33 protein-coding genes are annotated in these 42,907 nt (G+C 67.5%); 14 read left to right on the top strand and 19 right to left on the bottom strand.

All coding sequences use genetic code 11. From position 1 onward, the window contains the following. Positions 1 to 403 precede the first annotated feature (403 nt). The 3 genes from J7E91_RS32125 to thyX form a co-directional block, all read right to left on the bottom strand. The gene (locus J7E91_RS32125) at positions 404 to 2,089 is read right to left on the bottom strand and encodes a ribonuclease J (protein ID WP_214910419.1); all 1,686 of its coding nucleotides are present in this window, start codon (positions 2,087 to 2,089) and stop codon (positions 404 to 406) included. A gap of 113 nt (positions 2,090 to 2,202) precedes the next feature. Continuing rightward, on the bottom strand, positions 2,203 to 3,102 hold the full coding sequence (gene dapA / locus J7E91_RS32130; RefSeq protein WP_214910420.1) for a 4-hydroxy-tetrahydrodipicolinate synthase: 900 nt from the start codon (positions 3,100 to 3,102) through the stop codon (positions 2,203 to 2,205). 205 nt (positions 3,103 to 3,307) lie between these two features. Then, on the bottom strand, positions 3,308 to 4,060 hold the full coding sequence (gene thyX / locus J7E91_RS32135; RefSeq protein ID WP_214910421.1) for an FAD-dependent thymidylate synthase: 753 nt from the start codon (positions 4,058 to 4,060) through the stop codon (positions 3,308 to 3,310). A 205-nt stretch (positions 4,061 to 4,265) separates the two neighbouring features. On the opposite strand from thyX, the gene J7E91_RS32140 reads away from it, so the two are divergent. Both J7E91_RS32140 and J7E91_RS32145 read left to right on the top strand, forming a co-directional pair. Further along, positions 4,266 to 4,505 (top strand): hypothetical protein, encoded by a 240-nt coding sequence (locus tag J7E91_RS32140; RefSeq protein ID WP_214910423.1) that lies wholly within the window; start codon positions 4,266 to 4,268, stop codon positions 4,503 to 4,505. Positions 4,506 to 4,620: 115 nt separating this feature from the next. Further along, entirely contained in the window at positions 4,621 to 5,178 is a 558-nt protein-coding gene (locus tag J7E91_RS32145; protein WP_214910425.1) for a hypothetical protein, read from the top strand. A 57-nt stretch (positions 5,179 to 5,235) separates the two neighbouring features. Here J7E91_RS32145 and J7E91_RS32150 read toward each other — a convergent pair whose 3' ends face one another. The 6 genes from J7E91_RS32150 to eccD all read right to left on the bottom strand — a co-directional run bounded on the left by J7E91_RS32150 (position 5,236) and on the right by eccD (position 12,283). Then, a complete protein-coding gene (locus tag J7E91_RS32150) occupies positions 5,236 to 5,676 on the bottom strand; it encodes a tetratricopeptide repeat protein (protein ID WP_214910426.1) in 441 nt (146 codons plus the stop codon). 14 nt (positions 5,677 to 5,690) lie between these two features. After that, positions 5,691 to 6,443: a 4-hydroxy-tetrahydrodipicolinate reductase gene (gene dapB, locus J7E91_RS32155; RefSeq protein WP_214910427.1), complete on the bottom strand. Its 753-nt coding sequence runs from the start codon at positions 6,441 to 6,443 to the stop codon at positions 5,691 to 5,693. A gap of 26 nt (positions 6,444 to 6,469) precedes the next feature. Then, positions 6,470 to 7,849 carry a pitrilysin family protein gene (locus J7E91_RS32160; RefSeq protein ID WP_214910428.1) on the bottom strand — a complete coding sequence of 460 codons (1,380 nt, stop codon included), beginning with the start codon at positions 7,847 to 7,849 and terminating at the stop codon, positions 6,470 to 6,472. Beyond that, positions 7,846 to 10,065 carry a polyribonucleotide nucleotidyltransferase gene (locus tag J7E91_RS32165; RefSeq protein ID WP_214910429.1) on the bottom strand — a complete coding sequence of 740 codons (2,220 nt, stop codon included), beginning with the start codon at positions 10,063 to 10,065 and terminating at the stop codon, positions 7,846 to 7,848. The genes J7E91_RS32160 and J7E91_RS32165 overlap by 4 nt, the downstream gene beginning before the upstream one ends. A gap of 284 nt (positions 10,066 to 10,349) precedes the next feature. Continuing rightward, positions 10,350 to 10,640, bottom strand: a complete 291-nt coding sequence (gene rpsO, locus J7E91_RS32170) for a 30S ribosomal protein S15 (RefSeq protein WP_018551846.1) — start codon at positions 10,638 to 10,640, stop codon at positions 10,350 to 10,352. Between the two features lie 185 nt (positions 10,641 to 10,825). After that, positions 10,826 to 12,283 carry a type VII secretion integral membrane protein EccD gene (eccD, locus tag J7E91_RS32175; protein WP_214910430.1) on the bottom strand — a complete coding sequence of 486 codons (1,458 nt, stop codon included), beginning with the start codon at positions 12,281 to 12,283 and terminating at the stop codon, positions 10,826 to 10,828. A gap of 257 nt (positions 12,284 to 12,540) precedes the next feature. Here eccD and eccCa point away from each other — a divergent pair, with 257 nt between their 5' ends. The 12 genes from eccCa (at position 12,541) to J7E91_RS32230 (ending at position 32,586) form a co-directional block, all read left to right on the top strand. Beyond that, a complete protein-coding gene (gene eccCa, locus J7E91_RS32180) occupies positions 12,541 to 16,485 on the top strand; it encodes a type VII secretion protein EccCa (RefSeq protein ID WP_214910431.1) in 3,945 nt (1,314 codons plus the stop codon). Between the two features lie 163 nt (positions 16,486 to 16,648). Then, complete coding sequence (locus J7E91_RS32185; RefSeq protein WP_214910433.1) at positions 16,649 to 17,035, top strand: hypothetical protein; 387 nt, start codon at positions 16,649 to 16,651, stop codon at positions 17,033 to 17,035. Between the two features lie 71 nt (positions 17,036 to 17,106). Further along, a complete protein-coding gene (locus tag J7E91_RS32190; RefSeq protein ID WP_214910435.1) occupies positions 17,107 to 17,391 on the top strand; it encodes a hypothetical protein in 285 nt (94 codons plus the stop codon). 207 nt (positions 17,392 to 17,598) lie between these two features. Further along, positions 17,599 to 22,851: a toxin glutamine deamidase domain-containing protein gene (locus J7E91_RS32195; RefSeq protein WP_214910437.1), complete on the top strand. Its 5,253-nt coding sequence runs from the start codon at positions 17,599 to 17,601 to the stop codon at positions 22,849 to 22,851. After that, positions 22,829 to 23,686, top strand: a complete 858-nt coding sequence (locus J7E91_RS32200) for an immunity 49 family protein (RefSeq protein WP_214910438.1) — start codon at positions 22,829 to 22,831, stop codon at positions 23,684 to 23,686. Before J7E91_RS32195 ends, J7E91_RS32200 begins: the two co-directional genes overlap by 23 nt. Positions 23,687 to 23,724: 38 nt before the next feature. Next, the gene (locus tag J7E91_RS32205) at positions 23,725 to 24,054 is read left to right on the top strand and encodes a hypothetical protein (protein WP_214910439.1); all 330 of its coding nucleotides are present in this window, start codon (positions 23,725 to 23,727) and stop codon (positions 24,052 to 24,054) included. A gap of 63 nt (positions 24,055 to 24,117) precedes the next feature. Further along, complete coding sequence (locus J7E91_RS32210) at positions 24,118 to 26,031, top strand: ATP-binding protein (RefSeq protein WP_214910440.1); 1,914 nt, start codon at positions 24,118 to 24,120, stop codon at positions 26,029 to 26,031. A 600-nt stretch (positions 26,032 to 26,631) separates the two neighbouring features. Beyond that, on the top strand, positions 26,632 to 28,296 hold the full coding sequence (locus J7E91_RS32215) for an SUKH-4 family immunity protein (RefSeq protein ID WP_214910441.1): 1,665 nt from the start codon (positions 26,632 to 26,634) through the stop codon (positions 28,294 to 28,296). A gap of 223 nt (positions 28,297 to 28,519) precedes the next feature. After that, complete coding sequence (locus J7E91_RS36485) at positions 28,520 to 29,653, top strand: hypothetical protein (protein WP_251016580.1); 1,134 nt, start codon at positions 28,520 to 28,522, stop codon at positions 29,651 to 29,653. Positions 29,654 to 29,661: 8 nt separating this feature from the next. Then, complete coding sequence (locus J7E91_RS36490) at positions 29,662 to 30,042, top strand: hypothetical protein (protein ID WP_251016581.1); 381 nt, start codon at positions 29,662 to 29,664, stop codon at positions 30,040 to 30,042. Between the two features lie 200 nt (positions 30,043 to 30,242). Then, complete coding sequence (locus J7E91_RS32225; protein WP_214910442.1) at positions 30,243 to 31,562, top strand: SUKH-4 family immunity protein; 1,320 nt, start codon at positions 30,243 to 30,245, stop codon at positions 31,560 to 31,562. 541 nt (positions 31,563 to 32,103) lie between these two features. Then, positions 32,104 to 32,586, top strand: a complete 483-nt coding sequence (locus J7E91_RS32230; protein WP_374224813.1) for a transposase — start codon at positions 32,104 to 32,106, stop codon at positions 32,584 to 32,586. Here the strand turns inward: J7E91_RS32230 and J7E91_RS32235 are convergent. The 10 genes from J7E91_RS32235 to J7E91_RS32275 form a co-directional block, all read right to left on the bottom strand. Beyond that, positions 32,583 to 34,130 (bottom strand): PQQ-binding-like beta-propeller repeat protein, encoded by a 1,548-nt coding sequence (locus J7E91_RS32235; protein ID WP_214910443.1) that lies wholly within the window; start codon positions 34,128 to 34,130, stop codon positions 32,583 to 32,585. The genes J7E91_RS32230 and J7E91_RS32235 overlap by 4 nt on opposite strands. Beyond that, positions 34,127 to 35,485: a hypothetical protein gene (locus tag J7E91_RS32240; protein ID WP_214910444.1), complete on the bottom strand. Its 1,359-nt coding sequence runs from the start codon at positions 35,483 to 35,485 to the stop codon at positions 34,127 to 34,129. Before J7E91_RS32240 ends, J7E91_RS32235 begins: the two co-directional genes overlap by 4 nt. Before the next feature lie 764 nt (positions 35,486 to 36,249). After that, on the bottom strand, positions 36,250 to 37,476 hold the full coding sequence (locus tag J7E91_RS32245) for an IS256 family transposase (RefSeq protein ID WP_214910446.1): 1,227 nt from the start codon (positions 37,474 to 37,476) through the stop codon (positions 36,250 to 36,252). Between the two features lie 489 nt (positions 37,477 to 37,965). After that, on the bottom strand, positions 37,966 to 38,253 hold the full coding sequence (locus tag J7E91_RS32250) for a ribosomal protein L7/L12 (protein WP_214910448.1): 288 nt from the start codon (positions 38,251 to 38,253) through the stop codon (positions 37,966 to 37,968). Between the two features lie 232 nt (positions 38,254 to 38,485). Beyond that, positions 38,486 to 38,908 (bottom strand): hypothetical protein, encoded by a 423-nt coding sequence (locus J7E91_RS32255; RefSeq protein WP_214910450.1) that lies wholly within the window; start codon positions 38,906 to 38,908, stop codon positions 38,486 to 38,488. Between the two features lie 58 nt (positions 38,909 to 38,966). Next, positions 38,967 to 39,095 carry a hypothetical protein gene (locus tag J7E91_RS36910; RefSeq protein ID WP_285439161.1) on the bottom strand — a complete coding sequence of 43 codons (129 nt, stop codon included), beginning with the start codon at positions 39,093 to 39,095 and terminating at the stop codon, positions 38,967 to 38,969. Positions 39,096 to 39,185: 90 nt separating this feature from the next. Next, positions 39,186 to 39,812 carry a hypothetical protein gene (locus tag J7E91_RS32260; RefSeq protein WP_214910452.1) on the bottom strand — a complete coding sequence of 209 codons (627 nt, stop codon included), beginning with the start codon at positions 39,810 to 39,812 and terminating at the stop codon, positions 39,186 to 39,188. Continuing rightward, positions 39,809 to 40,495, bottom strand: coding sequence for a hypothetical protein (locus J7E91_RS32265; protein ID WP_214910453.1), 687 nt, complete (start codon positions 40,493 to 40,495; stop codon positions 39,809 to 39,811). Before J7E91_RS32265 ends, J7E91_RS32260 begins: the two co-directional genes overlap by 4 nt. Next, complete coding sequence (locus J7E91_RS32270; protein ID WP_214910454.1) at positions 40,492 to 41,760, bottom strand: putative T7SS-secreted protein; 1,269 nt, start codon at positions 41,758 to 41,760, stop codon at positions 40,492 to 40,494. The genes J7E91_RS32265 and J7E91_RS32270 overlap by 4 nt, the downstream gene beginning before the upstream one ends. Beyond that, positions 41,760 to 42,083, bottom strand: a complete 324-nt coding sequence (locus tag J7E91_RS32275; protein ID WP_214910455.1) for a hypothetical protein — start codon at positions 42,081 to 42,083, stop codon at positions 41,760 to 41,762. The genes J7E91_RS32270 and J7E91_RS32275 overlap by 1 nt, the downstream gene beginning before the upstream one ends. Positions 42,084 to 42,907 lie beyond the last annotated feature (824 nt).

A 42,907-nucleotide genomic window follows, 5' to 3' on the forward strand; every position in this document is an offset into this window, starting at 1 on the left:
TTTCAAACGAACCACCAACCCACCAGAGGTGGGCCGGGGTATCAACATATCTGGCGTTGACTTTTGGCACGCTGTTGAGTTCTCAAGGAACGGACGCTTCCTTTGTACTCACCCTCGCGGGCTTTCCTCCGGGCTTTCGTTCGGTATTTCGTGTTTCCGACTCTATCAGACTCTTTCGTGTCCGACTTCCTCGGCGCTTTCCAGTTCTTCGCTTTCGCGTTTCCCTTTCCGGCGACTCCGACTTTATCAGAAGTTCTGAGTCGGAATTCCCGCCCCGTTCGGGTAGTACCAGACGCACCAGTGCGCCGGGCTTCCCGTTCAGGAGGAGCCGTAAACGTACTGGAGCGGGGCGCCCCGATGCAAATCGAGGTGCCCCGCCCCCAGTTGACGTGCTACGGCGGCGTCAGACCTCGACGACGACCGGCAGGATCATCGGACGCCGGCGGTAGGTGTCGGAGACCCACTTGCCCACCGTGCGGCGGATCATCTGCTGGATCTGGTGCGTCTCCAGGACGCCGTCCTGGGCCGACTTGGCGATGGCCTCTTCCATCCGCGGGACGACGGCCGCGAAGGCCGAGTCGTCGATGCCGGAGCCGCGGGCGTGAATGTTCGGGCCGCCCACGATCTTGCCGGTCGCGGTGTCGACCACGACGAAGACCGAGATGAAGCCCTCCTCGCCGAGGATCCGGCGGTCCTTGAGATGGGTCTCGGTGACGTCGCCGACCGATAGGCCGTCGACGTACACATAGCCCGCCTGGACCTTGCCGACGATCTTCGCCCGGCCGTCGATCAGGTCGACCACCACGCCGTCCTCGGCGATGACGATGTGGTCCTTGGGAACACCGGTCAGAGCGCCGAGCTCCGCGTTGGCGCGCAGGTGGCGCCATTCGCCGTGGACCGGCATCAGGTTCTTCGGCTTGCAGATGTTGTAGAAGTACAGCAGCTCGCCGGCCGAGGCGTGGCCCGAGACGTGGACCTTGGCGTTGCCCTTGTGGATGACGTTGGCGCCCCAGCGGGTCAGGCCGTTGATCACGCGGTAGACCGCGTTCTCGTTACCCGGGATCAGGGAGGACGCCAGGATTACCGTGTCGCCCTGGACGATGCGGATCTGGTGGTCGCGGTTGGCCATCCGGGACAGGGCGGCCATCGGCTCGCCCTGCGAGCCGGTGCAGACGAGGACGACCTCGTGGTCCGGGAGGTCGTCGAGGGTCTTTACGTCGACCACCAGGCCGGCCGGGACCTTGAGGTAGCCCAGGTCGCGGGCGATGCCCATGTTCCTGACCATCGAGCGGCCGACGAAGGCCACGCGACGGCCGTACTCGTGGGCCGCGTCGAGGATCTGCTGGATGCGGTGTACGTGGCTGGCGAAGCTGGCCACGATGATGCGCTTCTGGGCGTTCGCGAAGACCGTACGCAGGACATTCGAGATGTCGCGCTCGGGCGGGACAAAGCCCGGGACCTCGGCGTTCGTCGAGTCGGAGAGGAGGAGGTCGATTCCCTCCTCGCCGAGCTTCGCGAACTTCGGGAGGTCGGTGAGGCGGCGGTCCAGCGGGAGCTGGTCCATCTTGAAGTCGCCGGTGTGGACGACCATGCCCGCCGGGGTGCGGATGGCGACGGCCAGCGCGTCCGGGATGGAGTGGTTGACCGCCACGAACTCGCAGTCGAACGGGCCGACGCGCTCGCGGTGGCCCTCCGTGACCTCGAGGGTGTACGGGCGGATGCGGTGCTCCTGGAGCTTCGCCTCGATCAGGGCGAGGGTGAGCTTGGAGCCGATCAGCGGGATGTCCTGCTTCAGGCGGAGCAGGAAGGGGACGCCGCCGATGTGGTCCTCGTGGCCGTGCGTGAGCACGATGCCTTCGATATCGTCGAGACGGTCCTTGATGGACGTGAAGTCCGGCAGGATCAGGTCGATGCCGGGCTGCTCCTCCTCGGGGAAGAGCACGCCGCAGTCGACGATGAGCAGGCGGCCGCCGTACTCGAAGACCGTCATGTTGCGGCCGATCTCGCCGAGACCGCCGAGCGGGGTGACGCGCAGGCCGCCCTTCGGGAGCTTGGGCGGGGTACCGAGTTCAGGATGCGGATGGCTCAAAAGACTCTCCTCACCACACACGCCACGTACCGCTGAGGCACGTGGCGCGCATGACATTCGTGCACTTGCTGTTGTGTGTGGGTTTCCTGCGTATTCAGTTGTGAAGTCTGTGGTTAGAGCTCTACTCCACCGGCCGCGAGATCCCGCTTGAGCTGTGCCTCTTCGTCCGGCGTCAGCTCCACCATGGGGAGGCGCAGCGGGCCTCCGGGCAGGCCCTGGAGGGCGAGGGCGGCCTTGGTGGTGATGACGCCCTGGGTGCGGAACATGCCGGTGTAGACCGGGAGCAGCCGCTGGTGGATCTCCGTCGCCTTGCGTACGTCGCCGGCGAGGTGGGCTTCCAGGAGCGCGCGCAGCTCGGGGGTGACGACGTGGCCGACGACCGAGACGAAGCCGACGGCGCCGACGGAGAGGAGGGGCAGGTTCAGCATGTCGTCGCCGGAGTACCAGGCGAGGCCGCTCTGGGCGATGGCCCAGCTGGCGCGGCCGAGGTCGCCCTTGGCGTCCTTGTTGGCGACGATCCGCGGGTGCTCGGCCAGCCGGACGAGTGTCTCGGTGTTGATCGGCACACCGCTGCGGCCCGGGATGTCGTAGAGCATCACGGGGAGCCCGGTGGCGTCGGCGATGGCCGTGAAGTGGCGGAGCAGGCCCTCTTGCGGCGGCTTGTTGTAGTACGGCGTCACGGCGAGGAGGCCGTGTGCGCCGGTCTGCTCGGCGGCGTGGGCCAGCTCGACGCTGTGGCGGGTGTCGTTGGTGCCGACTCCGGCGACGACATGGGCCCGGTCTCCGACGGCTTCCAGTACAGCCCGTACGAGGTCGTTTTTCTCCGCGTCGCTGGTGGTCGGCGACTCGCCGGTGGTGCCGTTGACGATCAGCCCGTCGTTGCCGGCGTCCACCAGGTGGGCGGCGAGACGCTGGGCGCCGTCGAGGTCGAGTGCGCCGTCCGCCGTGAACGGCGTGACCATGGCGGTGAGGACCCGCCCGAAGGGGGTCTGCGAAGTGGAGATCGGAGCCATGGGTAACACGCTACTCGCTGCTCAACGCGTCGTGTCCCCTCGGGGGAGGTCAGACGTACGGGAAGTGGAACCCGACACTGCCTGCTCGGGGGTTCAAGCAGTGCCGGGTCCGTTTGATCAGCCTAGATGAAATTCTTGAACTGCGGCAATACGGACACTTCGGACTGTAGGTCCGTACATCTGTACTCAGGCCGGTGTCCAGGGCTTACGGCGCGACGCGTCCGTTGTTGTTGAAGGCCGCGTAGGTGAGGGGCATGAGCTTGGCCCAGTGGGCCTCCATCTGCTCCCCCACCATCTCGATCTCGCGCTGCGGGAAGGAGGGCACCTTCGCCAGCTCGTGCTGGGTGCGCAGGCCGAGGAAGTGCATGAGCGAGCGGGCGTTGCATGTCGCGTACATCGAGGAGTACAGGCCGACGGGGAGGACCGCGCGGGCGACCTCGCGGGCGACTCCGGCGGCGAGCATCTCCTGGTAGGCGTCGTACGCCTGGCGGTAGGAGTCCTCCATGGCGCGGGTCGTGAGCTCCTGCTGCGCCTGGGTGCCCTCGACGAACTCGTACTTGCCGGGACGGCCCTGCTGGACGAGCTTGCGGGACTTACCGGGGACGTAGAAGACCGGCTCCAGCTCCCTGTAGCGGCCGGATTCCTCGTTGTACGACCATCCGACGCGGTGCCTCATGAACTCGCGGAAGACGAAGATCGGGGCGTTGATGAAGAACGTCATCGAGTTGTGCTCGAAGGGGCTGCCGTGCCGGTCACGCATCAGGTAGTTGATGAGGCCTTTGGAGCGCTCCGGGTCCTTGCTCAGCTCCTCCAGGGACTGCTCGCCGGCGGTCGAGACACGGGCGGCCCAGAGCACGTCGGAGTCGCTCGCGGTGTGCTTCACCAGCTCGACGGTCACTTCGCTGCGGAAGCTGGGCTTCGGGGTCTCTGTGGGGGTGCCATCAGGGGTAACAGTCACCGGCGGGGTCCTTCCATGTACATCGCTCGGGCGACCCACACTCTACGGGCCGGGGCTGACAGTGACGGCCCGTCCGGCCTCGGTCGGCCGTCGGGGGACATTGTTCGGCCGATTCGGGGAAATCGGGCACCAAGCGACAGCTTTGTACGTCTGTCCCTTTAGAAGCCCTGGTACCAGATCAAAATGAGCAAAGGAGTACCGCCCCATGTTGCGCCGGCGAGAGTCCGTCCCCTTCGCATTCGTTGCCGAGGCAGACCGATTCCGCAGTAACGTCACCCCTCCGCCCCCCGAACGTCCGAGTGCGTCCCAGGTCGTCGGACGTACGCTCATTGGTCTCACCGTCGTCGCCGGACTGGTGGGATCGCTGCTCTTCGGGGTTCCCGCCCTGGACCCGGCGCAGGCTCCGGGCGCGACACAGAAGTCCGAGGCCGCTGAAGGGCGCTGAGCGCCGTTGAGGGGCGCTGACTCGTCCGGGCCCCCTGGGGTGGCCCGGCGAAGACCTCCTCGGTAGCCTCACCGGGCACAGCCCAATCGAGCGTGCTGGTGAGTGAGGATCAGTCGTGCCCCTGCCCTTCCTGACGGCCGACCGTGCTTTCGAAGCGTCCGGTGAGACTTCCGACGATGTCGCCCTGCCCTTCGACGACCACGATCAATGGCGCAGGCCCTATCGCCCCGGACCCTGGCGCGTAGGAGCGGCAGCCCTGCTGCTGCTCCTCTCGTCGTTCGTACTGCTGGCGGCGATGGTTATCGCCTTTACGGGTGCGGTGCCGGGTGCGGGGGTCTGTCTGGGCCTCTCCGTGGTCGTGATCGCCTGCGCCCTGCGACTGCTGCGGGTGGGTGCCTGGGTCAGCCGGCACGGGCTGCGGCGCGTGCGGTTCTTCTCGACGACCACGGTGCCGTGGGACCGGGCGACGACCGTGCGTACGGTCCAGCAGCCGGTGCGGTGGCTCGGGCTGCCGCGCACGGTGCAGGGGCAGGCGCTCGTACTGGTACGGCAGAACGGTGAGCGGCTGCAGTTGCTGACCGATCACAACGCCGATTTCCTGTCGCGGGTGGAGGCCTTCGACCGGGCGGCCGACACGGTCGAGGCCTGGGGCGACGAGTACCGGCCGGTCTGAGCAGCGGTAGCGCATGCGAAAGGGGGCGTCCGGTCGGACGCCCCCTTTCGCGTGGGCCTACCTGCCCTCGTGGAGCGCGATCGCCCGCTGCATCGCCTTGCGGGCGCGCGGGGTGTCCCGGGCGTCGTAATAGGCGATCGCCAGCCGGAACCAGGAGCGCCAGTCGTCCGGGGCGTCCTCGGTCTCGGCGCGGCGCCGGGCGAAGACCTCGTCGGCGGAGTCGCGGTCGATGCGGCCACTGGGCGTGCGTACCAGCTCGTCGACGGGCAGGCCGCCCTCGGCCTCCAGCTTCGCGGACAGCGCGTCCGCCTTGCGGGCGAACTGTGTGGTCTGCCAGAGGAACCAGATGCCGATGGCCGGAAGGACCAGCACCGCTACGCCGAAGGTGACGGTGAGGACGGTGCCTTCCCGGATGAGGAAGTACCCGCGGCTGCCGGCCAGGAAGAAGTAGACGACCAGGACTGCGGCGAGGGTGAAGTAGGTGATTTTTGCGCGCATGGCTGTTGCTGCCGTCAGTTCAGGTCGAGGAAGTTTTCCAGGCCGAAGGTGAGGCCGGGAGTGGTCACCACGCGGCGCGCGCCGAGCAGGATGCCGGGCATGAAGCTGCTGTGGTGCAGGGAGTCGTGACGGATCGTCAGCGTCTCACCCTCACCGCCGAGGAGTACTTCCTGGTGGGCGAGGAGGCCGCGCAGGCGGATGGCGTGTACGGGTACGCCGTCCACGTCCGCCCCGCGGGCGCCGTCCAGCGCGGTGGTCGTGGCGTCCGGCTGGGGGGCGCTGCCGGCCTCGGCGCGCGCCGCCGCGATGAGCTGGGCGGTGCGCGTCGCGGTGCCCGAGGGGGCGTCGGCCTTGTTCGGGTGGTGCAGCTCGACGACCTCGACGGACTCGAAGTACGGGGCCGCCTGCTGGGCGAACTTCATGGTGAGTACGGCGCCGATGGAGAAGTTGGGCGCGATGAGCACGCCGGTCTCCGGGAAGGCGGCGAGCCAGGAGCGGAGCTGCGCGAGGCGTTCGTCGGTCCAGCCGGTGGTGCCGACGACCGCGTGGATGCCGTGGCGTACGCAGAAGTCGAGGTTGCCCATCACCGATGCGGGGGTGGTCAGCTCGACGACGACCTGGGCGTCGGCTTCGACGAGGGCTTCGAGCTTGTCGCCCCGGCTCAGCGCCGCCACCAGTTCCATGTCGTCGGCGGCCTCGACGGCCCGTACGGCCTCGGAGCCGATACGGCCCTTGGCACCGAGAACGGCCACGCGCAGCTTGCTCATTGCTTGCTTCTTTCTGTCTGACGTCTCTAGGCGACTGTTTCGTGCAGGCGGTCGGCCTGCTTGTCCTTCAGCGGGCCGATGACCGACAGCGAGGGGCGGTGGCCAAGGACTTCGGCGGCCACCTCCCGTACGTCGTCGGGCGTCACTGCCGCCATCCGGGCGAGCATGTCGTCGACGGAGATGTGGTCGCCCCACGCCAGCTCGCTCTTGCCGATGCGGTTCATGAGCGCGCCGGTGTCCTCCAGGCCGAGGACGGTGGAGCCGGAGAGCTGTCCGACGGCGCGGTCGATCTCCTCGTCGGGCAGACCGTCCGCGGCGACCTTTTCGAGCTCGTCGCGGCAGATCTTGAGTACGTCGTGGACCTGTCCCGGCCGGCAGCCGGCGTACACGCCGAAGAGTCCGCAGTCGGCGAAGCTGGAGGTGTACGAGTACACGCTGTAGGCCAGGCCGCGCTTCTCCCGTACCTCCTGGAAGAGGCGGGACGACATGCCGCCGCCGAGAGCCGTGTTCAGTACGCCCATCGCCCAGCGGCGGTCGTCGGTGCGGGACAGGCCCGGCATGCCGAGGACGACGTGCGCCTGCTCCGTCTTGCGGTTCAGGTGCTCGACGCGGCCCGCGGTGCGGATGACGCGGGAGCCGTCGCGCGGGTCGAGCGGGACCGCGTCCGTACGGGACAGGGCGCCGGCCCGCTCGAATGCCTTGCGGACCTGGCGTACGACGGTGGCGTGATCCACGTTGCCCGCGGCCGCGACGACGAGGTGCGTCGGGTCGTAGTGCTTCTTGTAGAAGCGGCGGATGCGGTCGGCGGACAGCGCCTCGACGGTCTCGACGGTGCCGAGGACCGGGCGGCCCAGTGGGGTGTCGCCGAACATCGTCCTGGCGAACAGGTCGTGGACGACGTCCCCCGGGTCGTCCTCGGTCATCGCGATCTCTTCGAGGATGACGCCGCGCTCGGCGTCGACGTCCTCGGCCCTGATCAGGGACCCCGTCAGCATGTCGCAGACGATGTCGATGGCGAGGGGGAGATTGGTGTCCAGTACACGGGCGTAGTAGCACGTGTACTCCTTCGCCGTGAAGGCGTTCATCTCGCCGCCAACCGCGTCGATCGCGGAGGAGATGTCGAGGGCACTGCGCTTCTCGGTGCCCTTGAAGAGGAGGTGCTCCAGGTAGTGCGTGGCGCCGTTCAGCGTGGGCGTCTCGTCGCGGGAGCCGACATGCGCCCAGATGCCGAAGGTGGCGGACCGTACGGAGGGCAGGGTCTCGGTGACGATCCGCAGGCCGCCCGGGAGGGTGGTCCTGCGGACGGTGCCGATGCCGTTCTGGCCCTTGAGCAGCGTTTGGGTACGGGCGACGGCCCGCCCCTCCGAAGAGGTGCGGGCCGTCGTCACGGAACTACGGGACGTCACTTGTCGGCGTCGTCCTTCTCGGCCTCGGAGCCCTCTTCGCCCTCGATCACGGGGACGAGGGAGAGCTTGCCGCGGGAGTCGATCTCGGCGATCTCGACCTGGACCTTGGCGCCCACGCCGAGCACGTCCTCGACGTTCTCCACGCGCTTGCCGCCGGCGAGCTTGCGGATCTGCGAGATGTGCAGCAGACCGTCCTTGCCGGGCATCAGGGAGACGAAGGCACCGAAGGTGGTGGTCTTGACGACCGTACCCAGGTAGCGCTCGCCGACCTCCGGCATGGTCGGGTTCGCGATCGCGTTGATCGTCGCGCGGGCCGCCTCGGCCTGCGAGCCGACCTGGGCACCGATGTAGATGGTGCCGTCGTCCTCGATCGTGATGTCCGCGCCGGTGTCCTCCTGGATCTGGTTGATCATCTTGCCCTTGGGGCCGATGACCTCACCGATCTTGTCCACGGGGATCTTGACGGTGATGATCCGCGGGGCGTTGGGGGACATCTCGTCCGGCGTGTCGATCGCTTCCATCATCACGTCGAGGATGTGGAGGCGGGCGTCGCGGGCCTGCTTGAGGGCCGCGGCCAGGACGGAGGCCGGGATGCCGTCCAGCTTGGTGTCGAGCTGGAGGGCGGTGACGAATTCCTTCGTACCGGCGACCTTGAAGTCCATGTCACCGAACGCGTCCTCGGCGCCGAGGATGTCGGTGAGGGCGACGTAGTGCGTCTTGCCGTCGATCTCCTGCGAGATCAGGCCCATGGCGATACCGGCGACGGGGGCCTTGAGCGGCACACCGGCGTTCAGCAGCGACATGGTGGAGGCGCAGACCGAGCCCATGGACGTCGAGCCGTTGGAGCCGAGAGCCTCGGACACCTGACGGATCGCGTACGGGAACTCCTCGCGCGTCGGCAGCACCGGCACCATTGCGCGCTCGGCGAGCGCGCCGTGGCCGATCTCGCGGCGCTTGGGCGAGCCCACGCGGCCGGTCTCACCGACGGAGTACGGCGGGAAGTTGTAGTTGTGCATGTAGCGCTTGCGGGTCACCGGGGAAAGGGTGTCCAGCTGCTGCTCCATCCGGAGCATGTTGAGGGTGGTGACGCCCAGGATCTGGGTCTCGCCACGCTCGAACAGCGCCGAGCCGTGCACGCGCGGGATGGCCTCGACCTCGGCGGCGAGCGTACGGATGTCCGTGACGCCACGGCCGTCGATGCGGACCTTGTCCTTGATGACGCGCTCGCGGACCAGGTGCTTGGTCAGCGCGCGGTACGCACCGGAGATCTCCTTCTCGCGACCCTCGAACTGCGGGAGCAGCTTCTCGGCGGCGATCTCCTTGATGCGGTCGAGCTCGTTCTCGCGGTCCTGCTTGCCGGCGATGGTGAGCGCCTGCGTGAGCTCGGACTTGACGGCGGCGGTCAGCGCCTCCAGCACGTCGTCCTGGTACTCGAGGAAGACCGGGAACTCGCCGGTGGGCTTGGCAGCCTTGGCGGCGAGGTCCGACTGGGCCTTGCAGAGGACCTTGATGAACGGCTTCGCGGCCTCGAGACCGGCGGCGACGATCTCCTCGGTCGGGGCGTCGGCGCCGTCCTTGACGAGCTGGATCGTCTTCTCGGTGGCCTCGGCCTCGACCATCATGATCGCGACGTCGCCGTCCTCCAGGACGCGGCCCGCGACGACCATGTCGAAGACGGCGTCCTCGAGCTCGGTGTGCGTCGGGAAGGCGACCCACTGGCCCTTGATCAGGGCGACACGGGTGGCGCCGATCGGGCCGGAGAAGGGCAGGCCCGCCAGGATCGTGGAGCAGGAGGCGGCGTTGATCGCGACCACGTCGTACATGTGGTCGGGGTTGAGCGCCATGATCGTCTCGACGATCTGGATCTCGTTGCGCAGGCCCTTCTTGAAGGAGGGGCGCAGCGGGCGGTCGATCAGGCGGCAGGTGAGGATCGCGTCCTCGGAGGGCCGGCCCTCACGACGGAAGAAGGAGCCGGGGATCTTTCCGGCTGCGTACATCCGCTCCTCGACGTCCACCGTCAGGGGGAAGAAGTCGAGCTGGTCCTTGGGCTTCTTGGAAGCGGTCGTGGCCGACATCACCATGGTGTCGTCGTCCAGGTACGCCACGGCGGAGCCGGCGGCCTGCTTGGCCAGGCGGCCCGTCTCGAAGCGGATGGTGCGGGTGCCGAAGGAACCGTTGTCAATGACGGCCTCGGCGTAGTGGGTCTCGTTCTCCACTAGCGTTATCTCCGATACTTTTCGTCTTTCGTCCCCGTCGCCCGTGTGGCGGGGGGACAGTGGCGGAGAAGCGCTTCAGCTGCGGGCCGGTCTTCGATCGAAGACCCCGGTGTCGATGTGCTCCGGGGGCCACTACCGAGGACCGGCGGCGGGGAAGCCGCTTCTCGCTCGTGCTTCTGTGTTTCGTTGTACGACCAGACTACTGAGCGTCCGGTACGTCTCGCACGTACAGCAAAGGGAGCGGCCCCTGGAAGTGGGGTACCGCTCCCTTCACGACGTCCGTCTTACTTGGCGCCGCCGGCCGCGCCACGGCGGATGCCGAGGCGGTCGACCAGGGCACGGAAGCGCTGGATGTCCTTCTTGGCCAGGTACTGCAGCAGGCGGCGACGCTGGCCGACCAGGATCAGCAGACCACGACGGGAGTGGTGGTCGTGCTTGTGCGTCTTCAGGTGCTCGGTCAGGTCCGAGATCCGGCGCGAAAGCATGGCGACCTGGACCTCGGGGGAGCCGGTGTCGCCTTCCTTCTGAGCGAACTCGGTCATGATCTGCTTCTTCGTAGCGGCGTCGAGCGGCACGCGTACTCCTCTTGGTCTTCGTATTGCCATCGAGTGCCCCAGGTCGAATTCTCTGGGGAGCTTCCGTTACTCGGGAGGCGGGGATCCGCTGGGCGCAGCCTCCGGATGTCCGGGGGCGCATACACAAGCGGCCGTCATGCAGCTTACCAGCAGAAGCGAGTGCCCCTGACGGCGGGCCGCACGGGTCAGAAGCCGCCGCGGACCTTGGCGTACACGTCGAGGACCGCCAGGCAGATCGGGATGAGGGAGAGCAGCACCAGCGAGTCCGCCAGGTCCAGCATGCGGCCCCAGAAGGGGGAGAGCCCCTTCTGCGGAACGATCAGGGCGATCGCGATCAGGAGCATCGCGCCGGCCGCGACCGAGGCGCCGAGCCACAGGGTCCGTACGTCGATGCCCGCGGAGTTGCCCTGGGCCAGGTCCGCGATGATCCCGAGCGGCGGCGAGATCGCGAGGCCGAGGATCAGCAGGCCCATCGTGAGGACGCCGGCCACCAGCAGGCACGTGACCTGCGCGGTGTAGCGGAACAGGCGTGCCCGGAGCATCGCGGCGAGGCCGGTGATTAGGGCCATCAGCTGGGCCCAGCCGCTGTCGCTGAAGCCGAGCACCGCGCCGCCCGCGCCGAGGATGACGACGGCGCAGCCGCCGACGAGGCCGAGCAGCAGCTCGTGGCCGCGGCTGGTCTGGGCGACGATGCGCTGTACGTCGACGGCCTCGAGGTTGCCCTCCTGGCCCTCGCGGCGGGCCCTGGCCAGGTCCTCCGGGTTGCGGAAGCCGATCGGCAGCTTGGCGAAGCGGGCCGACCAGCCCGGCAGGAAGCCGACGACGGCCAGGGCGACGACCGAGGTGACGGCGGCGATCTCGCGGGGCTGTGCCTCGGTGAGTACTCCGCCGAACGCGGCGAGGGTGCCGATCGCGGCGGCCAGCGCCGCGGCGACGAACGGGGCGTCCCCCTGCGGCAGCAGCATGATCAGTACGACGGAGAAGAGCAGTACGGCGACGCAGCCGACCAGGAACTGCAACCTCCCCGGGCCTTCACCGGCATCCTGCGGGATGACACCGGAGCCCGCGATGAGCGCGTGCGGCAGTGCGGCGATGCCCAGGGCGACGGCGGAGGCTCTGTCGTCGTACACCCGGCCGCGTACACCCGCGAGGGCCGTCAGCGTCAGCGCGACCACACCGGCGACGATGCCCTGGAGGCCGTGCATGTCGTGCCGCAGCGGGTCCGCGAACCAGAACACGAAGCCGAGCATCGCCAGCAGCAGTACGCCGGAGACCAGACCCGCGACCCGCATCAGGTTGTCGTTCCAGCCGCGCAGGTCCTGCTTGACGGCGGTGGCGACCGCGTCGACCACGTCGTCGTGGACGGCCGGCGGCAGCGAGTCGGCGAACGTGCGCAGCAGCAGCACCTCGCCGTCCCTGATCCGGTGCTCCAGCAACGACCGGCTCGCGTCGAGCACATGGCCGTCGCGGCGTACGAGGTGGTAGCCGGCGAGGCTGCCGTCGGACTGGACCATGCCCGAGAGCCTGATGATCTCCGGGTAGATGTCCTGGATCGGCAGGTCCTCCGGCAGCGCCACATCAATACGACTGTCCGGCGCTGCGACGGTGACTCGGCAGAAACCCGTCGATGTGCCCGTGCTCACCTGGTAGTTCCCCCTGTAGACAAGCTTCTTTACGCCGCTCGTACGACGCGGAGCGCCACCTTATCGTCCGCTCCGGGGGTCACAGATCCCGCCTCCCTCATTCCTCCTCGCACTCCCCCGCATCTCCACGCTCCTGCCTCCCGGCGCGCTCTGGCGTAACAGTAGGATCAACGGCTACGCGTGCCTGCTCTTTGGGCCGGGGGTCCGGGGGTTGCACCCGGAAAAAGACACAGCAATCGCGAAGGATGAGTGCATCGGTGAGCGTCGTCATCATCAAACGGCAGCCGCGGATCCAGCCGCCTGCTGTCCCGGACGGCGAGGTGAAGCTGGAGACGCCGCCCGAGATTCCGCGGGAGGGTGACGACGGTGTGCTGATGAACCTGCTGCCGATGATGGGCATGCTGGGTTCTGTCGGCTTCTTCTTCATGCCGAACCTGCCTCCCTATATGCGGGTGGTGGGCGGGCTGATGCTCGCCTCGACCCTCGCCATGGGCATCGCCCAGTTCGCCAAGTCCCGGCAGGGCGGCGGCGCGGGGATGGCGCAGGACCGGCGTGACTACTTCCGCTATCTGGAGCAGGTCCGCAAGGACGTGCACAAGACCGCTGAACTGCAGCGGCGTACGCAGCTTTTCCAGCACCCGGACCCGGACCAGCTGTGGGCGCTGGCCGCGGACGGCAAGCGGCTGTGGGAACGGCGCCCGACCGACGCCGACTTCGCGTCCGTACGCATGGGGCTCGGCAGCCAGCAGCTGGCAACTCCGCTGGCGGCGCCGGAGACCGCGCCCAAGGAGGAGCTGGAGCCGCTGACGGCGGCGGCCATGAAGGCGTTCCTCGACGCGCACGGGAGTCTCGCCGATCTGCCGGTGTCGGTTTCGCTGCGCGCCTTCTATCACGTGGTACTGGCCGGGGACAGCGACACGGTCTACGGCAACGCCCGAGCGGCGATTGCCCAGCTCACGACGCTGCACTCGCCCGAGGACCTGATGGTCGCCGTGGTCGCGCACCCCTCCGCCGCCGTGGACTGGGACTGGATCAAGTGGCTGCCGCACAGCCAGCATCCGAAGGCCAAGGACGGAGCGGGCTCGGCCCGGCTGCTCTTCGACGACCTCGGTGAGCTGGAGGAGGCGCTGGAGGACCAGCTGGCCGACCGGCCGCGCTGGAACCGGGACGCGAACCCTGTCTACGACCAGCCGCACCTGATCGTGGTGCTCGACGGCGGCACCGTACCGCCGGACTCGGGACTCGCCGGCACGGAAGGTCTTCAGGGCGTCACCTTCCTGGAGATCGCCCCCGGGGAGCTCGAGGACGAGCTGCGGGGCAACCTGACGGCGTATCTGAAGCCGAACAAGCTTCAGCTGTACGTCGGCCACGACTCGGCGTACAGCGGCAAGCCGGATGTGCTGAGCCTCGCGCAGGCCGAGTCGCTCGCGCGACAGCTCGCCGCCTTCCGGGTCGGTACTGCGGAAGAGGGCGAACCTCTGCTGTCCAACCTCGACTTCACCGACCTCATGGGCATCGGCGACGCCGGCTCCATCGACGTCTCGCGCACCTGGCGTCCGCGCACGCTGCACGAGCGGCTGCGCGTACCGATCGGTGTCGGTGAGAACGGCGAGCCGGTCATGCTCGACCTCAAGGAGGCCTCGCAGGAGGGCATGGGCCCGCACGGCCTGTGTGTCGGAGCGACCGGTTCCGGTAAGTCCGAGGTGCTGCGTACGCTCGTACTCGGCCTCGCGGTGACGCACTCCTCGGAGACGCTGAACTTCATCCTCGCGGACTTCAAGGGTGGTGCGACCTTCGCCGGCATGGTGGACATGCCGCACACCGCGGCCGTCATCACCAACCTCGCGGACGACCTCACACTTGTCGACCGTATGCGCGACTCGATCATGGGTGAGATGCAGCGCCGCCAGGAGCTGCTGCGTACGGCGGGCAACTACGCCAACATCCACGACTACGAGAAGGCGCGGGCGGCCGGTGCCGCGCTCGAGCCGCTGGCTTCTCTGGTGATCGTGCTCGACGAGTTCTCCGAACTGCTCACCGCCAAGCCGGACTTCATCGACATGTTCATCCAGATCGGCCGCATCGGCCGCTCGCTGGGTGTGCATCTGCTGCTTGCCTCGCAGCGCCTGGAGGAGGGCAAGCTGCGCGGGCTCGACACCTATCTGTCGTACCGGATCGGTCTGCGTACGTTCTCCGCCGCCGAGTCGCGTACGGCGATCGGTGTCCCGGACGCGTACCACCTGCCGTCGATTCCCGGCTCCGGGTATCTGCGGTACGACACCGACACCATGGTCCGCTTCAAGGCGGCGTACGTGTCGGGGGCGTACCACGGTGAGGGTCCGTCGCGGGTGCACCGCTCGACTCAGCTGCGGCCCGCGCTCTTCACGGCGCAGCACGTGGCGCTGCCGCCGCAGCCGGTGATCGAGGAGCCGGAGGCCGACAACCGGATCGACGACGCGCTTGCCGACACCGTCCTGGACGTCATCGTCGCCAAGATGGAGAACCAGGGGCCGCCCGCCCACCAAGTGTGGCTGCCGCCGCTGGAGGAGGCGCCTTCGCTGGAGCAGCTCCTGCCGGCGCTGGCGGTCACGGCGGAGCGCGGTCTGACGGCGCCCGAGTACACCGCGCTCGGCCGGCTCAATGTGCCGGTCGGTCTGGTGGACAAGCCGTTCGAGCAGCGGCGCGACGTGCTGTACCGGGACTTCGCGGGTGGTGCGGGCCACGGTCTGTTCATCGGTGGTCCGCAGTCCGGCAAGTCGACTCTGCTGCGCACGCTCATCTCGTCGTTCGCGTTTACTCACACGCCGAGCGAAGTGCAGTTCTACTGCCTGGACTTCGGCGGTGGCGGTCTGATCGCGATGGAGGATCTGGCGCACGTCGGCGGGGTCGCGAACCGGCTCGACGGCGAGAAGGTCCGTCGTACGGTCAGCGAGGTCGAGGGCATCCTCAACGCGCGCGAGGAGTATTTCCGCGCGAACAACGTCGACTCGATCCAGACCTACAGGCAGCGGCGGGCGGCGGGGCTGCTGCCCGACCAGCCGTGGGGTGACGTCTTCCTCGTCATCGACGGGTGGGCGACCTTCAAGACGGACTACGAGATGCTCGAGGCGTCCATCACCGACATGGCGATGCGCGGGCTCGGCTTCGGCGTACACGTGATTCTGACGGCGAGCCGCTACACCGAGGTGCGGCCCGCGCTCAAGGACATGCTGCAGAACCGCATCGAGCTGCGGCTCGGTGACCCGACGGAGTCGGAGATCGACCGCAAGGTGGCACAGAACGTGCCCGCGTCCGTGCCGGGCCGTGGTGTGACCACGGACAAGCTGCACTTCATGACCGCGCTGCCGCGGGTCGACGGCTCTTCGGAGACGGAGGACCTGGCGGAGGCCACGGCCGTACTCATCCGGGGCATCAACGAGAACTGGCAGGGCAACCCGGCTCCGGCCGTGCGGCTGCTGCCGAGGATCATGGAGGCGGACCGGCTGCCGAAGGGCTTCGAGCACCCGGAGCGGGGTATCGCCTTCGGTATCGACGAGTCGGCGCTCGCGCCGGTCTTCATCGACTTCGAGACGGACCCGCACTTCATCGTGTTCGGTGAGAGCGAGTCGGGTAAGTCGGCGGTGCTGCGGCTGCTCATCAAGCAGATCACCGAGCGTTACACGCCGGACCAGGCAAAGATCGTCATGGGTGACTACCGGCGTGCGCACCTGGAGGCCGTACCGGAGTCGCACCTGTCGCGCTACTGCGCGTCGGCGCCCGCGCTGACGGAGACGCTGGAGGGCCTTGCCGGGTCGCTCAGCCGCCGGATGCCGGGGCCGGACGTCACGCCGGAGCAGCTTCGCAACCGGAGCTGGTACAACAGCCCGGACGCGTACGTCATCATCGACGACTACGACCTGGTGGCGACCGGCATGAACCCGCTGTCGCCTCTGGTGGAGTATCTGCCGTACGCCCGTGACGTGGGCCTGCACGTGATCATCGCGCGCTCGGCGGGCGGCGCGAGCCGGTCGCTGTACGAGCCGGTGATGCAGCGTCTGCGGGAGCTCGGGGCGCAGGGTCTGGTGATGTCCGGCGACCGGTCGGAGGGTGCGCTGCTCGGCAACATCTCTCCGTCGCAGCTGCCGCCGGGGCGTGGGTACTTCCACACGCGTCGGCGCAGTGGGCAGATGGTCCAGGTGGGCTGGCTGCCGTCGCGGTTCTGATCTCTGCTGCTGGTGGACACATGTGAGGGGCGGGCGCCGATGGGCGCCCGCCCCTCACGCTTGTCCCTCACGCCTGCCCTCACGCTTGTTTCCTTGGAAGCGGGGCGGCTGCGGCATTAGGCTGACGGTGCGACAGACGTGCGGATTACAGGGGGAAGTTGCAGTGGGGGACGACACGATGAGGGCCGATGCGTCGGTCCTCAAGGGCGAGGGCTTCCACATGTTCGAGGTGGGCCAGGACTTCGCCATCGCCGCGAAGGCGCTGTTCGAAGGCCTGAACGCCATCGAGAAGGGTTCGGGCAAGACGCCGCCGTGGGGCGACGACGAGATGGGCGAGTACTTCGGCGTGGTCTACGAAGGTCTGCGCGACGGCATGAAGGACTCGATGCCGAGCCTGGCGAAGCGGATCGCGGGTATGGGCATGAAGTTCACGGCGATGGGCGTGCGGCACGAGAAGCACGAGCAGGAAGAGGACGCGAAGTACGCGGCCCTCAGGGCGCAGCAGGATGCCGATGTCGGCTCGAAGGTGGACAACCTCAAGTCGGTCTGACGCACCTTGTGGCCGACGACCGGGCCGGCAAGTCCCCCACACAGGGCAGACGCGAGTCAGGCAAGGAACCCATGACCTCCGAGCAGGCTCTCGAGATCGTCCGCGGTCGCTACGCCCAGCCCATGCTGCCGGACGGCACACCAGCCCCCATGCACGTCCACGAATTCGACATCGGCTACCTGGTGTACGCGACTTTCCCCCCGACGACCGACGCGGCGGGCCGCCCCCGGCCATCCCCGCCCGGTGGGAGCAAGATCGTGGTGGCCAAGGACACCGGCGAGACCGTAACGGTCCCCAACTACCCGACCGACAAGGCCGTCGCCCTCTACCGCCGACAACACCAGCCGGACGCCTGAGAGGCCAGACGCTGCCGCCGCTACCAACGGCCGCACAGCCTGCTCGCGAGGCCGGTCAGTCTCGCAGCAGGGTTGTGACAGGAGCGGTCTGCAGCAACGCCGGTGATGGTTAGTAAGCTCAGGGCACGGCTGTACTTCGTGTGATTCTCCCGCCGTTGGGGGACGTTGTGCGGCAGTTGCCCATCGGGGGTGTGGCGCGCTGTGGCGATGATGTTGCCGGATGAGCTCGAGTGGGTCCTGAAGATGCTCGGCTACAACTGGCCGACAGCCAATGAGGATCTGCTCAGAGAATCCGCCAAGCTGTGGCGCAAGTTCGGGGACGACGCCCAGAAGCTGCGCCTGCGTGCCGACACCAGCGCCCGGACGGTGATCGCACACAACGCGGGCGAGTCCATCGACAAGTTCACCACGCACTACAAGAAGTTCTCCGACGGCGCCTCGGACGGCTACCTCGCCAACGCCGCCGAAGCCGCGTACATCTTGGCGAACACCTTCGAAGCCGCAGCCTATTTGGTGGCGTTCGCGAAGTACGCGGTCATCGTCCAGCTGATCGCGCTGGCCATCCAGATCGCCGCCGCCGCGGCCGCGTCCGTCGTCACCTTCGGCCTCTCCGCCGCCGCCGGGATGGCCGCCACCCAGGTCACCCGCGTCGCCGTACGACGCATCATCGACGCGCTCAAAGACGCGCTGATGCAGGCGATCATCGAGGCGATGAAAGAACCGGCTGTCTCGGCGGTCCAGGCTATGGTCACCGACCTCGTCACGCAGTCCGTGAACGTCGGCTTCGGCACCCAGGAGGGCTTCGACCTCGGCAAGACCGTCTCGGCCGGCGCCAAGGGCGGCTGGGAGGCCATCAAGCAAACCCCCCAGACGTTCGCCGAGGGCCTGCGCGACGGCCTCGGCAAGAAGGCCGGCAGCAGCGTCCGCGACTCCATCGACAGCGGCTACAACAGCAGCATGGACGCCTACAACAACCGCTCCAACCCCACTTCGGGCGACAACAGCGGCGACGGCGGCGGCAGCGACGGCAATGCGGGGAACACCAGCTCCTCGAACGGCTCCAACTCCTCGAACTCCTCGAACGCGAACGCGTCCGGCTCGAACTCCTCCTCGTCCAACCCGTCGAACTCGTCCAGTTCGTCGAACTCGTCGAACTCGTCGAACTCGTCGGATTCCTCGGGCTCCTCGGGCTCGTCCAGCTCGGACTCGTCGACGACCTCACGTTCGAACACCAACACGGGCAACACGAACATCGGCGGTGGCATATCGGCCGACGGCGACGGCCCCGCGGCCTACAGCGCACCCGATCTCGGAAGCCTCCCCAGCACCGACACAGGAAGCAGCACCCCGGACTCCACGCCCAGCACCCCGGACGCCGGGCAGAATCCTTCCTCCTCGAACTCGCCCTCCCGGCCGACGCTGTCGGACTTCGACGACCCCGCACCCAGCAATACGCCACCCTCCTCCCCCTCCCCGGACACCAGCAGCAACAACAACAACAGCACGCCCGGCACCGGCGACACCCGCGGCGGCTCCTCCTCCACCGGCGGACTCACCGCGCCCACCCCCCAGTCGGCCCCCACCCCGGCGTCCAGCGGCACACCGTCCTCCACGAGCAGCGGCGGCTCGATCAGTACCTCGATCGACAGCCTCGCCGCCAACATCCCGACCCAGTCCAACGCCGCCCCCACTCCCACCCCCACCACGCCCGACCCCACGACCGCGGCCGGCCCCCGCCCGGACGGCAACTCCTCCATGCCGACCTCGCCCACGCCGCCCGCCACAGCAGACGGCGCGGCAGGCGCACGTACCGGCACGAACACCACCCCAAGCGGCTCCCCGTCCGGTACGAGCCCCACCAGCCCCAACCCAACAGCCGCACCGCCCCGGACCCCCTCCACCACCCCAGGCATCCCCAACCCCACAGCACCGGGCCCGGTCTCCACCCCGAACCCGACACCTTCCACGCCCCCGCGCAGTACACCGACACCGTCGACGGACGGCCGTACTCCAGGGACACCGGACGGGCGCACACCGAACCCGAACCAGAACACGCCGGGCGGGGCGGGCACCCGCAATCCGGGACCGAACCAGAGCACGCCAGGCACGAGTGACAGCCGCCCCCCGAACCAGAACACGCCCGGCTCGACCGGCGGTCGGCCCCAGGGCCAGGCACCTACTACGCCGAGCGCATCGGATGGCCGCAGCCCCAACACAAACCAGAGCCCAAGCCCAACAACCCCGCACCAGGACCCGCGACAGCCGACCCCACCCAGGAACTCGCCCCCGACGGCAACGCCGAACACAGCCAACACACCCGGCTCCGGCTCCCCCGGGCGTACACCCGACACGGCGCCGACTCCGGCCGGCAACACACCGCACACGCCGCAACCGGGTGCGGCCAACTCCCCCACGCGACCTCACCAGCCGTCGGGCAGTTCGCCCCAGACGCCCCACACGCCCCACACGCCGCAGCAGCCCAGCAGCACCAACCCCGCCAAGCCGTCGAACACCCCGAACCAACAGCCGCAGCAACAGCAGCCTCAGGTGACTGCGGTACCGATCCACTCCATGGTCCCCGGCCCGAACGCCCCGTCCCAGGCGTCGAACCCCAATCCATCCGGCCCGCAGACACCAGGCTCGCCACAGGCGAATCCCGGCGCGCCCGACAAGCCAGAACCGCAGACGGACAGTCTCGAGGACATCCGCAACGACCTGGATCACGAGCCGGGAGGACTCACAGAGCCCGACCCTCAGGACCAGCAGCTGCTGGCGAATGCCGTGCCGCGGAATCCTGACGGCACTCCTCAGCGGTTCCCCGATCCGTTCGGCCCCTGGAGCCAGCTGCAGAACGACGGCGGCAACGAGGTACCGGGACGCAGCAACAACTGTGCCGACTGCTCCCGCTCATTCCTCGAAACCTGGCGCGGTAACCCGCAGGTCTCGGCCCCTCGTACCCTCGACACCGACGAGAACGGGAACCTGGATCCCTGGTCGCCGGAGAGCAGCGCGAACGAGAACCAGATCCGCTGGTCGGGTGCCCCGCACTCGTACGCCGGTGAAGGCAGCGACCCGGACACCGCCCAGCGCATCGCGGACGACCTCCTGCAGGCGGGGCACGGCGCGCACGCCATCGTCCAGGTCGACTGGCCCGGCGGAGGCGGCCACGCCTTCAATGCCGTCAACCACAACGGCCAAGTCGTCTGGATCGACACCCAGAGCGGCGAGGTCAGCCATGACCCGCTGCACATCCCCAATGCCGAGCACGTCTGGCACATCCCGATGGACCCGGACGGGAACCCGCTGCACCCCGCGGAGACGGACACCGGCGACTCCCAGAATCAGAACGACGAGTCTCAGGCGGACAACTCCGAGAACGCGGAGAACCCCGACAGCAACGGGCAGCCAGACGACAACACGCAGAACGACGCCTCGGGCGACACCCCGAAGCAGCAGACCAGCGGCAACGAACCGAGCACCGAATCGCCCACCACAGCGGATTCCACGACACCGGACCCGGACCCGGCGAACAGCAAGGCCGAAAACGAGGACGGCCAGACACCGCAGGCCCCCAGCACGCCTGACGGCCGCCAGACATCCCCGGACGACGGCAACTCGACGCAACCGCGACAGGCGGAGACCCCAGAGCCGGCCACCGAACAGAACCGCCCGTCCCCGTCCGAGACACCCGACACCAGGGACCAGCGGCAGCGGCCCACCCACACCACGCCCGACAACGCCGACACCGGCACGCCGGACAACATCTCGACACCGCCCCGGACCGCGACGGACTCGCCGAGCGACCCCACCACCAACCGGGACACGCCTCAGCAGACCACCACGCCCTCGGACCCGCGTACGTCCATTCCGCATCAGCAGACCACGGACCCGCGCACCACCGATCCTCGCACTGCGGATCCGCGTACCTCCGATCACCGCGCTTCGGAACCGCGTACGTCGGACCCGCATCGGGACACCCCGCCGCGGCCGGACCAGACAGGTCCCGATCCCCTGGAGCATCCGCGGTCGGAGACCCCGGACAAGGACCGGTCCGAGCTGCCGGACCAACCCCGGCCGAACGCCCCTGCCCCGGACCGGTCCGACAGCCACAACGACCTTCCGAGCGACATGAACAAGGACTCCGCGGTCCCCACGCGCGAGAGCCTTCCGAACGGCAAGAACGCCGATGCGGCCAACTACGTCAAGGAATCCGTCAACGGGAAGAAGCCGCTGTACGGCGACATCGCGCCCGAGAACCCGGCGCAGGACTCCCGGCCGACGAGTCCTGAGCATCCCTCCGGACCTGCGGAGCCCGCAGGCAGCACCCCTGACGGCAACCGCCAGCCAAGCGGTCGGCAGCGTGATCTGGACATGCTCGCGCGCGCCAATGCGGGAATGCGCGCGCGGGACAGAGGGGAGGAGTCGGCGGACCGAACCTGGTTCGAGAAGTACTACCACCCGAATAGCGGGTACCGCAGGAGCAGGACGAACCCGGCCGAGGACGGACGCCCCGTTCCTCAGCTGCATCCGACAAACGATCCCGAAAACCCGTGGATGCTGGCCAACGATGCGCCGGACGCCCCTGAGGAAACGTACATCGACGAGGGAGCAAGGACGGGAGAGCGGGAGAAGGGGATCTCCGAGGAGAACCAGAAGCGGCTCGACAAGGCCGCAAAGGCCCGCCAGGACGCAATCGACGCGGACCGGCAGCCGCACAAGGATCGGAAGGCAGCCAAGGACGCGTACGAAAAGAACAAAACGCCCGAGAACAAGGAAAAGTTTGATCAGGCGGACGCGACACACAGCCCGCTGCACGGGGAGATGACGCGGGCCAGTGAGGACTACGGCGAGCAGGTGGCCGAGTTCCACGCGATGCCCGAGCACTTCGGGGAGTACACCCGCATCGACGACCGGGCCACGGGTAACAACCGGTTCGACCAGATCTGGACGATCCCGGACAGCGATCCGCCCAAGTTCGTCGTCGTGGAGGCCAAGGGATCTCCGGACGCCGAGCTCGGCCAACGACGCGGCATACCATCGGAGGAGGGCTCCACCCCGGCCTCGTCGCCCGACAGTTCCGCCCCGGACCAGACCGATGGCGGGCAAAGCGACGACCAGGACAGTCAGGACGACCCACGTCCTGGTGTGCCAAAGGTCAGGCAGGGTACGCGCGAATACTTCGAGACGATCCTGCACGAGATGGAGCAGCGGTCGCAGAGGATCCTCGCCGACCCCAAGAAGAGCGAGGCTGAGAAGCTGGCCGCCGTGGAAGAGGCAAAGCTGGCACACGCTCTCGCCGCGGCTCTCGAGGACGACCCGTGCCGGGTCACCTACATACTCGTCAAGGGCAAGGCCGACAAGCAGGGCAACCACGACGGCTACGAGATGAAGCAGTTCGACACCAGGCCGCAAGCAGAGAAAGACAGAGAACGAAACAATGACCAGGATCCCGAGGCATAACGCGCGCTCCACCAGCCACGTAGAGCTCCAGCTGGAAATCGCGAACAGCGGATTCTGGCAGAAGGTCGGTTTTCTCAAGAAGAGTCCGTCCTGGTTCTCGAATGCTCTGGCAGGGGCCGTACAGCTGTTGAATCTGCGCTGCTCGGTGGATACCGAGGCGGACAAGGTAGAGACCTGGGAGGCCTGCGTCACTGCGATGCAGGTCGGGTCCGCCCTGTTCGCCTCGGCCCGCGCCACCACCGACACCATCGAATGCCGCATCGGTCACGAGGTGCGCACGATCCGCGCAGGCGCGCTGCCCCGGGCTCACGCGGGAAACTGGCTGACCGCGTTCTGGCTGGCCGCCGTCTGCCGCGAGAAGAAGCGCATGAGCGAGCTGTGCCAGTTCCCGGTCTCCCAGCTGCGGGAGTCCGGCGCCACCTTCGACGCGTACATCTACGACTGGGTGGAAGCACTCCAGGCGTACTGGCTCAACAAGCCGGAGTTCGGCGACAAGCTGGTGGCCGCGGTGGAGGGAACTGACCCCGACTCGTTGCAGCACGCCCCGCGCGACAGCGTCCTCAAGATCATGTATCCCCCCATGAACCTACTGACCCAGTTGGCCCGCGGTGACGAGGAAAAGTTCAACACCGAGCTCGCCAAAGCCCTCGAATGGCACAAGGACTACTGGACGCACAACGAGGATCGCGCCCTGGACGCCGAAGGGCTCACTGCCCTGGGCCCCCTCGCCGTCTCATGCCTCGCCCGTGACAAGGGTTTCACCATCACCGTCGAATCCGAGTACCTCCCCAAGTACCTCCTCGACGGCGGCTGGGTGAACGAGTTCCCCACGTAATCCTCCGTCCGCACTCTTCCTGCACAGATGAGGCCCTCATGGCGCCGGAAACCCCCGCTGCCCCACCCCCACACACCCCGCCCACCACCCCCGACCAGGCCCTGGCCATCGTCCGCAGCCGCTACGCCCAGCCCAAGCTGCCGGACGGCACGACCGCCGAGCTGAACGTCCACGAGTTCGACATCGGCTACCTGGTGTACGCGGTCTTCCCGCCGCGCACCGACGCCGCCGGCCGCCCACAGCCCTCCCCGCCAGGCGGAGCCAAGATCGTGGTCTCCAAAGAGACCGGCAAATCCGTCACCGTCCCCAACTACCCGATTGAGCAAGCCATCGCGCTCTATCGCAAGAACCTCGAACGCAACATCTAGTCGTCACCCGACGCCAGACAGCCAGCCTTCGCCCGTTACCCGGCACCCGCGAGGACCACACCCATGACCGCCCCGACCAACGGCTACGCGCCACATCCCCACATAGGCGGCCGCGTCGCCGTACTGCGCGCCCTCGCTGCCTGGCGGATGGAGTGGCCCGGAACGCCGCGCGTTATCGTCCTCACCGGCAGCCCGGGCAGCGGGCGTTCGCACCTGGTCACCGGGTTCCTCATGCTGTGCGACCCGGAGTTCCGCAAACGGCTTCCGCTGGCCGACCTCGACCCGTCGACCGTGCCGCCCGAGCTCCCCGCCCCCGCGGTGCCGAGCCCGGCAGGGCTCACCGCGGCGCAATTCGGGTGGCTGCTCGCAGAACATTACGGTCTGCAGGCCACGCGCATCGAGGACGTGTACGCCGAACTGGCCGCCCTCGACCGGACCGTGACCGTCGTCGTGCCGGACACCGACCTGGCAGGCCCCTTCCGAACCACAGGTGAGCCGGCCCGGCTCGTACAGGAAGCACTCAGACCTCTCGCCACGACGGAAACCGTCCGGCTCCTTGCCGACGTACCGCGTGAGCTCGCCGCGAGCCTCATTGAAGGGTTGCCGCCCGGCACCGCGCAGATCATCGACCTCGACGACCCTCGGTGGGCGGACCCCCAGGGTCTGGTGCTGCAGGCCGAGGCCCTGCTCAGCCCCGAGCACGGGGCGCCGGAGCTGCCGTTCACCACCGACCCTTTGACCCGGCGAACCCTCGCTGAGGCGATCGGGCGCCGCGCGGGGACCAGCCCGCTCACCGTGCAGCTGGCCGTCCAGAGCATCTTGGCAAGTCCAGCAGGCTTCGTACCCACAGACGAGAGCCAACTGCCAACATGCCTGGGCGAGGCACTCGATCTGCACGCACGCCGACTCCGAGCCGATCCCCAGACACTGCGCCAACTGCTCGCTCCCCTGGCCTTCGCCGAGGGGGACGGTCTGCCGGTCGAGCTGTGGGGGCGGCTCGTCAGCACCCTGGCCGGCAAGGACATGACCACGGCGATCTCGGGCAGTGCAGCGCTGGCCGGTCCGTTCGTACAGTCCCTTCAGACGGGCGCGAACAGCGAGCGCACGCTGCTCCAGCTCATCCACCCCGCCCTCGCCGAAGAGCTCCGCTCCAGTCTCCCCAACGTCCGGGCCGCACAGTCGCAGATCGCCGTGGCACTCCTGGAAGCCGTCCCCGGACAGGACTGGAGCAAGGCCGATCCCTACATACGTGACTACATCGCCGGCCACACTCTGGAAGCGGGGCTGCTGCCCCAACTTCTGACCGACCCGGGCTTGTTCGTGTACGCCGCCCCGATACCGCTGCGCGCAGCGGTCGAAGCCGTCCCGGTGGAGGAGCTCGGTGCACCGGGACGCACGTATCTGCGTATCGCCCCCCTGCTGACCCGCACGCAGGCGCCCACCCTGTCCCGCGCTGCGCTGCTGGAGAGCGCGTTCGTCGAGGACCAGCTTCCGGATTTCGCCGCGGCGGTGCACCGGCTCAACCTCGACCTGCCCTGGCAGACGCTGTGGAGCGTCCGCCTCCGCAACATCGGCGAAGTCACGATCGGCACGCTCCCACGCCCCGCAGAAGCGCCCACCCCTATCGCCGCTCTCTCGGTACCCACCGGCACCCCCGGCGCCTGCCCTGTGGCCGGGAACAGTGATTCCGCCCTGCTCATGCACAGCCTCGTACAGCCGACTCTCTTCAACGATCCGGGACCGGAACAGCTGCTGCGGCTGTCCGAACAGGACCGGGCAACCGCCCCGCTCACGCTCCTCCGAGGCACAGATCAGCTTCGTGTCTGGGACCGGTCACGCCAGACAGTCGTGGCTGCCCTGATCTCGGACTCCCCCTTCACCGGCGCCGACCTCTCCCCCGACGGCATCCTGGTCGCCGCGACAGAGCATGGGGCGAAGGCGCTGCGGATCCGGCAGCCGGCGCCGGCCACCTCGTAGTTCCGCGAACAACAAGGGGCAGGAATGACCACGCGAGTACGCCGTCACGAGGTGCCTGCCGACCGCGTTTCCAGCGTGCAAGCACTCATTCCTTCACCTGTATCACCGGAACAGGCCCTGGCTGAGCTGCTCGAGTGGCAGAACAGTGAAACTCGAGGGGTGGCTGAGCTGACCGGCCCCTCGGGCTCCGGGCGGACGCAGACACTGTTTCGGTTGCGCGAGGCCGTCCCCGGGACGGTTTTCGTGGATGCCACCGGTCTGACCTCTGAGGACCTCATCGAACGGGTCATGGAGGCAGCCGGACTCGACGTTCCACATGAGCGCCGTGCCGACTGGGGTTACGCCCTGCGAAACTCCTCGTTCAGCGGTGGCTTGGTCATCATCGCCAACGCCCAACGGGCAGGCCGCACACGACGCTCCTCGGAGCCTGACCGGATGGTGCACCGTTTCACAGTCGAACTGGCTGTTGCCGGCCGCTTGAAGGTGCTGATCGAGCGGGACGTGCCCGATACCAGAAGATCGCACAGGAACGTGGTGGTGACTCTTCGGCCGAGTACGGGCGCAAAGGCTGCGAAGGCCGTGGAGCAGCAGCTTTCCCAGATGGATGCTGACGCTCTGCGGGCGCTCGCCCTGGCCGAGGTGCGCCATACCCCGCTGGTCGTCTGGACAGCACTCGCCCGGGCCCTGGGATCGCATACGGGGCGCCCCATCGACGTCGCTGCGACGCTGCAGTCAGCGAGTGAGCTGCTCGAGGTGGATGCCACCGGCCGGGTCTCCTTCCGCGACGAAGTCATCGCTGAAGCCCTTCGCCGCACCACCGCCCCCGATGTCGTACGCGCAGTGAACCTGGAGTTCGTCGAGTGGCTGCGGAGCCAGCCCGTAGCGGAGCCAGCAGGCTGGTACCTGGCACGGGGGCTGGCCATGCATGCTGTACAGGCTGACCAGTTCGACTCCGTGCAGCGCTCCGGCCGCCTGGTGGCCCACCTCGACCAGGTCGCTCTGATCGACGCAGCCCACTGCCACGACCGCTACCGGGTCGACCCGGACTCCCCGGCCGGAGATGCGGTCAATCTGTGGATGTCCGGCGTCGATTCCCTGCCGCAAGGCGAATGGGCGTCCTGGCTGCATCTCATGAGCACCATGCGCGGCGACCTGGAGACCGCTGCCGACATCGCGGCTTGTGGGCAGCAACTCCCGTGGCGAGTACGTTGGGCACACTGGCGGCCGCCGGGCGCACTGAGCACGGCGTTCGTCCGGCCCGGCCCATTGGGAGACCCGATCGTCGCCCCTGAGGACTACTGCCCCGGGCGGCGTGCAGTGATCGCCCAAGGGCAATGGGACCAGCGGTACCGCGCCTGGGACGCCGAGACCGGCGAGGAGCTGGCCGGTCCCTGGCCGGATGCGGTGCCCGCACCAGGACAGCGGGAGACGCTGTGGCTCCCCGACATCGAACGCGACGTCACACCTACCTGGGACGACCTGACCGTGTTCGACTCCTTGGGACCGCCCTTTGTCTCGGAGCAGGTGGCGTTGGGCGACCTTGTGGTGGTGACGGGGCTCGGCGGCATCTTCGCCGTCGAACCCCAGGACTCCGCTGCCGCACCAGAGCTCAGCAGAGTGCACGGCGAGCCGATTTTCGAGGATCACGGCTTTGTTCCCGCCCTGCACAGCAGGACGCCGCACCCCCGGGGCGCGTACGACGCCGACCTCTTCGAACCAGGTGTTGTACGTCGCCTGCCTACCCACCGGCTACCCGAGGGGGTGACGGACGCCGAGGCCCGCCGGGTCCTCACCGACATCGGCCTACCCGCCTTCGAGGGCGTCGAGATGCAGATTGCGGCCCTGGACGAGCAGGGCCTGCCCGAAGTGGACATGGCCGACCTGCCAGCAGAGGCCCTCCCCGGGGCGTACTACAAGATCGGTGTGTGGGTGACCAGCGACATGGTCCTGCACGGCCCTACCGGGCAGGTCCTTCTCCTGGACGCGGACGCCTGGAGTAACACCGAGGACGACTTCGACGACTACTTCGACGACGAGTCCGGCGACGAAGTACAGGGCAGCAAGGCCGTGTGGATCGCCAGCAGTCTGGCCGCGTTCATCGACCTGCTCCAGTACTACGTCATGGGTCGGTGCATGCTGGCAGCATCGGGCAGCCGCCTCGAACGCGCGGCGGTCAGAGACGACTTGGCGGACACGCTGCCCGACCTCGACCCGGCAGGCACAACCGCAGGCATCTGGACCGCGGCCTTCCAGGCAACCGACTGACCATACGATTTGCTCGTATCAGCCCCTTCTCAGTGAACGGCGGAGGACCGAGACTGTGACCGCCTCGAGCGACGGCTACACGCCTCACCCACACATAGGCGGCCGCACAGCCGTGCTCCGCGCGTTGGCCGCGTGGCGCATGGCGTGGCCCGGTGCCCCACGTGTTGTCGTGCTCACAGGGGGGCCCGGCAGTGGGGTATCTCGGCTGATCACCGGTTTCCTGATGCTGTGCGACCCGGAGTACCGCAAGCAGCTGGCCCTCGACACGATGGACCCGGCCACGGTGCCACCGGAGCTGCCGGTTCCTGCCGTGCCCAGCGCTGAAGGACTGTCCGCCGCGCAGGTTCTGTGGCTGATCGCAGATCATTACGCCCTGAAGACCACGGACTCAGCGGGGGTGTACGCCGAACTGTCCGCGCTCGACCAGCCAGTAACGATCGTCGTACCTGATGTCGACCGAGCAGGGACGGTCCGCGGCTCGGGCGAACCCGCCCGAGTCGTGGGCGAGGTACTCAAGCCGCTCGCCGCTGTCGAGAACCTTCGGCTTCTTACCGAAGTGCCACGGCATCTCGCCTCCGATCTGGCGGCCGGCCTGTCTTCGGGCGTAGTGCAGGTCATCGATCTCGACGAGCCGGAGTGGGCCGATCCCGATGCGCTCGTCCGGCACGCGGAGGCGGCACTGAACCCCCAGTTCGGTGCCCTTGAGCTGCCGTTCACGGTCGACCCCGAGGCACGCCTCGACCTCGCTGCGGCAGTCGGCCGCAGGGCCGGGGCCAGTCATCTGGTGGTGGAGCTCGCCGTCCAGTGCATTCTCATGGCCCCCGATGGCTTCGACCCTGCCGACGAACAGCATCTGCCGAGCTCTGTGGGCGAGGCCTTGAACCTGCACGCCCGCCGGCTCGGCACTGATCCGCAGTTGCTCCGGACCATGCTTGCGCCGCTCGCGCACGGTCCGGACGACGGGATGCCGATCGACCTGTGGGTACGACTCGCGGGAGCCGTCGCAGGCCATGACATGAGTGCGCCGATGGCCGACGGGATGCCGCTCGCCGGTCCCTTCGTTCAACCGGGCGAAGGGGCCGAGGGTCGCCCGTCGGTCCGGCTGGCTCATCCGGCCATTGCCGACGATATACGCGTCGGCCTGCCCAACCTTCGGACTGGGGCAAGGCGGATCCCTATGTACGGGATCACATCGCGGGCCACACACTTGAGTCGGGTCTGCTCCCCCAGCTCCTCACTGATCCAGGGCTCTTCGTACACGCCGATCCGGTACTCCTGCGCGCGGCGATCGAGGCTGTTGCTGCTGAGGAACTCGGCACACCTGCCCACACCTATCTGCGTACTGCACCGCTGCTGACGCGCACCATGGCTCCCGTACTGCTGAGGGGCGCTCTGCTGGAGACCGCGTTCGTCGAGGACGGTCTGCCCGAATACGCCGCCGCCGTGCACCGCCTGGGCCTGGAGCTGCCGTGGCAGACTCTGTGGAGCCTGCCACTGGCGGGCGTCAAGGCGGTGACGGTCGGCAGCCTGGCGCAGCCTGGCGACGACAAGGCAATCCCCGTCGCGGTTCTCATCGTGCCCGAAGGGACACCTGGCTCTCGCCCTGTCGGCGATGGATCCGCGCTACTGGTCCACGGCCTTGTACAGCCGGCGCCTCTCGCTGAAGTGTCGCCGGAACAGATCCTGTTCCCCTCCGAGGACGAGCGGGTCGCTGCGCCACTCGCGCTCAGCCGTGGCGCCGACTAGCTACGGGTCCGGGACCGGTCCCGGGAGGAGATGGTGGCCGCATTGATCTCCGACCTTCCCTTCACGGGATCCGACCTTTCACCCCAAGGCATCCTTCTCGTCGCGACCGAGCGCGGGGCCAAGGCCCTGAGGATTCGCTCGCACGACGCAGAGATAGCCTCGTAACCTCACTTCCCTGTCAATTCGAAGGAGTTCCCCTCGTGATCAGCCAGGAGCAGGCATTCGCCACCGCCGACCGGTGGCTCAACCCCGACAACTCGGGGGCTCCGCGCCGCGAGGTCAGGATGCAGGAGTTCGACTTGGGGTGGGTCGTGTGGGCCGCGCCCGCGCCAATGGAGCGTGACCCGGAGACCGGGGAGCGGCGGCCGCCCGCCGAGATCGGGGACGCTTGCGGGGTCGTCGACCGGCGTACCGGGGAGCTGACCGTCTGGCCGTCCGTGCCGGTCGAGGAGGTGGTACGGATGTACCAGCAGAAGCAAGGCGGCGGTGCGGCGTCGGCGGAGGGCGGCCGTCCGGTCACCGGGCCGGGCAACACCGCCGTCTTCACGTACATCGACCCGGCGACCGGCGAGGAGACGACTCTCTTCCGCAATTCGGGTCCGGGACTGCCGCCCGTCGAGTACCAGGCGTGGTCCGAGCTGCAGCGCATGAACGTACCCATCGGCAACGTCGTCGCAATCCACACCGACCTGCGCCCCAGCCTGCTCCCCGGCGGCTACACCGCCGAGCTCCTCAACACCTTTCCCAACGCCGAGCTCTCCTGCACCCACAACTACGGCGCCCGGCCCGAAACCCGCGCCGAAGGCATCGCCTCACTGCTCCAGCACGTCGAGATGATGCACCAGATCGCCGGCCAGCAGCCGCCTCCCCGCCCGCACCGCGTCCCGGTCCCGACGAACGTGGCGCCGGCCGAGCCGATGCGCGACGTAGCTCTGGGGCGGCATCTCGTCGAGGTCTTCGGCCAGGACGGCGTACGCCGCTACGACGCCGACGACGTCACCGGCAGCCGAATGCCCGAGGCCACACAGGCGACGCTCACCTGGGCCGGGCTTCCCGCCGACCTGCCGCTCTTCTTCACCGCCGACCGACCCGACAGCCCGCCCGCAGGTGGCCTCTTCACGGACATCGCCACGAACCTGCGCGAGCGCCGCAGCCCGGCCGGCGAAGAGAAGATCAACGCTCTCGCTCACCTTGTACGTATCGGCTGGGACGGGGTGGCGGTCGTCGCGGTGCAGTGCCAACCCAATTCGACGGAACCCAACGGTCTCGGCGCACTCTGGGCGATCGACCCCGTCAACGCCGCGCCCCGCTACATCAACATCTCAGCTGCCGCCTTCGCCCGCTCCCTCGCCCTTCTCGCCACCACCCGGCAGCAGATGCAGGGCCTGGACCCGGTCGCGGCCGGTGCGGCGGTCGCTTCCTTCCAGGAGCAGCTCGTGGCCATCGACGCCTCGGCGCTGGCGAACCCGGACGCGTGGTGGTCGCTGATCGTCGAGCAGATGTGGCACGGGCTGTTCTGAAGCGGGAACCCGATGAGTTCACAGGATCCTCCGGTCCCGTCCGCTCCGCACCCATGCGGGTCGAGGAGTTCGACATGGGATACGTCGTGTACGCCGTCTTCCCGCAGCCCCGCGGGACCCGGGGGGGGCAGCAACGTTGTCGTCGCCAAGGACAACGGACAGATCGCCCTCGTGCCCAACTACCCGCCGCGGCTGACCATCGAGGCGTTCAGAAGGCATTACCGCGCGACCGTGCGGCCGCGGAATCATGAAGCCGAGGAGAAGCGGTGCACGACGAAGCGCTGCCCGGCAGCCATCGACAGCACGCGACCATGGTCGTCGACTACCGCGGTTCGCGAAGCGCCTGAACGATCCGAGCCATACGCGGTGGGGTCTCCTGGAGGCGTTCCAGCGGGAGTGGGGCCACTTCGACATGCTGGGGACGATGGTGTCCCGCCGAGTGGTGTAGCAGCGATGTCTGCGTAGCCCCTGGTTATGGGGCTGCCGTCGCGTAACTCGCGCCGTGGCCAAGCTCGTTGAAACGAGAGGTGGCGCGATGGCCTTGTCCCAGCATGACTTACTGCGCCTGATGGAGTCACTGCGTACGGCGGACGGAATCGAGTTGATCAGGGTCCTGGTCCAGCGGATCCTGCAGGAACTCATCGAAGCCGAGGTCACCGCCCACACCGGCGCCGAGCCCGGCGAGCACACCAAGACCCGCACGACGACGCGCAACGGGCACCGGAAGAAGGTGCTGACCACGCGGGCCGGGGACCTGGACCTGGCGATCCCCAAGGTCCTTACCGGGTCGTTCTTCCCGTCGCCGCTGGAACGCCGACGGCGCATCGACCAGGCTCTCTACGCGGCCCTCATGGAGGCGTACGTGCAGGGCGTGTCCACCCGCAGTGTGGACGAGCTGGTCAAGGCTCTGGGCGGGGACACCCGGATCTCCAAGAGCGATTTCTCCAGGATCTGCGACGAAACGATGCCCCACGGCACGAGGCGAGACAGGCACCGATGGCTGCCTCGCCTCGGAGGTCGCTAGGAATCGGTCGTCGGCAACGCTATGAGTGAGTACGCCTTACCGCCGAGGCCGACGGTGCTGCCGGTTCCGGAGACGTAGAGCGTGCCCTTGTTCCAATACGGCCGAGTCCAGACGCTCATTTCCTTGTAGACCTCTTCGGGATACTCGGCGACTGTCTTCATCGCACCATCCTTGGGGTCGAACTCCACCAGCTTCGGTTTCTTCAAGGCCTGAGTGACATACACCAGCGGCCGCTCGCTACCGGTGTCCCTCAGCGGAGTGAAGTGAATCGTGTCCGAAGTCTCTGACTTCCACAGTTCCTTGCCGCTGTCCAAGTCATAGGCAACCAACGCATTGTCCTCGCCCGGCACGTCACGTTCGGATACCTCCATGACGAAGATGTTTCCGAACCCTGCGGCCTCATGGGACGGGCCGCCGTTGTCCCCAAGGTGGAAAAGGTACTTCTCCTCCAAATCCGGGAACGCACCTCGTCTTTCACCTGTTTTCTCGTCGAGTGCGAAGCCGCCCTCGTATCCGCTGATCACAAGCGGGGAACTGCTGAGGACGACATCGACTTCATCCTCGCCAAACCTCTTCGTCCACTCAGCCTTGCCCGTGGCAGGGTCGATCAGCGATACCTGGGTCCACTTCTTCTGGTTGCCCTCAAGCGGATCTCCCTCGCTGCACGACACCTGGCTGATCAGGTTCTTGCCACCGGTAAACGCGCCCGTGCCGCAATCGTCCGTCGGCGGCTTCTTCACATCCCAGGCCACGGAGCCGTCGGCCGCCTTCAGTGCTACCTGCCCCTTCTTGCTACCGACCACCACCACCTGACCGGTGCGGGCCACGCTCAGCTCCTTGCCGGCGAAGCCTCGGTGCCACAGCTCCTTGCCGGAGTTGAGGTCGAACGCGGCAACGTTGTTGCAATCGCCCGGGGCCCCACCCACACCCGAGGCGCCATAGGCAACGATCCCGATGCCGCCATCAGAAACGGAGGGAGCGAGGCATGCTTCATTACCAGCGCCGGGCAGCGCTGTGGCCCACAGCTTCTTTCCTGTGTCGCGTCCATAGGCCTTCACCCCATCGGACGCGGTCTGGACCACGGCCTTTTCGGTGAACCAAGTGCCGTCCACCTCCGACTGGCCCGTACCCGAGTCCTGTTGCGTCTTCCCCTCCACGCTCCACAACGGCTCGGTGGGAGCAGCCGCCAGCACGTACCACGCGGCGCCGCCCGCCCCACCGAGTACGACCAGCGCGAGAACCAGCAGCACGATCAGGCCGGTCTTCTTCTTACGCGGCGGCGCTGCCGGAACGGGAGCCCCGGGGAACTGCTGCTGATAGCCATAGCCCTGCTGGGGCTGGGGCGCCATCGGCTGCTGCTGATAGCCATAGCCCTGCTGCGGTGCCGGCGTGGGCTGTTGCTGCGGATAGCCGTATCCCGGCTGCGGCTCAGACGGCTGCTGCTGAGGCGGCACGGGAGCCTGCTGCGGCATGGGCGGCTGCTGCGGCATGGGCGGCTGCTGCCCATAGGGGCCGGTGCCCGGCACGGGTCCGTTGGTGCTCATCGGCTGTTGCTCCTGACGTACTGGGCCCACGCGGTCTGGAATTCGCTCTCGCCCATGCCCACGGCCTTCCGCAGCTGCTGGTCGAGTTCCGTGGGCTTCTTGTAGTGGGCGACCACGAACTCGAAGGCCGCCTCCTCACCGCCCTTCTCGGCGATGAACCGGATGGCGAGGTAGCTGAGGGCATAGTTCATGCTGACCGGATTGGCGTCACTGTCGAAGTCGCTTCCGGGCAGCTCTCCGTCGAAGTCCTGGCCTGCCAGGGCATCCCGAACGCCCTGATCCCCCAGCTCTCTGTCGAATCGGTTCGTGACGTATTCCGCGAACCCTTCGACAACCCACGAACGGAGGCTCTTGTCCTCGCTATAGGCGTAGGAGCCGCTGTCTTGTGGCTGGACGAGAGCGTGCGCTATTTCATGACGCGAGATATCCGCAACGCCGCGCCTCCACGCAGGCGACGTGAAGCGCCCCGACGAGGCGTCCATCTTGATACGCGCGCCACCGAATTCGAGCCTGTCCTCCTCGTTGGCGCCGTAACCCTCATTGAAGGCCGGCATCGGCACACTCTGCCCGGCATCCCAGCCAACGTCCAGGCCACCATTGTTGTAAAGCTTCGTGTACGTCTTCCGGTCAGGTTCGACGACGACGAGGAAGCCCTCCGGAGTATTGGGAACCGCGGGGGCCTTCGACTTCCACAGTTCCAGATCGGCCTTCGCCCCCTGCTCGATGATCGGCGCGTAGCGACTCGCAGCGGCAGCATTCTTCTTCGCCGCGATCGTGACCGTGTGCTCTTCACGCTTGACGTACATGTCGTCGTAAAGGTCCCAGGGGGCCGGGTAGTAGACCGCGGTGGCCATCCCATACGCGGACGGCGAACCGCCCACGCCGGTGATGCGCGGCTCCGCTTCCTTGGAGTCCCGCTCGACCTCCCACCGGTACCACTCGGAGACCGGGCGTACATCAACGCCCTTGATCTGGTGGACGAAGGCGACATCGAGAGCGAGCTTCACATCGGATCCGTATTCATCCGAACCGTCGCCCGTCTGCTGGAGGACCATGTACTTGGCCTCGGCGAAAGGCACTTTGCGCAGATTTCGAAATATCTTGCGCTGTTCCTCCTTCGCCTCGCCGTGGAAGGGAGCGAGGTACTCGTCCTCGTCACCGCTCTTCAGCGCCTGGGTGCGCCCGTTGAGCAAACTGGCTATGTCCTCTTGGCTCAGCACCTGCTCGGAGTCGTCCCCCGACCCTTCGGCGCCGGGCAGGGAACCCCCACCAACCTCTTTGTACACAGCAAACCCGCCGACACCGAGCACAGCGACAAACGCCAGGACCAAGAGCCCGATAACGGCCGTCTTCAAGCCCTTACCGCCACCAGGGTCGTCGGGTGGCGGTGGCACAGGCGGGTACCACCCGGGCTGATGGGCCGGTGCCCCATAAGGACCACCGGCCTGCTGACCTGGTGCCCCGTAAGGACCTGCAGGGCCCGGACTTCCGGGCGGCGCCGAATAGGACATAACTTCCCTCTCGCATGATTCACCGTGTGAGGGAGTACGTGTTGGCACGAGCCGGCCGCGGGCATGAGCGAGCCAACAACTCGGCCGCTCTGCAAGGGAGTTGAGCGTGCAGGCCCAAACGAGCGACACGCTCACCCTCCGAAACACCCTCCCCGTTATTCACACAACACCCTATGGCCTTCACTAAGGCGAGGCTGCAGCGGCCGTCGTACGGGTCTGTGCGGAACTTGTGAGCGCTCGAGCGAAGTCACGCCACCGTCGGGTTGTCCCCCAACCTCGCGCAGATGACCCCGACCATCGCTGCGGCCATGGCCCCCCGAGTGCGCCCCCGGCGCGCAAGGACCGCGCCCAGAGCGCCATCCGCGACCCGCCGGCGTAGAAGGCGAGCCAACGGCCGACGCCATCGCCGGCAACAATGCGCACCACCATCAGCACCGAGCACACGACCGCGACGCCGACCGCGAACAGGAAGTACATCCGCCGAGCCTGCCGCACCGCACGCCCGCGGTCGGCCCGAGAGCCGACCCACCCTGGTTCTGGAACTGCCACCGCAGCTCCTCCGGCCGCACCCGGCGCTTGTTGCCGGCCGTCGGGCTCCCCACCCGCGGTCATGTCCCCTGTAGTGGTGTAACCGTGTCGGGTTGATCTTCAGGCGGATAGATCGTGTCCATGCTGCCTTCGGGGAGGTAGCGGCGGGGGCAGGCGATCCATTCATCGTGCATCTCGATGAGCACGGCGGTGGTGAGGCGTTCGAGGGCGTCGGAGCTGGGGAGGATCTGGACGACGTCGACGCGGCGCTTGATCTCCCGGTTGACCCGCTCCAGGGGGTTGGTCGACTGGACCTTCTTCCAATGTCGCTCGGGGAAGTCCGCGAAGGCGGTGAGGTCTGTCTTGGCTTCCAGGAGCATGGCCTGGACCTTGGGGAACTGTCGTCCGAGCATGTCGGCGACGGTGTCGAGCTGGGCGCGGACGGCCTCGGCGGTGGGCTGGGCGAAGATCGTGCGGATGGTCGCGGCCACCATCTCCGCGGCGTCCTTGGGGATCACCGCGAAGACGTTGCGCAGGAAATGAACGCGACACCTCTGGTAGGCGGCCCCGAGCATGACCTTGCGGACGGCCTTGACCAGGCCGCTGTGGTGGTCGGCGATGACCAGGCGGACCCCGGTCAGACCCCGCTCGCGCAGCGAGCGCAGAAACTCGCTCCAGAACACCTCGGTCTCGCTGTCGCCGACCATCAGCCCGAGCACCTCGCGTCCGCCGTCCTCGGTGATGCCGGTGGCGATGACCACGGCCTGGGAGACGATCTGGTGGTTCACCCGGGCCTTGCAGTAGGTGGCGTCCAGGTAGATGTAGGGGAAGCGGATGTGGTCCAGGGGCCGGGTGCGGAACACGCCCAGCTCCGCGTCGAGGTCGCCGCAGATCCTGGAGAAATCGCTCTTGGAGATCCGGGTGTCCCCGCCCAGAGCCTTGACCAGCTCGTCCACACTGCGGGTGGACACGCCCTGCACGTACGCCTCCATGATGGCCGCGTAGAGAGCCTGGTCGATGCGCCGTCGGCGTTCCAGCGGCGACGGGAAGAACGACCCGGTAAGGACCTTGGGGATCGCCAGGTCCAGGTCCCCGGCCCGCGTGGTCAGCACCTTCTTCCGGTGCCCGTTGCGCGTCGTCGTGCGGGTCTTGGTGTGCTCGCCGGGCTCGGCGCCGGTGTGGGCGGTGACCTCGGCTTCGATGAGTTCCTGCAGGATCCGCTGGACCAGGACCCTGATCAACTCGATTCCGTCCGCCGTACGCAGTGACTCCATCAGGCGCAGTAAGTCATGCTGGGACAAGGCCATCGCGCCACCTCTCGTTTCAACGAGCTTGGCCACGGGGCGAGTTACGCGACGGCAGCCCCATAACCAGGGGCTACGCAGACATCGCTGCTACACCACTCGGCGGGACACCATCCTAGGGACGCAGCGGGCAAGCGATTCCTGGGCGGCAAGCCGACCGGTGCACGCAGCGTCGCGCCAATGGCTCGGGTCGCCCCGCAACGCCGTCACGCAGGTCCCAGAACTCTTCTGCGTGCAACGGCTGTTGCCACCACACGAGCGGGCGTCGGAGATTCCGGTGCACGCCGACGACGTACCGGCCGATGCGCCCCGTCGCAGCCCCGACCGCGAATTCGACGGGACTTCCGCCAGCTCGAGATCGCGACACGGACGCGCGAGGCGCTGCTGGAGGCCGGCCGGGCGCTCGGCAGGGAATGGGACGACGACGACATCGGGCCACCGCCCGAGCCGCATCGACATACCGCCTGATCGCAACGAGGCTCGCACCGCGTGTCAGACGCCGCCCTCCATGCGCTCGACCGCGGTCTTGGCCTCCACGAGGTCGGCTCCGGTGATCTCGCGGTAGAGCTTGATGGCTTTGATCTTGTGCCCTTCTCGCAGGAGGGCGGCAACCTGTCCCAGTTCCGGGTCGCCGTCACGGACGCCAAGGTGCTCCATGACGAGCTGGAGATGCCGCTCGAGGCGGGCGACTCTGCGGTCCGTACGACGGAGTTTGGAATCGATGGCCCCGAGGAGCGCGAGAACGAGAACGACGAGAATGAAGAGCACCGTTATGTCCATGATCCACAACTCTAGTCGTCGGACTCCCTTGACGGCTCTCCTGCTCGTACGGCGGGCCGACCCGTACCGCTTAGTCGCTCAGGCGGCGGGCGGTACGGCCGCGTCGTAACACTCGGACCCGGGAACAGCCCATGCCGTCGGCTCGTCCTGGACGACGGCCCCGCAGTCGAATCCGTCCGTCTCTGAACGATCGCCGACCTGCCCGACCGTTCCCAGGGGCACGCCCGCGGGCTCAGTACAACGAGAAGCCACCGCTGTGCCGCGCCGGTCCCTTCTTCCGCGGCTCGGAAGGCTGCCCCTCCGAGCGCCGGGGCTCATTCGGTTCCGAAGGGGCGCCGGTGCCGTCCGGAGTCGCCTCACCGAGCCTGATCTGTTCGCGCTCTTCCTCGGAGAGCGACTCCCACTGGCCACGCAGGGACGCCAGGCCGCTGCCCAGGGCACGGGCGGCCGACGGGTCGTCCAGAGCCTCACGCAAGGACAGGCGGCCCGACAGCAAGTTCTTCGCCGTGTCCTGCAGTTCCCTGCTCGCGCCGCCACCGTCGGCGAGCTTGCGCAGCGCGGAGTTCAGGGAGCGGACCTGCTCCGGCTCGAGCGCTTCGTCCCACACGCCACGGTCGGGGTTGGGCCCCTGGGGGTTCCGGGGTTGCTGGGCCATCTCGCTTCTCCTCACCTGTGATCACCCGAAGTATCTCCCGTCAAGCGACGGCGGCGCTTCAGAGTTGGCACTCCATGCCCTCAACGGCGTTCTTCACCTCCAGCAGCTCGGCACCCGTCATGTCGCGGTAGAGCTTGATGGTCTGGATCTTCCTGCCCTCCCGCAAGAGGGCACCGACCTGATCCATCGCCGGGCCCGGGCAGACTACCGGCTCAAGGCGACGGCACCGGGCCCCTCCGCGGGGCGGCCACCCGGTGCCGTTGACGCGCTACAGCGGTCACCCGCCGTACCACATGATGGGCTGCTTCCAATTCCTCTTGTCGAGCCCCGCCCGCTCCGCGCGTGCGATACGTTCAGCGCCAGCCTCGGCGCGCCTCTTGGCCGACTTCTCCCAGTCCTCCGGGTTGAGAAACAGCAACGTCTCGTTGCCGGGCACCACCAGTACGCCGCCGAAAGCGAAGTCACCCGCGAACCATGCGCCGTTCTCCACACCTCCCGGCCAGCGGCGCTTTCCCGCAGCGTTGATGGCCAGCATGGTGGCGGCTCCGCTTTCACCCCGACTCGAGATCCGGAGCGTGTACACGTCGGCATATTCGGCGTGAAGCACGCTCTTCTTCACCACCCGGGTGTGAAACTCGAGCGGATAGTGGCGCAGCACCCTCGCACACTGCACGAGACGCACTCCGCACCTGATGCGGTAGACCGTCAGCACGAAGAAGACCATCGCGGCGACGAGAGGCAGGGCCAGGAAGAACGTTGCCTCGGCGCCGGACCTGTTCAACCAGATCGGCACACCGACCAGTACCGAAATGACGGTGATACGTGCAGCTAGAAGCCTGTAGAGCCGGCGATAGCCGGACTTCAGTACCTGCTCGACGTCCGGGGCCACCGGCTGGTCTGTCATCCGAAGTCGCTCCTCACCATCGCAGCCACGGATCCCGGTTCCGGATCCCCGTCCGTGGCATCCCCCGCCGATTCCGGAAGCGACGGGTCGGTGAACGAGACAGTGTGTGCGACACCGATCAGTATGTCCCGGTAGTGATCGGCGAGATCGACAGCAGGCGTCACCATCTGGAGCACGAGGATGTCGGAGTTGCCGGGGCAGGTAAGCGCGACCGTACCCTGCCACACGGTCTCGACGCGAGGGTCGTCGCTTCCCTCGGGCGGGGGCCCCGGTACAGGCATGCTTCGCTTCTCCTCGGCGAGCAGGCCCAGGCCGACGGGCAGCTCCAGCGGGCGCAGGCCCTCTTCCGATGAGTCGGCAGCGGTTCCCGCCATACCGGCAATGACCAGCTTCGCGTGGCCGCCGGATGCCTGGACCGTCGAGAACGTGACCACCGAAAAGGTGGGGCCGCCCTGATCATCCGGATGCATGCCGAACAGGCAAACTCGCGCGTCCTGCGCGTTCATCGAGGTAATGATGCCGGTGTAGAAGCGCAAGACGCGCTCCGCGCGGTCACGCTGTTCGTCGGGCAGGCTGAGCACCTGCTGGACAAGCGATTCGATCTGCTCGAGCGGGGGGTTCAGATCCAGCGGAACGTAGCCGTGCGGAATCAGGTACCAGAAATCCGGCTTCGGCTCCGTCACAGGACACCGCGCAGCCTGGCGAGACCATACGCTCCGACAGCAGCCTTTGTGTCCTCAGCGGCGTTGTGAGACGCGCCTTCCTTCGGCAGCATGCCTTCTTCTTCCATCGACGTCACGCTGTTCGCCGCGACGTTGAGACCGTTGGCGGTGATGTCGCCCATGAGCCTGGCGGACCCCCTGGCACTCTCGCCGGCCGCCTGCCACATGCCATAGGACCCCTCCCTGGCAGCCGTCATGTAGCCCGTACCGAACTCTCTGCCGAACTCGGTCACCTTTTCGACCATGGTCGGAGACACATTCATGCTTCTGGCCATCTGCAGTCCATCGCCGATCTCTCTGGCTGTCGCGCCCACAAGCCTCGCGCCCGGAACCATTCCGAGGACGTCGCCGCCAATGGAGGCCCAAGCAGAAAAAGCGTCCATCCCGCTCCCCTGGAACATCAAATCTCCACGGAATTTCCCGTCGGAGAGGTTCTTGCCCATGGAGAGCGCGCTGGCGCCGATCGCGATGCCGACGAAGAACGGGGCAAGGGGCGTGGGGAAAAGGGCCAGCAGCCCGGCGATAGCACCGATCGTTCCCGCGTGTTTCTTGAGGAAATCCCAGGTGCCACTGATGATGTCCCCGACTTTGCTCCAGAAACCCGGCTCCTTGGGCGCCAGCTTGTCCGTGGCACCGTCGAGCGCCTTGGCGACGATCTCCGCCTGATCTGCGTGCTGAGTCTCCAGCTCCTTGGCCTTGCGGGTGACATCGTTGTACGCCGCGTTGGCCTTCTCCAGCGACGCGGCCGCCTCGTTCATGCTCTTCTCGGCCGCCCGCAGCCGCGCCGTCGCCGCGTCGGCCTCGGCCTGGCTGGGGAACTGCTGGCCGGCGAGCTTCAGGTCCGGGTGTTGCCCTGCTTGCTCGTACGCTCCCTTGGCCTTCGCGGCTGCCGACTTCTTCTCCCCCGCGTCAGCGTCGTATTTCTGCGCCAGTTCGCGGTTGGACGTCAGATGGCCGTCCCAGTTCTTCAGCTGGTTTGATGCCTTCTGCAGAGAGTGTGCGGCGTTCTTGATGTATGTCGGCAGATCGCCGTCGATGGCCTTGCGGAACTCCTCTGCCGCATCACCCTGCCAGTAACTGCTCTCGCCGAGCAGCCTTTGGAGCTGTTTGTGGCAGGTGTCCAACGCGGTCGCCGCCGAGGCGACCTTCCGTTGCAGCGAGGTCACTTCTGTGGGAATGCCGGGTACGGGGTTCCAGCCGAGATTGGGGTAGGGGTTCGTCGCCATTACTTCGAGGCCCCCTTGCCCGAGGTGCTCTTCGCCATCTGATTGAGCACCTTCTCCAGTGCTTCTTCGACTTCCTCGTAACCCTTCTTGTTGGACTTCACGCCTTCACTGACAGCTTCGATCATCTTCTTGGTCTGCTCGGATCCGTGCTTCCAACGCTCCTGGAATCCGTCACACGCCTCATCGAGCCGACTCGTCCCGATCTGGTCGGCACGGACGTGCTCGAGAGCGGAACGCGCCTCATTGAGATCCCGGACGCAACCCTCGAGAGTCTTGAGGAACTCCCCCAGCTGATCCGTATCTGTCTTGAACTGATCCCCCATGGACCGGAGTTCTCCCTTACCAACTACCGAATCATCACGAAGACTGAACGGATCGCGGAGCAGAACCGAAGACCGCAGCATGCCGCAACTTGGCAGCCTGAGCAACGGACCGGGCGGCGTGCGGTTCCTCCCGAGGGGTCCTGCACGGAGAACGCCGCAGATGGGCCCCGCCCATGACCTGTGCCGGACAGGCACTATCGCCCGACGGGTCACACTCTCCATTAGTCACACAGCACCCTATGGCCTTGGTGAACACCAGGCCGCAGCGGCCGCCGTCAGGTTCCGTGGAGAACTTGTAATCGAGGCCCTGAGGGTGCAGGGCGCAGTGCGCCCGGATCCCGCCGACGGCCTGGACCCGGCGAGATCCGCCGGACAGCACAAGCTCCCGATGCCGCAGCCGGTCCGGCCGACCACGGTCCATCAGGAACTTCAAGCCCACCAAGCCAAGGCGGGAAGAGCAACAGCGGTACCGTGACAACAACCGACTACTACGGACGCCGCCCATCGTCAGTCGGTGACCGCCATGCGTCGGGCGAGGCCACACCCTGGGCCAGGTCGCGTGCGTACGAACGTGCGCGGTGGCAACTGAGGGACGCTGTTGGCTCATCCGAAGTCGTCCCTGATGTCACGCTGTTCGAGGGGAAGGCCCCTCGCGGGAGGCTCGTCGGCTCCGCCCGACCGGGCGTCGGCCGACGGGCGCCGGCCGCCGTCTTTGCGGCCGGCCCCAAGGGGCGTCGGGATTCGCTGGTGGAAGGACTGGGTTGCCCGGCGCGTGCAGCCGCTGGTGCGCCATGGCTCCGATCCCCCGTTATGTTTTTCGCGGT

The sequence above is a fragment of the Streptomyces sp. ISL-99 genome (genome assembly GCF_018614005.1).
Taxonomy (GTDB): domain Bacteria; phylum Actinomycetota; class Actinomycetes; order Streptomycetales; family Streptomycetaceae; genus Streptomyces; species Streptomyces flavidovirens.

Coding starts and splice junctions, on each gene's coding strand:
- dapA (WP_214910420.1), bottom strand. CDS start 3,102: ATGGCTCCGATCTCCACTTCGCAGACCCCCTTCGGGCGGGTCCTCACC.
- J7E91_RS32140 (WP_214910423.1), top strand. CDS start 4,266: ATGTTGCGCCGGCGAGAGTCCGTCCCCTTCGCATTCGTTGCCGAGGCA.
- J7E91_RS32150 (WP_214910426.1), bottom strand. CDS start 5,676: ATGCGCGCAAAAATCACCTACTTCACCCTCGCCGCAGTCCTGGTCGTC.
- dapB (WP_214910427.1), bottom strand. CDS start 6,443: ATGAGCAAGCTGCGCGTGGCCGTTCTCGGTGCCAAGGGCCGTATCGGC.
- J7E91_RS32190 (WP_214910435.1), top strand. CDS start 17,107: ATGACCTCCGAGCAGGCTCTCGAGATCGTCCGCGGTCGCTACGCCCAG.
- J7E91_RS32195 (WP_214910437.1), top strand. CDS start 17,599: ATGATGTTGCCGGATGAGCTCGAGTGGGTCCTGAAGATGCTCGGCTAC.
- J7E91_RS32200 (WP_214910438.1), top strand. CDS start 22,829: ATGACCAGGATCCCGAGGCATAACGCGCGCTCCACCAGCCACGTAGAG.
- J7E91_RS32205 (WP_214910439.1), top strand. CDS start 23,725: ATGGCGCCGGAAACCCCCGCTGCCCCACCCCCACACACCCCGCCCACC.
- J7E91_RS32210 (WP_214910440.1), top strand. CDS start 24,118: ATGACCGCCCCGACCAACGGCTACGCGCCACATCCCCACATAGGCGGC.
- J7E91_RS32215 (WP_214910441.1), top strand. CDS start 26,632: ATGGATGCTGACGCTCTGCGGGCGCTCGCCCTGGCCGAGGTGCGCCAT.
- J7E91_RS36485 (WP_251016580.1), top strand. CDS start 28,520: ATGCTGTGCGACCCGGAGTACCGCAAGCAGCTGGCCCTCGACACGATG.
- J7E91_RS36490 (WP_251016581.1), top strand. CDS start 29,662: ATGGCTCCCGTACTGCTGAGGGGCGCTCTGCTGGAGACCGCGTTCGTC.
- J7E91_RS32235 (WP_214910443.1), bottom strand. CDS start 34,130: ATGAGCACCAACGGACCCGTGCCGGGCACCGGCCCCTATGGGCAGCAG.
- J7E91_RS32245 (WP_214910446.1), bottom strand. CDS start 37,476: ATGGCCTTGTCCCAGCATGACTTACTGCGCCTGATGGAGTCACTGCGT.
- J7E91_RS32250 (WP_214910448.1), bottom strand. CDS start 38,253: ATGGACATAACGGTGCTCTTCATTCTCGTCGTTCTCGTTCTCGCGCTC.
- J7E91_RS32255 (WP_214910450.1), bottom strand. CDS start 38,908: ATGGCCCAGCAACCCCGGAACCCCCAGGGGCCCAACCCCGACCGTGGC.
- J7E91_RS36910 (WP_285439161.1), bottom strand. CDS start 39,095: ATGGATCAGGTCGGTGCCCTCTTGCGGGAGGGCAGGAAGATCCAGACC.
- J7E91_RS32260 (WP_214910452.1), bottom strand. CDS start 39,812: ATGACAGACCAGCCGGTGGCCCCGGACGTCGAGCAGGTACTGAAGTCC.
- J7E91_RS32270 (WP_214910454.1), bottom strand. CDS start 41,760: ATGGCGACGAACCCCTACCCCAATCTCGGCTGGAACCCCGTACCCGGC.
- J7E91_RS32275 (WP_214910455.1), bottom strand. CDS start 42,083: ATGGGGGATCAGTTCAAGACAGATACGGATCAGCTGGGGGAGTTCCTC.